This window comes from Amycolatopsis sp. lyj-109, from assembly GCF_046548995.1.
GTDB lineage: Bacteria > Actinomycetota > Actinomycetes > Mycobacteriales > Pseudonocardiaceae > Amycolatopsis.
Genome location: NZ_JAJPWR010000009.1, coordinates 1 through 54,975 on the forward strand (window position 1 = coordinate 1; position 54,975 = coordinate 54,975).

Consider the following 54,975-nt stretch of genomic DNA (forward strand, 5'->3'; position numbering starts at 1 on the left):
TGACCTGGGGAAACAAGGTCACCGTTTGCCGTGGCTGGTGGTCGTGAGTGGTAATTCGGGTTCTAACCCGAATTACCACTCACGACCAGCTGCGGCAGATCGGCAGGCCGGCGTCCAGGATGTCCTGCAGGCTGTCTTCGGCCGCACCGAACAAAGATCTCGCCCTGCAGTACTAGCCGCCGACGTGGATGCCGGGGCGGCGGGACGGGTCCTTTTCGGCGCTGCGGATGATTTCCCGGACCACCGGTGCCGTGTCGCCGCGGCCGAGGAGCAGGTAGCGGAACAGGTGGCCGAGCGGGTTGCCCTCGGACCACTCGAAATAGCAGCGGGGACGGACGCCCGTCACGTCGCGCAGGGTGAGCAGGATCGCGGCGATCGCGTTGGGTGCCGCGGGGCTGTCCGTGCGGAGGATCCGGTAGCCGTCGATCTCCACGCCGCGCACCCGGAGCACGTTGCTGAACTCCGACGGGTCCACGACGTCGATCTCCAGGAACAGGATGTCGGCGGCGCCGGGCACCGGGTTCATCCCGCGCTGTTCGGCTTCCTTCGCGGAGTACTCGGCGTGGTCGCCGCCCTGGCGCTTGTTGGCGACGATGTTCAGGGCGCCGTCGTGGGCGAGGGAATCGGCGATGAACCGGCGGGCCTCGTCGTCGAATTCGATGCGGTCGGCGCGCAGCTCCGTCGTCCGCGAAACGCGGGACACCAGCGAGACGACGATGATCCCGAGGATGAACAGGGCGGAGATGGCGATCCCGTCCGGCTTTTCGATGACGTTTTCGACGAGGGCGTACAGCAGGACGAGCGTGAGGACGACGAAGCCGATCGCCGCACCGCGCTGGCGCCGCCGGATCGCCGAGATGCTGACCGCCACCGCACCGGAGACCATCATCGCCAGGATGCCGGTCGCGTAGGCGCCGGCCTGGGCGTTGACGTCGGCGCCGAACGCGATGGTGATGAGGACGCTGATCACCGTGTAGACGATGACCACCGGCCGGACGGCGCGGCCCCACTCCGGCGCCATGCCGTAGGACGGCAGGTACCGCGGGACGATGTTGATCAGCCCGGCCATCGCCGAGGCGCCGGCGAACCACAGGATCAGCACGCTGCTGATGTCGTAGACGGTCCCGAAGAGCTCGCCGAGTTCGCGGTGGGCGAGGTAGGCCATGGCCCGGCCGTTGGCTTCGCCGCCTTCCTTGAACGCGTCGGCGGGGATCAGCACGGTGGTGACGAAGCTCGTCGCGATCAGGAAGACCGACATGACGAGCGCGGCGGCGGTCAGCAGCTTGCGGGTGTTGCGGATCCGGGATTCCAGCTTCTCCTCGGCGGTCTTCCCGTCGGCCGCGACCAGCGGCATCATGCTGACGCCGGTCTCGAACCCGGAGAGCCCCAGCACCAGCATCGGGAACGCGATGACGGCCGGGCCGATGATGCCGCCGAACCCGCCACCCCCGGCCGTGAGCGCGTCGGTCCAGTGGGAGAGGGCGGCGGAATCGCCGAGCAGGTCGATCACGCCGGCGACCGTCACCACGGCGTTGAGCAGCAGGAAGACGGCCACGAGCGGAATGGCGACCCCGACGGCCTCGCTGAACCCGAGCAGGAACACCCCGCCGAGGATCAGCAGCAGCACGACGGTGATCAGCACCGCGTGGCCGTGCAGGAAGCCCGGCAGGTACGGGTTCTCCAGCATGTGGACGGTGGCGTCCGCCGAGGACAGCGTGATCGTGATGATCCACGACGTGGCGACGAACCCGAGCAGGGTGAGGACGAAGAGCTTGCCGCGCCAGAACGGCAGCAGGTTCTCCAGCATCGCGACCGAACCCTGGCCGTGCGGGCTTTCGCGCGCGACCCGGCGGTACATGGGGAGCATCCCGAGCAGCGTCAGCGCGACGATCAGCAGGGTCGCCAGCGGCGAGAGGGCGCCGGCGGCGAGGGCGGCGATGCCGGGCAGGTAGGAGAGAGTGGAGAAGTAGTCGACGCCGGTCAGGCACATGACCTTCCACCAGGCTTGCGGCGTGCCGTGGTCTTCGCCGCCCGCGCGGCCGACCGGGGCGACGCGGTGCTCAAGCAGCCACCGGGCCACGGGCGAGCCGGGCGGTTGCGGCGGCGCCGGGCTGTCGACGCTCGCCGGAATGGTCAAATCGGGTGAAACACCCATTTTCGCCCTCTCGTCCCCTCGACCCGAAATCAGTGGTCGTCAGCATGCCCGACCCCGGGTGAGGGCGTGCAGGAGGCTCCGCACGTCCGATCCGGGCATCTCGCGTGGTCGGCGGGGCATCTCGCGTGATTGGGCGGGCATCTCGCGTGATTGGCGGGGCATCACGCGTGATTGGGCGGGCATCTCGACGGGACTCCGCTGTTTTGCCGCCGGCGGCTTCGGGTAGCCGAGGCGGCATGGCCGGACGCGAAGACTTGCCCAGCACCTTGCTGCGGTCGCCGCGCAAGGCCCAGGACACCTGGGTCGCCGCGCACGACTCGGCGCTCGATACCTATGGTCCCGGACGGCGGGCGCAGCAGACCGCCTACTCGGCCCTGAAGCACACCTTCGAGAAGGTCGGCGACCACTGGGAGCCCAAGCCGGAACGCGGCCCGTCGGATGAGCAGGCGGCCCGGGGCACCGGGCAGTCCGCAAAGCCGACCCACGGCGGCGTCAACGCCACCGCCGGCAAGCAGCACCTCTACGAGCGCGCCAAGCAGCTCGGCATCCCCGGCCGGTCGCGGATGTCGAAGGAAGAACTCGTCACCGCGCTGGAGAAGGAGAACCGGCGCCGGACCGACCGGGCCCGCCGCTCCGGGTGAATCCGGTGCGGACGGGGAACCCGGTGCGGACGGTCAGAACTCGTCGGTGCCGGTGAGCTCGTGCTCGAACGCGTCCGCGCGGGCGACGACCGCCTTGAGCGGGCGCTCGAACTCCTGCTGGATGCTGAGGTCCTCCAGCGGCACCGTGTGCTTGAGCAGCGCGACGCCGTCCACCACCGCGGCGCCGCCGACGGCCGAGCCGCCGGCCAGTTCGAGCAGCCGCCGGAGGTCGACCTTGTCGGCCCAGCCGACCGGGGAGGAGATCTCGATCCACGAGCCGCCGTCGTGCTCGGCGAGGTGGTGCACCGTCACCTGCTGGGTCCGGTCCCGCGGTCCCTCCAGCCGGAACCGCAGCCAGCCCTCCGATTCCTCGAGGACCTCGTACCGCGTCCGGACAAAGTTGATCACGTCGATCCAGCTGGTCACCCGCTGTGCCTCCCGCCTTCGGCCTGCCTGCGCGGTCGAGCATCTCACGTCCGCGGCGACGACGGTCCGCTGGTCGCCCGGGCGCTTCCGTGACACCATGGGTCCCGTGCGGGGCCGTCGAGAAACACGGCGGATTTCGCCGGTCGTCACCGGCGGTGAGCACCGGTGACCGCCGGCCATCCGGTGCGCTTCCCGGTCGTCGCCCTGGTCGCCTCGGCCGGCGGCTTGGACGCCTTCGTGCACGTACTCGGCTCGCTCCCGGCGGATCTCCCGGCGGCGGTGCTCGTCACCCAGCACCTGAACCCGTTCCGGCCGAGCCAGCTGGCCGCGATCCTGGCCGAGCGCACGGCCCTGCGGGTGGCCGAAGCAGCGGACGGTGACCGGCTCGTTCCCGGCGTCGCCCTGGTCGCGCCCGCGGCCCGGCACCTCCTGCTGACGCCCGAGCCCCGGATCGTGCTGGTGGACTCCGGCGCCCTGCCGCCGGCGCGGCCCTCGGCGGACCTGCTGCTGGCCACCCTGGCCGTCACGTGCGGTCCCCGCACGCTGGCCGTGGTCCTGACCGGCAAGGGCACCGACGCCCAGGTCGGCATCCGCGCCGTCGCGCGCTGCGGGGGCACCGTGTTCGCCCAGGACGAGCAGACGTCCGCGCATTTCGGCATGCCCGGCGCCGCCATCGCCACGGGTCTGGTCGGCTCCGTGCTGTCACTGCCGGAGATCGCCGAGGCCATCATCGCCCACGTCGGTGCCTCGGCCCGGCCGGACCGAGGTTTAGCCCGCGCGGTGGGGGCTACTCCCGGTAATGAAGAGCCTCCACTACCGTGAGGGAAAGTGAGGAGGTGAGCGCTGTGCCGGTGTTGCGGCGTGACCTCGTGGTCGTCGGCGCCTCGGCCGGCGGAGTCGAAGCCCTGCGGACGGTGATGTCCGCGCTGCCGTCCGACTTCCCCGGCGCGGTGCTCGTCACGATGCACCTGCCCGCCGAGACGGACAGCGCGCTGGCCCGGATCCTCGACCGGGCGGGCCCGTTGCCGGCCCGGACCGCGCGGCACGGCATGCCGATCGAGCCGGGCACCGTGTACGTCGCGCCTCCCGACCGGCACCTGCTCACCGAGGACGACCTCCTGGTGCTGAGCCGGGGGCCGACCGAGAACGGGCACCGGCCCGCCATCAACGCGACCTTCCGCTCGGCCGCGCTGACCGGCGGCCCCAAGGTCATCGGCGTCGTGCTGTCCGGGGTGCTGGACGACGGAGCGGCCGGCCTGCGCGCGATCGTGGACCAGGGCGGCCTCGCCGTCGTCCAGGACCCCGCCGACGCGCTGTACAGCAGCATGCCGGCGAACGCATTGGGCGTCGTGGACACCGAGCACGTGGTCCGGGCCGGCGAGCTGGGCGCGCTGCTCGACAAGCTGGTCCGGATGCCGGTGGCACCGGTCGAGCCGCAGCCGCCCCCGGAGACGCTCCTGCTGGAGGACCGGATCGCCCGTGAGGCGGTGCGGGCCGGTGCGTTGCCGCCGCAAGAACAGGACGGCGGTGGGGGGTACACCTGCCCCGACTGCCAGGGCGCACTCACCGAAGTCGCCCCCGCGGGCCGGTACCGCTGCCGGATCGGGCACGCCTGGTCCGCGCAGGCGCTGCTGGCGGCCCACGACGGGGAGTTCCGGTTCGCGCTGCAGAAGGCGCTTCGCGCGCTCGACGAGAAGGCAGGCCTGGGCCGGAAACTGGCCGCGCAGTTCGCCGGCGAGCGGCCGAGCGGGCTGGCGGAGCGGTATGCCGTCTCCGCCCGCGAAACCGCCGAAGCCGCCGAGACACTGCGCCGGTTCCTGCTCGCCGCGACCGACCGGGCCGGGGACGACGAGGCGCCGTACTCCGGCGCCGGCGGCCGACCCGCGGAGGAGGCGGCGCCGCAATGAGCCGAACTCCGGTCCAACTGGCCGTCGAACGCCACGGGGACGCGACCGTCGTGGGGGTGACCGGTGAGCTGAACCTCGCCTCGTATGCGTCGCTGCGCGACGGCCTGCTCAAGGTCGCCACCGACGCGCCGGAAGGACTGGTGGCCGACATCAGCGGGCTGGCCATCGCCGACTCGTCCCTGGTGAGTGTCTTCTCCCTGGTCGCCATGCGGATCGGCGACTGGCCGGGGATCCCGTTCACCGTCGTCGCCGGCAGTGCCGGCCAGCGGGCGCTGCTCGGCCGCCACGTGGTCGTCCGCTACGTCCCGGTCCGCGCCGACGTGGTCGCCGCGGTGGCGGCGCTGGACCAGCCGGTGCGCCGCCGCTGCGAACGCCTCTTCCCGCGCGGCGAGGGTGCCTCGGCGCAGATCCGGGACTTCGTCACGGCCAAGCTGGCCGAATGGGAGGTGCCCGAGCTTGCCGAAGACGCCCGGCTGATCGCCACCGAGCTGGTCGAGAACGTGCTGCGGCACACCACGTCCGAGCCGAAGCTCCGGCTCGACCTGCGCCGCGGGGTGTGCACGGTGGCCGTGGCCGACCAGGACACGCGACCGGCCATGCTGCTCGAACGGCTGTCCCCGTTCGAGCCGGGCCTGGGGCTGAAGCTGGTCGCGCAGATCGCCCGAACGTGGGGCTGCAGCCGGTCGTGGGCCGGCGGAAAGGTCGTCTGGGCGGTTCTGCTCCCCGGTGCCCGCACCACCGGTGACCGTCCGGCCGGGTAGCGTGTCGGACCGTGACCGAGCCCAAGGAACCCAACGGCGAGTTCGAGTCCGTGCTCACCTATCTCAAGGAGTCGCGGGGCTTCGACTTCACCGGGTACAAGCGGAGCAGCCTGATGCGCCGGGTCCGCCGCCGGATGAGCCAGGTCGAGATCGACAGCTACGCGGACTACATCGACCAGCTGCAGGTCAACGCCGACGAGTTCGTCGCACTGTTCAACACCATCCTGATCAACGTGACCGGCTTCTTCCGCGATCCCGACGCATGGGACCACCTGCGCGAGCACGTGCTGCCCACCCTGCTGGCCGAGCGCAGCCCCGAAGAGCCGATCCGCGTGTGGAGCGCCGGCTGCGCGGCCGGGCAGGAGGCCTACAGCCTGGCGATGCTCTTCGCCGACGCGCTCGGGATCGAGGCGTTCCGGCAGCGGGTCAAGATCTACGCCACCGACGTCGACGACGAGGCACTGGCGCAGGCCCGGCACGCGGCCTACACCCCGGCGGAGGTCGAGGAGCTCACCGAGGCGCAGCTCGAGCAGTTCTTCGAGTTGCAGGGCAGCCGGTACTGCTTCCGCAAGGACCTGCGCCGGTCGGTGATCTTCGGACGCAACGACCTGGTGCAGGATGCCCCGATCTCCCGGATCGACCTGCTGGTCTGCCGCAACACGCTGATGTACTTCAACGCCGAGACCCAGACGAAGATCCTCGAGCGGTTCCATTTCGCCCTCGCCCCCCGAGGCGTGCTGTTCCTCGGCAAGGCCGAGATGTTGTTGTCCCACACCAGGATCTTCGAGCCGGTGGACCTCAAGCGGCGGGTCTTCCGCAAGGCCGTCAACGCTCCGGTGAGCTACAACCACTTCGTGTCCCCCAGCCTCTCGCAGCGGCGCACCCAGGACATCTCGGGCTTCGAGGAACTGCGTGAGCACGCCTTCTCGGCGAGCCCGGTCGCGCAGATCGTCGTCACCGAGGAGGAGACGACGGCGCTGATCAACGCGCAGGCGGAAGTCGCGTTCGGACTGTCCGAACGCGACGTCGGGCGGCCCCTGCGCGACCTGGACGTGTCCTACCGTCCGGTGGCCCTGCGCGCCTACGTCGAGCAGGCCCGGCTGGAACGCCGGTCGCTGCGGATCAAGGACGTGGAGTGGCGCCGGGCCGGGGAGACCGTGTGGTACGAGGTCCACGTCAACCCCCTGGTGAACAAGAGCAAGTCGTTGCTCGGCGTCTCGGTGGTGTTCCACGACGTCAGCTGGGCGCGGCAGCTGCTCACCGAGCTGGAGCACACGAACCGGCAGCTGGAGTCGGCCTACGAGGAACTCCAGTCGACCAACGAGGAGCTCGAGACCACCAACGAAGAGCTCCAGTCCACTGTGGAGGAACTGGAGACGACCAACGAGGAACTCCAGTCCACCAACGAGGAACTGGAGACGATGAACGAGGAGCTGCAGTCGACCAACGACGAGCTGCAGACGATCAACGACGCGCTGCGTGAGCGCAGCCTCGACCTCGACGAGGTGAACGAGTTCCTCGAGTCGGTGCTCACCTCGATCCGGGCCGGCATCGTCGTCATCGACTCCGAGATGCGGATCAAGGCGTGGAACCGCGGCGCCGAGGACCTGTGGGGCGTGCGGCGGGAGGAAGCCGAAGGCATCCACCTGCTGAACCTCGACATCGGCCTGCCGGTGGCCGAAATCCGCCCGGTGGTGCGCGAAGCGCTGTCGGACGCGACCTACTACGGCGAGCTGGTGCTCGACGCGATCAACCGGCGCGGCCGCGCGGCGGTCGTCCGGCTGCTGTGCAGTCCCCTCCGCGGCTCCGGCGGGGAGAGCCACGGCGCCCTGCTGATGATGGAGGAGACGAAGCCCGAACAGCCGGAGTGACCCGGCAGGGGATTGCGGTGCCGGGGCGCGACTGTTATCCGTTGATCCATGGGGTTGACCAACGTGTGGATCGCAACGCTCGGTGACGGCCTGCTCCGCGCCGACCAGGTCGTCGGCCTGACGGCGCACGAGACCCCGGCGCTGACCGGGAAACCGCCGCGCTGGCTGCTCGACGTGACGCTCCGGGCGCCGTCGGGCAGCGGCAGCGCGGACGGCTGGGACGTCGGGATCCTCCACCGCACGCTGATCCAGACGCCGGCGGAACCGGTGGGGGCGCCGGAAGCCCTGGCCCGCTTGCTGGCCCGGCTGGACCGGGAGGACGCGGCCGGGCTGATCGCCGCGGTGGCCGACAGCGGGGGCAGGACCCGGCCGGCGAGCGTGGTGCGCTTGGCGTTCCGTCCCTTCGAGGACGAAGCGGGCTCCGGCACCTGACGCGCCGGAGCCCCGCGGCGGCCTACTTGGTGAGCGCGGCGATCCGGCCGAGGACCTCGTCCTGGCCCAGCGCCTGCGTGATCGCGTGCAGGTCGGGGCTGCGCGTCGACCCGGAGAGAGCGATGCGGATGATCTGCGAAGCCTCGCGGATGGAGCCGGGGAAGCCCTCGGGGTTCTTTTTGAACTCCTTGGCGTTGCGGGCGAAGCCGTGCTTGGCCGCGACCGCCCGGATCTGCTCGAACCACTCCTGGCCGTCGTCGAGCTGGCGGTAGTCGGCGGCGAAGTCGCGCGCCACCGCCCGGACGACCGCGGGGTCGACGCCGAGGGCGGCGATGCGCTCGTCGTCGGGACCGGTGACGGCCGTGTGGAGCTGCGGGAAGAAGAAGCCGTAGACGGCCCGGAACTCGCTCCACTTCTTCAGGTCCTTGCGGGGGTTCTCCGCGCCGTCGCGCTCCACCGCCAGCGCGCGCAGGGCCAGGTCCGGCTCCTCGTCGAGGACCCGGCGCAGTTCGGGGTCGAACCGCTCGGCCCAGGTGCGGACGGCCTCGAGGATCGCGGCACCCGGAAGGGTGGCGATGTGGTCGGCGGCGATGTCGTCGAGCTTGACCAGGTCCACCAGCGGGCCGGCGACGCCGCACTCGTCGAGGTTGATCGGCTCGGTCAGCGCCTGCTCGAGCGGCAGTTCGGCGAGCCGGCCGTTGGCGAGGCCGCGCAGGTAGTACAGGACGGCTTCGGCGGGGTAGCCGGCCTCGATGTAGAAGTCGACGGACGCTTCCGGGTCCTTGCGCTTGGACAGCTTGCGCTTGCTGCCGCCCTCCTGCTTCATCAGCGGGGCGATGTGCGCGTAGGTGATCGGCTCGAAGCCGAGTGCGGCGAACAGCTGCTGGTGCACCGGGACCGACGAGATCCACTCGTCGCCGCGGATCACCAGGTTCACCCGCATGAGGTGGTCGTCGACGGCGTGCGCGAAGTGGTAGGTCGGCAGCCGGGGGCTCTGGTCGGAGCTCTTGAGGATGACGACGTCGTTGCGGTTGGCCTCGGCCTCCAGCGGCCCGCGGATGGCGTCGGTGAAGCGGGCGCGGGCGCCGGCGGCGGTGGCGTCCTCCGGGGTGCGGAACCGCACGACGTACGGGGCCCCGGCGTCGAGCTTGGCCTGGACGTCGGCGGGGTCGGCGTCGCGCCAGATGGCCCAGCTGCCGTAGTACCCGGTGGGCAGCTTCGTGGCCTGCTGCCGCTGGGTGATGGCGGCCAGCTCCTCCTTGGTGGCGAAGTCGAGGTAGGCCTTGCCCTGGCGGAGGAGGTCGCGGACGTAGGTGAGGTAGATCCGCTCGCGGGCCGACTGCTGGTAGGGGCCGTAGTCGCCGCCGCGGTCGATGTCCTCGTCGGCGGCGAGGTGGAAGTAGGAGAAGCCGCGCTCGAACTGCTCGAGGGCGCCTTCGACCTCACGGGACTGGTCGGTGTCCTCGACGCGGACGAGGTAGCGGCCGCCGGAGCGCCGGGCGACGTCCTGGTCGATGGTGGCCGTGTAGATGCCGCCGATGTGCACGAACCCGGTCGGGGACGGGCCGAAGCGCGTGACCAGCGCGCCCTCGGGCAGCTGCCGGGCGGGGTACTGCTGTTCCCAGTGCCCGGGCTCGGGCAGGTCGGCAGGGAAGAGGGCGTCGATGACCGCTCGGTCCAGCATGGGTTGTTCTCCCGCGTCGTGGTGCACTTGCCCGCCGTTCGGCGCCGGCGAAGGTGGTCGGTTTCGCCGACGAAGAGCCTAGCCGTGCGGCCTGCCGCCCCGCCCGGGCAGGTGGTGCCGGGCCGGAAACTGTCGGTGCTCCGTGTGACACTGCGGGCGTGATCATCGTCTTCGAGGCGCAGCTGTGGGAGTGGGATGCCCGGCGCACCGACAGCTGGGTCTTCGTCAGCCTGCCCGCCGACGCGTCGGAGGACATCCGCGAGCTCGCCGCCGAGCCGCGGCGGGGCTTCGGTTCGGTGCGCGTCCGGGTGACGGTCGGGGCCACGAGCTGGAAGACCTCGATCTTCCCGGACGGTTCGCGCGAGGCCTACGTCCTGCCCCTCAAGCGGGCCGTCCGGGTGGTCGAAGGCCTCGACGTGGGGGACACCTGCACCGTGACCGTGGAGCTCGTCGACTTCTGATCGCGCGATCGGCGCGAAACGCGATCGGCGCCGGAACGGATCTGTCATGATGCGGACACAGGGCCCCGAACCGCGCAAAGGGAGACACGATGTCCGCCCAGATGGACGAGCTGATCGCCCAGTTCCAGAACTTCCAGAGCAAGGTGCGGCAGGCCGAGGCCCGCTTCGCCGGCGCGGGCGAACTGCAGGAGCGGATCGCCCGGCTCCAGACCACCGTCACCTCGCCCGACGGCACCGTGACCGTCACCGCGGGTGCCGGCGGCGCCATCACCGACCTGCGGCTCACCGCCGGGGCCACCCGGGTCGAGGCCGGTCAGCTGGCCGCGGCGATCATGGACACCATCCGCCGGGCGGCGGCCGGGGCCGCGCAGCAGCAGGCCGGCATCGTGGACGAAACCTTCGGCGACGCGTTCGGCGTCGACGTCTCGGCGCAGGTGCGCGAAGCCCAGGCGGAGGCGTTCGGAACCGCGGCGGCCGCACCCGCGTCGGAGCAGGAGCCGCGGCAGCCGTCGCGGCCGGTCCGCCGGCCCGCCACCGGGGACGACGACGACTTCGACCAGGGCCCCATCCTCCGCCGATCCTAGGGAAACCCGCGATGCCAGACGGAATTCAGACGAACATCGGCGCAATCTCCGCCTACGCCAAGCAGTTGCCGTTCTACGAGCAGGAAGCGGACAAGTTCGGCGCCAAGATCGACGCCGCCGACGTGACGAACGAAGCGTGGGGTCTCGTCGGCCTCTTCGCCAAACAGGGCTACACCGACCGCCTCGCCGAGCTGCGCTCGCTGCTCACCGACCTGAAGGACGGCGTGGACGGGTTCACCACGAAACTCACCAAGGCCGCGGAGATGTACCAGGGCACCGAAGACGCCGGCAAGGTGGCCTTCGGCCGGTACGAGGCGGAAATCGACGCGATCGGGCAGGGCGGATGACCGAGCCGAAGAAGAGCATCGCCGACGCGCTGAACGTCGAGGCCTACGACGAGAGCATGGGCGCCAACCTCGACCGCGCGGCCGGGTTCGTGCCGGTGGCCGGTACCGCCTACAAGGCCGGCAAGAAGATCGGCGAGCACGCCCAGCAGGCTGCGGAAGCCGACAACCCGGGCGAGCTGGCGTCCGCGGGCGCGGCGCTGGTCGGCGACGGCGCGGCGTTCGTCGGTGCGGCCGCCGCCGACATGGTCACCTTCGCGATGGACCCGATCGGCTGGCTGGTCAGCCACGGCCTCAACATGCTGCTCGAACTGGTCCAGCCGCTGCAGGACGCGCTGCACCAGGTCACCGGCGACGGCCCGGCCATCGGCCACGCCTCGGAAAACTTCGTCACCATCGCGCAGGGCTTCGTCGCATTCGCCGACGACTTCGAGCGCACCGGCGACACCGCGCTGGCCGAGTGGGTCGACGAGGCCGGGAACGCGGCGAAGGAAGCGCTCGGCGACTTCTCCTCCGGCATCCGCGGCATCGGCTCGGCCGCCGGTTCGGTCGCCGAGGTGCTGCAGATGTGGTCGATGGTCATGGTGGTCATCGAAGAGGTGATCAAGGGGATCATCACCGAGCTGGTGTCCTGGCTGATCACCCTGTGGCTGCCCGCGCTGGCCGCGTCGGTGATCAGCTTCGGCGGTTCGGTCGCGGCCGCGATGACCGCGTCCATCGCCAAGGCGGCCAGCGTGCTGCAGAAGGTGACGCGCTACCTCGGCAAGTTCGGCAAGCTGCTCGACTCGTTCATGGAGTTCCTGGTCAAGTACTCCGGAAAGCTCGAGGTGTTCACCCGCAAGCTGCGCATCGGCGTGATGCCCGGCGAGACGAAGTTCGGCTTCGGCGCGGTCGCCCAGGGCTGGCAGCCGAGCAACCGGGCGCTCACGACGATGTTCGGTACCTCGGCCGGCGTCAAGCCGTTCCTCGCCGGCGCGGGCGTGAAGGCCGCCACCGGGGCGGGCAAGGGTGCGTTCGTCGAAGGCAAGGAAGCCGTCACGCCCGAGGGGGACGAGCCGTGGTTCGACAAGAGCGAGATCGGCGGGGACCGGAGCCCGCAGGAGACGCGCAAGGACTTGGACATTTGAGCGAGCGCATCGAGAACTGGGCGCAGGACACCCGGGTTCGGCCCGGGTTCCGGGAGCGGGTCGAGGCGCTGATGCGGGACCGGTGGCGCGAGCCGGTCATCGTGCTGCACTTCGGCGACACCGACGTGGGCTACGCCGTCCCCGGCCGCCGCCAGGACGGCACCGTCGTGGGGAAGCGGCTCGTCCGGCGGTTCTTCTGGAACGTCCTGCGCGGGATCGGCGCCGCGGTGTTCGCCGTCTTCGCCCTGGCCCACGGCGAACGGCCGGGACTGCCCTTCCGGCGGGTGATCGGCGTTTCGGGCCCGGAGAACGCGATGGCGCTCGACCTGGCCGACCGGCTCCGGTCCGTGAAGGGTGCGTGGCTGGCGTGCTCGCCGTCGTGCCTGGCGGTGGTGGACACCGGGGCGACCACCACCGACCCGGCCGACGCACCGCCGCCGCGGATCGTCTGGGAAGCCCGCAAGCCGCAGGCGCCGGAGCTCAGCTTCCGCAAGAGCACGCTGACCTGGCCGGACGGCTCGATCTTCCGGCTCCCCGTGCAGGGCCGCACCGAGCAGCAGCACCTGCGGAAGTTCCTGGAGTTCCCGGACGTCATCCACTGGAACGGCCGCCGCTAGGGGCGCTCGTCCTGGCCGCGGTCCTAGCTCCCGCACGCGAGGCGGGCCCACACGACCTTGCCGTCGTCGTGGTGACCGACGCCCCAGGCGGAGGCGAGCTCGTCGACGAGCAGCAGCCCCCGACCCCCGGCGCGGCCCGGCACCCGCAACCGCGGTTCGCCGGTACCGGTGTCGGCGACCGCCACGGTCACCACGCACGGGTCGTGCGCCACGCGGAGCCGCAGCTGGTGGGGGCCGGTGGCGTGGACGTAGGCGTTCTCCAGCAGTTCCCCGACCACGATGACGGCATCGACCCGATCGGCGTCGGTGAGCGAAGCCAGCCGGGCCTCGGCCCACCGGCGCGCGGAAGTCAGGCCGGCGGGGTCCGTTCCGGCGATATCCAGCACCTGCCACTCCGGCTCGGGTGCCGCGCCCCAGTCCACTTGCACCGTGCGAACCCTCCTTGTGCAGAGGGCGTACCCGGGAAACCGGCCGTTACTCGCCGGCCCGCCGAAAAAGCTGCTACGGGAGCCCGATCCGCCAGAGGAACGCCGCGCGCAGGGCGTCGATCAAGGCTTCGTCGTCGACCTCACTGGGGCGGTCACCCATCGGGAGCCAGAGACCTTCGTCCGGGATGCCGGCCTTGACGCGCGTGAGCGTGACGCCCGGATAGGCGAGTGTCTCAGCATCGCCGTCGGTGTCGGACACGACGACGTGCCGGGACTCCGCCCGGACGAGCACCTGCCGCTGGTCGTTCATGTCGCGCGTCTTCCTGAACCGAAAATCTCGCCGTAGTCCAGCATAGACACGCGAAGCGGCGAACACCTTCGGGCGAACAGCGGATTCTCGTTCACGTCAGCTCAAAAACCGCTGCGGCTCAACATCTCCGCTGGCGGACACGGCGCGCTCCGAGGGGGAGGAGAGCACGCCGTGTCCGTGTCCCGAACGGTACGCCGCGGCCGGGCCGACGGCGCCGGAACCACTCGTACGCCGGAGCGGCCGACGGCGACCTGCCGTTTTTGTCGGTGCGCGCCGATACGCTGGACCCGGGGGGCGCCCCCGCGGGCTGGTGTCGGTCCGGGGCGTGACGCCGAGGCCGGGCTTCGATGGCGGGCTCGGCAAAAGATATCCTTCGGCTGCCTGGTTGTGTTGCCGGAAAACAGTTTCCGGCGAACGGAGGCTCCGGAAGTCCGGTGGCGCCGGCCGATCGTCGCCTCGCAGCCGGGAGGGGCGGCCCGCGGATCGCGGGGCCCGGCGAGGTCGTCGCGGCCGATCCGGCCCCCACTCTCCGGTTGCTCTGCGCGCACCACCGCTGGGCGAATTGCCCGGTACCTATCTTTTGTCCTGTCCGACGAAAGTCGGTACCGCTCACCCGGCCGCGGGATCACTCTCGACCCACCGGATCACCGGTGCCGGCCCCGTGGGCCGGCTCGTCCGGCGCGGCCACCCCTTCGCGCCGGCTTCGCCCGCGATCGCGAAAGTGAGTTACCGGCATGCGCAGAACGTCCCCGGGACACCACCTCCTCGCCCGCTCCGCCACCACCCTCGTGGCCGCCGCCGCGGCCATCGGCTTCGTCACCCCCGTCTCCGCCACCGCTGCCAGCATCGACGGCTACTCCGCCGTCGTGCAGCGCGATGCGGTCGCTTCCCTCGCCGCGGAAGCCGGGATCAGCGAGTCCGCCGCCGTCGCCCTGCTGCGGACGCAGGCAGCCGGCGTCGACACCCTGCAGCGCGTCACCGCTGCCCTCGGGTCCCGCGCGGCCGACGGTTACCTCGACGCCGCCGCCAAGCCCGTCGTCAACGTGCTGGACCGGGCCGCCGCCGACCAGGTCGCGCAAGCCGGCGCGCAGGCCCGGCTGGTCAAGCACTCCCGTGTCGCGCTGGCGAGCGCGCAGGACGCCCTGCAGGCGCTGCCCGCGGTGACGCACACTTCGATCGGGCTCGACCCGAAGACCAACCAGGTGGTGCTGACCGTGGCCGACGCGGCCAAGGGCACCGAAGCCCTGCTGAAGGCGGCCGGGGCGCTCGGTGACCGGGTCCGCGTGGAGCGGGTCACCGGCGAGATGCACACCGCGATCTACAACGGCGAAGCCATCACCGGCGGCGGCACCCGCTGCTCGGCGGGCTTCAACACCAACCGCGGCGGCCAGAACTACCTCATCGACGCCGGCCACTGCACCCGCGCGGTGTCGCAGTGGAACGTCGGCCCGTCACAGGGCGCCAGCTTCCCGACCAACGACTACGGGCTCATCCGCAACACCACCGGCAGCGCGCCCGGCGCGGTCACCCTGTGGAACGGCTCCACCCAGCGGATCAGCTCCGCCGGCACCGCGACCGTCGGGCAGCGGATCAGCAAGAGCGGCAGCACCACCCACCTCACCTCGGGGTCGGTGCAGCGGACCAACGTGACGGTGAACTACGCCGAAGGCTCGGTGTACCAGCTGATCCAGACCAACGCGCTGGTCAACCCCGGCGACTCCGGCGGCTGCCTGTTCGCCGGCAGCGTCGGCCTGGGCATCACTTCCGGCAAGGGCGGCGGGAGCTCGTACTTCCAGCCGGTCGGTGAGGCGCTGAGCGCGTACGGCGTCACCCTGAACTGAACCGGGACCGGTGGGGCACCACGCCGGTGCCCCACCGGTGCGTCAGTCGCGGCGGTGGAAGATGAGCCGGTAGCCGGCCAGGATGATCAGGGCGCCCAGGATCGCCAGACCCCAGGTGCGCAGGTCGAAGAACGTGCCGAGCTGCGTGTGGAACAGCGTCTTGCCCACCCAGCCGCCGACGAACGCGCCCGCGATGCCCAGCAGGATCGTGATGATGCAGCCGCCCGGGTCCTTGCCCGGCATGAGGGCTTTCGCGATCACCCCGGCGATGAGACCCAGCACGATCCAGGCGATGATGCCCACGGGGTTGTCCTCTCGTCTGCTACCTCTTGACGGCACAGGATGGCAGGCAGCGGCCCCGGGAGCGCGTCGAGCCACGCCGACGTGATCCGGATCTCACCCGATCCGTGCCGGGGTCGCAAAAAGCCCGCCCGGAACCGTCCGGACGGGCCGTTCGCGATCGGCTGCTCAGCCACCGCCGTAGGTGGCCTGGGTGACCGCGAAGACGTTGCGGTTCCCCGCGCCTTCCTGCAGCGACCACAGCAGGTCGGCGGCGGTGTCGTCCTCCCAGTACGAGATGCTCTCGCCACTGCCGACCCAGGCGAAGGTCTGCGCGGCGGCCGCGGGCTTCCAGTAGTAGAGCTGCTTCTGGCCGGACGACTGGAACCACCAGCGGCCGTTGTGCGAAGCCACGCCGTTGAGCTTGTACCAGGGCAGCTGCAGCGCCTGGCTCGCCGTCGTCGTCGCGGCGAATGTTCCGGTGGAGGCGAACGGGTAGCGGATCGCCCGCGGCGCCCGGTTCGGGTAGTCGGTGCAGCCGGACGAGCAGGTGTACTCGGTCATCACGATCGACTTGCTGACCCGGTCGAGCGAGATCGACGACCACGCGAGGTTCGTCCCCGACGTCGTCTTCGAGGCGATCGTGCCGACCTGCGGCAGGACGTAGGCGTAGTTGTGGGCGTAGTACGTGCTGCCGCTCTCGTGGCCGACCTGGTCGGCGGTGCCGCCGGTGTTCGTCTTGAGGATCTTGCGCATGTCGAACACGCGCATGCCCTTCCCGGTGTCGGCGACGTAGAGGTAGTCGCCGTACCAGGACATGCCGCCGGCATGGATCGGGATGTCCTTGAAGTCCGGGGCGTCCGCGGTCCCGGTCGGCTCGACCAGCAGGATCTTGCGGTAGGCGTTCGGGTAGTCGGCGTCCCAGTCGACCAGGGTGATCCGGCTGCGGGACTGGTCGCCGTCGCAGCCGTCCTTGGTGTACCAACTGACCGCGATGAGCTGGTGCCCGTCGTAGTTGCCGCCGTTGGCCGTTCCCACGGCGTCGCGGCTGGTGGTGATGCCCTGCGGGTAGCTGGCGCAGTCGGAGTTGTCGCCGCTGTCGAACCGGAAACCCGTCGAGAGCCCGGCGACGGAGAACGACGACGGCAGCGCGGTGCGGTCGTGGTTCGCGTTCTCCATCACGGTGTGGACGGCCGCGGTGCCCAGTTTCGACACCAGGGCGCTGTTCACCGCGTCGAACTGGTTGTAGTTGGCGGTCAGGGTGTACTGGTCGGCGGGCAGGGTCGACGGCGCGGCCGCGGCGGCGGCCGCGGGCGCGGCGACCAGGCCCGCCAGCACGCCGGCGGCGAGAGCCGCTTGGGCGATGCGATGGTGCAGTGACATGGAGAACCTCGGTGGTCGGCGCCCGCGCTCTCGCCGGGCTGGTGCCGATATCGTCGGTCGTGCCCGTACAAGAGGCGTACAAATACTGCTTTCGTACCATCCCGGGTCATCCGAAGTTACGACGCGCGGCCCCTGCTCCGGAGGCGATAGTGGAGGAGACCGGCAGTTGCCGTCCGAAGAGGAGGAAGTCGTGGATCAGGTCGGGATTGCGCAAGGACGCGAGACGTCGGTCCACATCGGACTCGATCTGGGCGGCGTGGAGATCGGGCGGGTCCGGCCGGTCGGTGAGTCCGCTGTCATGTCCACATCGGACACATCCGACCGGCTACCGCGCCGCGCGCCGGTCGAGCACCTTCAGCGACTGCTCGCACCACCGCAGGTTCTCCCGCTCGAACGACAGGCCTCGCATCAGCGTCAGGTACGGGCCGATCCGCTCGGCTTCGGCGAGGTAGTCGTCTTCGAAGCGGCCGTCGAGCAGGCGCGCGCGAAGCCGTTCGTAACCCGCGATCTTGGCTTCCGCCCGGGCCATCCGCTCGGTCAGTGCCCGCCGGACCGCCGCCTCGTCGCCCGCGTCGACGGCCTGCACCTGCACCAGGAGCTCGTCGCGGATCACGCCGGGGCGGGGCGGGCGCGCGGTGAACCCGTGCAGCGCCCGGTGGCCGGCTTCGGTCAGCGAGAACAGCCGCTTGTCCGGGCGCCGCTCCTGGTGGACCACCCGGGCCTGGACCAGGCCGTCGGCCGCCATCCGGTCGAGTTCCCGGTAGAGCTGCTGCGGGGTGGCCGCCCAGAAGTTCGCCACCGAGGCGTCGAACCCCTTCGCCAGGTCGTAGCCCGACGCTTCGCCTTCGAGCAGCGCCGCCATCAGCGCGTGCCGCAGTGCCATACTCAACTAGTTGATTGCTTCGCGCTGGATCTGCTCGAACTGCGCCGCCATCGCCTCGGAGAGGGCCTGCGCCGCCGACAGGGGCCGGACCATCACCGTGAACTCGTCGATCAGGCCGGTTTCGTCGAGGTGCAGGAAGTCGCAGCCCTCGACCCGCACATCCCCGATCCGGGCCTCGAAGACGAGCGCGTGGTCCCGGCCCTCGCCGCCGGTCAGCTCGCGCACGTACCGGAAATCCTCGAACACGCGCAGCACGCCGCGCAGGATCGCGGCGGTGATCGCCTTGCCGGGGTACGGCTTGAACGCGACCGGGCTGCGGAACACGACGTTCTCCGCCAGTGTCGCGGCCATGGCCTCGGGATCGCGTGCCTCGACGGCCTTGCGGAAGCTGCTCATGCCCACCTCGCCTACTCAATTTATTGACTATCTTCGCTCAGCGTACCCGTTCGCCTTCGGTGACCGATCGACGACGCACAGCTTCACCACAGGCCTGCCACAGCTGCCCTCGCCACGCTGGCCCAAGGCCGGGTCAGGCGGAAGTCAACCGGCCATTACCCACCACGAAGGGACCGGAATGGGAAACGATCACGAGGGACAGCGGGTGAGCCGGCGCCGGCTGCTCGCCGGCGTGAGCTCGGTCGGCCTGGGTGCGCTCGTCACGGCGTGCGCGGGCAAGAGCGCGGTCACGACGTCCACCGGGGAGACGGTCGCGCTGGAGGCGGTCACCGACGCGGACCTCACGGCCTTGTTCACCGGCGCGCGGACGTGCACGCTCACCGCGTCGACCACGCAGGGGCCGTACTACTTCGACGCCGACAAGATCCGCAGTGACATCCGCGAGGACAAGCAGGGTACGAAGCTGCGGCTCGCCCTGCAGGTGCAGGACAGCGAGACGTGCAAGCCGATCCCGCACGCGGTCGTCGAGATCTGGCACTGCGACGCGGGCGGCCTGTACTCGGGCGCGGAAGCGGCGTCCGGCGGTGGCGGCGGGACCCCGCCCACCGGCACGCCCCCGACCGGGACCCCGCCCACCGGCTCGCCGCCGCCCGGCGGCGGTGGGGACACCGACCTCGTCCCCACCGACGACAAGCGGTACCTGCGCGGCGCCCAGGTCACGAACCAGCGCGGGACCGTCGAGTTCACGACGATCTGGCCGGGCTGGTACCGCGGCCGGACCGTGCACGTCCACGTGATGGTGCACGTCGGCAACGAAAAGACGCTCACCACGCAGCTGATGTTCGACGAGACGCTGAACGCGCAGGTCTTCGCCACCCAGCCCTACGCACAGCGCACCGGCCGGGACACCTTCAACGACAACGACTCGATCTACCAGCCGAGCATGCTGCTGAAGGTGACCCGGGCCCGCGACGGTTATGTGGGCTGCATCGTGCTCAACGCCGACCCGGACCACGACGGCGCGTAGCGGGTCACGCCCGGGCGAGCCATCCGGCGAGCGTGGTCTCCGCGAGCCGCGCGCCCGGCCCCGGCAGGAGGTCCTCCGGCCCCGGCACCGCGCCGAAGTACGGCGCCTGCGGGTCGGTGACCACCTGCCGCGGGTCGGAGCGCGCGGTCAGCACGGTGCGCACCCACTCGTCGAGCCCGAAGACCTCCGGGCCGGCGATCTCGGTGACGCCCCCGACCGGCTCCCCGGCGGCGACCGCCCCGACGGCGGCGGACACCTCGGCGGCGGCCATCGGCTGCACACCGGCGCCGGGCAGCCGCACGACGCCGTCGGTGGTCGAGCCGTCCGCGATCCCGCCGGCGAACTCGAAGAACTGGGTGGCGCGCACGATCGAGAACGGCAGCCCGGACCCGGTGATCAGCTGCTCCTGCGCGACCTTGGCCCGGAAGTACCCGACGTCCGGCTGCCGGTCCGTGCCCACCACCGACAGGGCGACGTAGTGCCCGACGCCCGCTTCCTTCGCCGCGTCGACGAGGTTGCCGGTCGAGGTCCGGAAGAAGGCGAGGACGTCGTCGTCGGCGAACGACGGCGAGTTCGAGACGTCCACCACGACGTCGGCGCCCTGGAGCGCCTCCTTCAGTCCTTCGCCGGTGATCGTGTCCACGCCGGTGCTCGGTGCCGCGGGCACCGCTTCGTGACCGTGCCCGGCCAGCCAGGTGACCAGGTTCCTGCCGATCAGGCCGGTTCCGCCGATGACGACGACCTTCATGGGTCCGTTCCCTCCGTTCGGCGCCGCCCGGTGACTCCGGGACGGCTGCACATCCCGGGGACGAGACTGCTCGCCGGTTCGTGACAACGGAGGTCGCTTCCCTCGAACGGAGGAGCCCGGGGGGCCGTATAACGGCCTACACGCCGGCTCGCCGTGGCTCGTACTGGGCGCGCAGCGCCTTCTTGTCCGGCTTGCCCAGCCCCGTCATCGGCAGGGACTCGGCGACGATCACCTGCTTGGGCACGTGCACCGGGCCCTTGCGCTCCCGCACCGCCGCCTGGATCTCGGACGTGAGCCGCTCGAGGTCGCCGCCCGCGTCCTTGCGCAGGACCACGACCGCCGTCACCGCCTCGCCCCACTTGTCGTCCGGGGTGCCGATCACGCCGACCTGGGCGACCGCCGGGTGCTCGGCCACCACGTCCTCCACCTCGCGGGGGAACACGTTGAACCCGCCGGTGACGATCATGTCCTTGACCCGGTCGACGATGAACCAGAAGCCGTCCTCGTCTTCGCGGGCGACGTCGCCGGTGTGCAGCCAGCCGTCGCGGAACGTCTCCGCGGTGATTTCTGGCAGGTTCCAGTAGCCGCCGGCGAGCAGCGGGCCGGCCACGCAGATCTCGCCCGGCTCGCCCGGTGCCACCGGGGTGCCGTCCGCGCCGAGCAGCGCCGTGCGCAGGAAGGCCGACGGACGGCCGCAGGAGGCCAGCCGGGCGTCGTCGTGGTCGCCCTTGGCGAGGTAGCTGATCGCCATCGGGGCCTCGGATTGGCCGAAGAACTGGGCGAAGATCGGGCCGAACCGGTCGATCGCCTCGCGCAGGCGCACCGGGTTGATCGACGCCGCCCCGTAGTACACCGTCTGCAGCGAAGACAGGTCTCGGGTGCGCGAGTCGGGGTGGTCCATCAGCGCGTAGAGCATCGTGGGCACCAGCATGGTCGCGGTGATCTGCTGCTCTTCGATGATCCGCAGGGTTTCGGCGGGGTCGAACTTCGGCACCACGATCAGCGAGCCGCCCTTGAGCAGCGTCGGGGCGAAGAAGGCCGCACCGGCGTGCGACAGCGGGGTGCAGATCAGGAACTTCGGCGCCTCGGGCCACTCCCACTCGGCCAGCTGGATCTGCGTCATCGTGGTCATCGCCTGCGCGGTGCCCATCACGCCCTTGGGCTTGCCGGTGGTCCCGCCGGTGTAGGTGATCGAGACGACCTGGTCCGGCGGCAGTACGGCGGGCTCCAGCGGCCGGGGCTCGAAGGTCGCGGCGGCCGCGGTCAGGTCCTTGCCGACGTGGGCCAGCGGCTCCGGCACCGGGCCGATGGTGAGCACCTGCGTCAGGCCCGGGACCTTGGCCAGGAGGCCGAGCGCGCGGTCGACGAAGGCGGGCACCGGGTCGATGATCAGCGTGGTGATGCCGGCGTCGGCGAGGATGTAGGCGTGGTCGTCGAGCGACCCGAGCGGGTGCAGTGCCGTGCGCCGCGAGCCCTGCAGCTGGCCGGCGGCGATGATGAGCAGTACTTCCGGCCGGTTCAGCGACAGCAGCGCGACCGGCGCGCCCGTGCCTGCCCCGAGCGCCTCGAAGGCTTGGGCGTACTGGCTGACCTGCTCGGCGGTCCGGCCCCCGGTCATCGTGGTCTCGCCCAGCACCATGACCGGCTTGTCCCGGTGGCGTTTCAGGGCGGAGACGACCAGGTGGCCGAGGTGGTTCGGATACCGCATCGTCTGCTCGTCCATCCCGGTCTCGTCCACGGCGCCAGACTAGAACACGTTACTGTTTTGGACAAGATGCGGAGATCAGGCCGGGTTTGTCAGCTTGGCGATGCGGTGGAACAGGTTTCACCAGGCCGCGGAGGGCGAGCCGCGAGCGGCGACCCGCCCTCCGGGGCCGGCTCAGCCGCGCAGGCGGCCGAGGTAGCCGCGGTCGACGGCGACCGCCGACACGCTCACGTACCCGTCGAGCAGGGCCTTCGCGTCACTGTCGGCCTCGTACGCCGGTGCGGGCACCGAGTCGTAGGACAGCTGGTAGGTCCCGTCGGCCGCCGGCACGTACTTCACCCAGCCCGACGCCACCCGGGTGACCTTCGTCCAGCGCACCGGCGACGGGCCGGAGCCCGGCACGACGTCCGGCTGGTTGACGTTGACCAGCGCCATGTCCTGCACGAACTTCCAGGTCCGGGGCGACGCGAGCAGCCGGATGACGACGTCGGCCGCGGCCGCGTAGGTCTCCGTCGACGGGGGTGTCGCGCTCGAACCCGCGCTGACCGCCACCGCGGGCACGCCCTGCTCGATCGCCACCGACGCCGCGCCGACCGTGCCGGACATGCTGATCGGGATGCCGGTGTTCTGGCCCGCGTTGACCCCGGAAAGGACCAGGTCCGGTCCCGTGGTCCAGCCGAGCCGCTGCGGCAGGATGGCGCTCAGCGCCAGTTCGGTCGTGTCCGCCGGGGTCAGCGACGCGCTGCCGGGGCCGCACGGGGTGCCGCCCTGGCACGCACCCAGCACCAGCCCGTGCCCCGGCGCGCCCGCGCAGTCGCCGGCGAACTCGGCCGGTACCGCCGTCGGCGGTGCGACCGACGACGTGAAGGACACCGCCGTGGACCGGCCCTTCCCGCCCTGGACGGCCCACGGGCCGACGATCGCCACGTCGGCTCCGGCCCGGCACAACGCCTGCCGGAGCACGTAGATGCCCCGCCCGTCCGACCCGTCGGCCTTCGCCGCCTGGACCGAATCGTCGTTGACCAGCAGAACCTTTTTGCCCCCCAGCGAAACCGGTTGATCGGACCGCGGGCTGGCTTGGGCGGGCCCGGCCAGCGACAGCGCTACCACCGCCGCGACCGCGACGCGCAAAGCCTTGAACCGCATCGCTACCTCCTCGTCTGTTCGGAAACTCAATCGTTCGGAATCGGCGGGGTCAGGGTAGCGAGAACGGCGGTGGCGAGGGGGTGTTTCGGCGGTTTCGCCGGTGTGCCCGCCCCGGACCGGACGGGCACACCGTGGAAAATCCTTTGTGGACGGTCAGGGCACCGGTGCCGCCTGTGCCCGGGCCACGGCCTCGTCGCGGTCGGGTTGCAGCAGGTAGCCCGACCGCAGGGCCCGGTCCGCCGCCGCGGTGAACTTCGCGACGTAGGTGGCGTGGTCCGGGTAGAGCTGCCGGATCCGGTCCGCCGTCAGCGGTGTGGTCGTGCCCAGCAGCAGGCAGGCGCCCGCCACGTTGCCGCCGCTGTTGTTGGGGGAGTAGGACGCCACCGGGACGTCGAGGTCGGGCAGCCGGACGCCGCCGAGGGCGTTCTGGTCGCCGTCGCGCAGGATGATGAGGTTGAGCAGCATCGAGATCGGCGTCGCCGTGGGCGGGGCCGCGCCGCCGCGCGCCCACCGGTCCAGGTAGCGGAACGCCGCGTTCTCCGCGTAGCGGAACGTCATGCTGTTGACCGGTTTGTCGCACGTCGTCGGGGCGCCGCCGTTGATCGACCCGTCCCGGGCGTTGGCCGCGTTGTACAGGTTCAGGCCGTACTGGTCGGCGTGCGCGGTGCCGGCGACCTCCCAGGTCCGCACCTGCGCGGTGTCCTGCCGGACCGAGGCCGACGCGATGACGTCGGTCTCCGACTGCAGGACGAACACCGGGACACCGAGATCGGTGCGGATCTTCGCCGACAGCGGACCGATGACGCCGTCGCCGATCGGTGCGGCGAGCGCGGCCCGGCCGTGGATCAGGAAGCCGTCGTAGCTGCGGCGCACCGGCTGGATCGCGTTCGCGAAGGTGGTCAGCCGCAGCGCGGACTGCGAGTGCCCGGTGCCCAGCACGACCGACGGCGTCCGCCCGCCCAGCAGCTGCGGGTTCGCCCGGAGCGCCTGCGCGGCCTGCGAAAAGACGTCGTAGGAGAGCGCGTCACCGCTGAGGTCGACCGCGCCGTACCGGGCGGGGTCGAGGCTCTTGAGCTTGTCGGCACCGGCTTTCTGGGTCGTCACGCCGACGTAGGCGTAGCCTTCGCGGATGAAGTGCTCATAGGACTGGGAGAAGTCCACCGGGATGTCGACGCCGAAGCTGACGTTGAGCCATTCGACCACGACCGTGCCGGTGAACCGGGCGGCGTCGCGCGGCCGCACCACGACCATCCGAGTGGTGTACGGGGTGCCGGTGGAGGCCACGCGCGTGGCCCAGCGGCCGTCGTCGGTCCACAGTCCCACCTGGTCGAACGTGTCGGCCTGCCCGGAAAACAGGTATTCCTCCTCGACGTACCCGCGGGCGGCGAGGTCGAGGACACCTCGGGCGCCGCTCACCGGCCAGCCCCGCCCGGCGTTCGCCGGCACCGCCGATACCGTGGGGGCGGCGGAAGGTGCGGCCTGGGCGGTGCCGGTTCCGGTGAGCAGGACGGATGGCAGGAGCACGGTCAGCAGCACGAGCAGGGCTCTGCGCATGGGTAAACCCTTCTGGTGGTCGACGGCCCGCGGAGCGGCTCCCGGCTCGCGCACCGTCCACATCGGACACTGAGGCGGTGACCGGCCCGGTCACCGCCGTTGTCTTTACTCGCCGGTAAAGGCCGGGGGCAACGCCCGGTCCGCGAAGCGGCGGGAACCCACCCGGGATCGCTCAGGGATGTGACAAGTCAACGGCCCCGGTACTCGGCCGGAAACGAATCCGGGAAAGTGCTTTCGGCGCCGCAACCTTGCGCAGGTGTCACTCGTTGCGCGACTATCTCGGGACGTTCTGCACGTGCATGCGCACGGCAAGGGGGAGTGGTGACCGAAGTGGCGCCGGCGGTGGCCGGGACGACGGACGTCCCGAGCGACGCGGCCTTGATCGCGGCGGTCCGCGGTGGCGACATCGCCGCCTACGGCGAGCTCTACGACCGGCACCTCGCCGCCGCCCGCCGGGTGGCGGCCGCGATCGCGGCCGACGGTGCGGAGCGGGACGACCTGATCGCCGAGGGATTCACCCGCGTACTACGGATTCTGCGTGCCGGCGAGGGGCCGGACGAGGATTTCCGGCCGTACCTGCTGACGACCATCCGGAACACGATGATCAGCTGGCGCCGCCGCGACTCGGCCGTCTCGCTGGTGGCCGAGGTCCCGGATGTGACGCCGGGTGCGGGGAGTGACGAGCCGGTCGGCAGCCGGTTGCACGCCACGGTCGCCGTGGACGCGTTCGCGAGCCTGCCCGAGCGGTGGCGGACGGTGCTGTGGCGGACCGAGATCGACGACCAGTCGCCCGCGGAGATCGCCGAAGACCTCGGCATGACGCCGAACGGAGTAGCGGCGCTGGCCTACCGCGCCCGCGAGGGCCTGCGTCAGGCCTACCTGGACCAGCACGTGCCCGAGGCGCGGCGGCGCGCCTGCAAGAGCGTCTCCGGCCAGCTGGCGAAGTTCGTGCGCGACGGCATCTCCGACCACAAGGCGCACCGGATCGCCGCCCACCTCGACCGCTGCCCGGACTGCCGGGAGCTGGCCGCCGGCCTCCGGCAGCTCAACTCGGAACTGCCCGCCACGGTGGCCCCGCTCATCCTGGGCATCCCGATCGTCTCGCAGTGGTTGTCCACCACCGGCTCGCTCGCCGGCTCCGGCGCGGCCGCCACGGCCACCGGCACGGGTGCGTCCGCCCTGTCGTGGGCGACGGCGGCGAAGGTGGCCGTCGCGGGTGCGGCACTGGTCACGACGGTGACGATCGGCGCGAGCACGTCCAGTGACGCTCCGCCGCCGTTGTCCGGCAGCGAGGGCACGACGACCCAGCCCGCGGGGACCGGGCCGCAGGCCGGCTCCCGCGCCGGGATCCCGCCGGGCGGCGTCGTGCCGACGTCGGACGCCGCGGGGACGCCCGGCGCCTCGGGTGTGGAACCGACGGGCGTGCAGCCGACGGGCGTGCAGCCGACGGGCGAGTCGGCGGGGGCCGCGGAATCCGGGGATCCGGCGGTGACCGGCACCGGGAACGGCAACAACGGCAACGGCCTCGGGAACGACCCGGCCGCGAAGGAGTCCAAGAAAGCGGCCAAGGAGTCCTCCAAGGCCGCGAAGGAATCCTCGAAGGCGTCGAAGAAGGCCGAGAAGACGAAGAACCCCGGCGAATGACCCGGCGCCGCGCGGCGCCGGGTCATCCCGCTCAGCAGGGCTGCAGCAGCCAGCAGAGCCGGTAGTTCGCCTGGTAGGTCGCCCCCGTCGCCGGCGCGACCACGTTCTGCGTCCGCGCCCCGCCGTGCGCCCAGCTGGTGAAGGCGTACTTCATGTTCAGCGGGGGCAGGTTCTGCGGGCTGTTCGCGCTGATCGAGTTGGCCGACCCGGCGATCACCGTCCGCGAGAACGGCGTCCGCTGCTGTGTCCCGCCGACGGTGAGCATCGCCTGGCTGGGGCTCGAGGTGAAGTTCAGCGTCACCGTCTTCGGCTGGAGGTCGATCGTCTTGGACCCGGTGCGGCCGGTCGAGTCCGTCGCGGTGAGCGTCAGCTGCAGGTACGACGGGTACTCGTGGTCCGGCGCGACGAACGACCCCGCGGCGACGCCGGGGAAGTCCTGGACGTTGTGCGTGTGGCAGGTGCCGTTAACCGCGCAGTGCCGGATGGCCAGCCGCCAGGACAGCGCCGAGGGCGGCAGCTCGCCGTCCTGGGCGTCGACGGCGCGGCCGGAGAACGGCACCGGCTGCCCGACCGACCAGGTCAGCGTGGGGCTCGGGGTGTCGATGACCGGCACCGGGTCGAGCCCGGCCGGGGTCCCGACGGTCACCCGGACGGTCGTGGCCGCCGACGCGCCGTGGGAGTCGGTCACCCGCAGCCCGGCGTCGACTGCCGCCGCGGTGGTGTAGGTCCGGGTGGGCCGCGGGTCCGCGGAGTCGTCGTAGGCGCCGTCCGCGTCGAGGTCCCACGCGTACGACAGCGTGTCACCGGCGTCCGGGTCGGTGGAGCCGGTGCCGTCGAACTGGACGGTCAGCGGCGCCGGCCCGCTGGACGGCGTCGCGGTGGCCGCGGCGACCGGCGGCCGGTTGGTGCCGCCCGCGTAGCTCACCCGGCGCAGTTCCCCGGCGCCCAGCGCGACGTAGAAGAGGTCACCGCCGGGACCGGTGAGCACCTGCACCGGCGTGCTGACGCCGGTCACGAAGGGCACCAGCTTGGTGGGACTGGGCTGGCCGGAGACGGTTTGCATGGCCCAGATGCAGCCGCGGGAGGAGTCGGCGAAGAACAGCGCGCCGGCGTACTCGGCCGGGTAGTTGCTGCCCGACTCGAAGGCGATCCCGCTGATCGAGGAGCCGCCGGTGGGACACGGGTCGGTCGCCACCACCTTGGCGTTGTGGTTGTAGGCGTAGAACGGCGCGGTCTGGCCGCCGGCCGAGTACAGCGATTCGCAGCGGTCGAGGTTCGCGCCGTCGTAGCCGGCCTGCCGGCCGGTGCCTTCGAAGCAGGGCCAGCCGAAGTTCTCCGCGACGGCGTCGCCGGCGTTCGCGACGCGGTTGATCTCTTCCCAGGTGTTCCAGCCGACGTCACCGGCCCAGAGCTCGCCGGTCCCCGGCCGGAAGCCGAACCGGAACTGGTTGCGCGAGCCGTAGGCGATGACGCGGCGGGCGTTGGCGTCGGAACTGCCCGCGAACGGGTTGCCGGGCAGGCCGTCGCCGGTGTCGGGGTCGATGCGCAGCAGCGCGCCGTTGAGCAGCACGGGCTGCCCGGCGGCGCGGCGCGGGGACTGCGACCGCAGCGCACCGCCTTCGGCCGTCGGCGGGCTGAGGTTCGTGCCGGCGGGCGAGGGCGGGTCGGCGCAGGGGTTGCCGACCTGGCCGTAGTCGGCGAAGTTGAAGCTGGCGCCGTCGCCGCCACCCGCGTACAGGGCGCCGTCCGGGCCGAAGGCCAGCGCGCCGACCGAATGGCTGGGGTACTGCTGGCACCAGCCGGTGACCAGGGGTTTCTCGCTGACTGCCGTCCCGGCCGGGCCCATCGTGAGCTGGGAGACGCGGCCGGTCACGACGCAGCCTTGGTCGGTCGCGCCCGGCGGCGTCGGGCAGGTGTCGCCCCACTTCGGCGCGGTGCCGCCCGGGAGGGCGTCGAGGGTGTAGGAGACGTAGACGTAGGGCCGGGCGGGGAAAGCCGGGTCGACCGCGAGCCCGAGCAGGCCGCGGTCCCAGAAGTCCTGGGTCGGGGTGCGCAGGTCGGCGAACACGGTCGCCGTCGGGTCGGCCAGGTTGTCGAACACCTTGACCAGGCCGCTCTTCTCCGCGACGAACACCCGTCCGTCGGGGGCGAACGCGGCGGCGGTCGGCGAACTGAGGCCGCCGATGGCGACCGTGTCGGTGAAGCCGGCGGGCACGGCTGCGGCGGCGGGTGCCGCGACGGCGAGGGCCACCGCGAGGGGCACGACCACCCCCGCGGCCAGTGCGCGTCTTGATCTTCGCGGAACCAGGGAACGACGTGGACCCATCACGAACTCCTCCTGCGGCGGGGACCGGACTGGCGCGGACGCCGCCCGGTATGGCGCGTGGCGTCCGAAAGTTGTTACGCCAACGCAAGAAAAATGCACGAACAGCTCAATCCCGTCAGAGGGTCGATGACCGGCTGTTCGCCGGGGTGACGCCGGGGCACGAGGTCGTCGGCGAGGTGGTCGCGCGGACGTCACGGGCTTCGCGACCGGCGACCTGATTCCATTGCTAACTTTGTCCAGGTATCACCGATGTTCGCCGCGGCCGGCCCGGAGCTCGAAACCCAGCTCGGACGTCCGGCGACACCGCTGCGGGCAGGTCCTGGCCGAGGCGCTCGAGCGGCAACCGGGGGAGCGGCGGCGCGGGGCAGAGTCCACAGTGGACGGCTGTGGATACAAGGGACGTACAACGCCGGTGTACGAATTTTGGATTGCCCACTGGCGTACTTCTCCCCATGCGAACTCCGAAAGTGCTCCTGCTCGCGCTGGCCGTGGCGGCCGGCGCCCTCGCGCTGCCCGGGACGGCGAGCGCCGCCTACAGTGACCCGCTGACGACGACGACCAAGCAGAACCTGGTGTGGCACGCCACGCCGGCCGCCGCGCTGACCACGCTGGACGGCGCGCTGCCGAACGTCAGCCTCAACACCGTCGTCAACGACACCAGCTACGACATGACCGGCTGTACCGCCGCGGAGAAGGCCGCGCTGCCCATGGCGCCGGTGGCCACCAAGGCGATGTGCTGGGACGCCGACCGCGCCGGGACGACGACGTGGAGCCCGCAGGGCATCACGACCTCCGGCGACGCCGACAACGACGGCAAGTGGGGCGACGACAAGGTCATCCTGTCCGGCTGGCACGGCACCGACGCGCTCGGCCGCTACAACGACGCGCGGATCCAGGCGATCAACTACAACGACCCGGCCAAGCCGTCGTACCGGATGATGTACCTGGGCGTGCCGAACAGCACCGGCACCAGCTTCTCCGCGGCGCAGGCCCACATGGGCGGGATGGCCTGGTACGGCGACAAGATCTACGTGACGGCCGAAGGCAGCACCTCGACCGCCATCCGCGTCTTCAGCACCAAGCACATCCTGCAGATGACCGACACGACCTCGAACGCGATCGGCAAGACCTCGGGCGGGTACGCCGCCTACACCTACAAGTACGCGATGATGCAGGTCGGCTACTACACCTACGCGGGCGGCACCTGCGACATGTCGTCCGACACCGGCGTGCCGTGCTTCTCGTCGATGTCGCTGGACCGCAGCACCACCCCGGCCAGCGTCGTGACCACGGAGTACTTCTCCGACCAGAGCCTCCACGGCCGTCTCTACCGCTACCCGATGGGCACGGACTACCTGCTGTCGGCGTCGTCGGGCACGGTGGCCGCGACCGAGGCGGTCCGCAGCTCGGTGGGCAACATGCAGGGCGTGCTGTCCAACAACGGCAAGTGGTACGTGGCCCACAGTTCGGCGACGATCAACGGCCAGCTCTGGACCCAGACGACGGCGAAGAGCAACTCGGCGACCTGCGGCACCGGGACGACGGCCTGCTGGGCGGTCCACCCCGAGGCGCTGACCTACGACTGGTCGACCGGCCTGGTGTGGTCCCAGTCCGAGTGGTCGACGGCCGACTGCACGGCGAAGAACCAGACCTGCGGCCGTTCGGTCTTCGCGGTGCCGCTGTCCTCGCTGGCGGGCTGACTCCAGCTTGCGGACCAGGCCGCCCCGGGAACTTGCCGGGGCGGCCTTCCGGCGATCAGGCGCCGGGGTGCCCGCACGCGTAGACGTTCGCCGAAGCGAGCGTCACGCAGGCGGGACAGGTGTTGACCGGCCGGTCCCGGCGGCCGAAGTACGGGTGGCGGGCGCCGCACAGGGCCTGGAGCACGTCCCCGGGCCGGGGATCCGGGTGGCACCGGGGACAGTAGGCGTGGGCGGCGCGTTCGACGTCGGCGCTCATGTCACCCGGGTACCCCCGGTGGCGGCGCGCCAACCCGCCGCCACGCCCACACCGACCGGCCGCCGGTGAAGGACCAGATCGCGATGACCGGGTCGCAGATCGCGCAGCCGAACGACGAATCGTGGGCGAACGGCAGGATCGGCTGGCCCTTGAGGTGGTGGACCACGTCCCAGCCGGTGTGCAGCAGCCAGCCGATGCCGATGAACGTCCACGAGTCGAGCCCGCGGAACGCGACGTAGGTCAGCACCGCGCAGAACACCAGCTCCCACGGCCCGAGCGCGCCGCCGGAGAGGTAGGCCGCGCCGGCGCCGCCCACCAGTACGGCGTTGAACCGCTGCCGGTGCCGCTCCGGGATCAGGGAGGCGAGCAGGACGTAGCCGAGGCCGATGAGGATCGGCGCGAGGATCTCGATCACGAGGTTCGACGGTAGGAGCGGGCCGTCCGGGCGGCCAGTGGCTCGACGGCCAGGGGGCGCCGGGATCTCGCCACCGTCCCGGACGGGTGATTTAACTCAATCGATTGACTTAAATTGAGGTACGCTGCGGCCATGAGCACGACGGAATCGCCCGCCGGAGCGGGAAAGCACAGCAGGTGCCGGGGGACCCGGTCATGACCGGGTCGCTGCCCGCTGTGGCGCCCGAGCTGCGCGGCCGGGTCCGGCGGATGCCGCGCCTGCCCCTGGAGCGGGCCTGGGTGCGGCGTCTCGTGCGGACGGCGACCGCGCGGATGCGGTCGCCGTCGCTGCCGGACGTCTCCATGGAGCTGCGCCCCGGCCTGCGCGTGTACCGGCCGCGGACACCCCGGTCCGATCTCACGCTGCTGTGGATCCACGGCGGCGGCCTGGTCATCGGCGGCGCGGTCCAGGACGACCGGTTCTGCGCCGCGACGGCGGCCGAGCTCGGGATCACCGTCGTGTCGGCCGAATACCGCCTGGCGCCGGAAAACCCCTACCCGGCGGCGCTCGACGACTGCCACGCCGCCTGGACGTGGCTGCGGAGCCACGTCGCCGCGGAGCGGGTGGTCGTCGGCGGGCAGAGCGCCGGCGGCGGGCTCGCCGCGGCACTCGTGCAGCGCCTGCACGACGAGGGCGAGCGGCCGCGGGCGCAGTGGCTGTTCTGCCCGATGCTCGACGACCGCACCGCCGCCCGGCGCGGCCTCGACGATGCCGGGCACCGCGTCTGGGACAACCGCCTCAACCGCTTCGGCTGGCGCTCCTACCTCGGGACCGAACCGGGCGCGCCGGTCGTGCCGCTCTACGCGGTGCCCGCGCGCCGGGACGACGTCGCCGGGCTGCCGGACACCTGGATCGGCGTCGGGGACATCGACCTGTTCCACGACGAGGCCGCCGGATACGCCCGGCGGCTGCGGTCGGCGGGCGTCGGCACGACGCTGCACGTCGTGCCCGGCGGGCCGCACGGGTTCGAGGCCTGGGCGCCGTCGAGCGAGGTCAGCCGCCGCTACCTGGCCGCGGCCCGGGCGTGGCTGGGACAGCTCCGGTGACGGCGTCCGTAAGGTGGGGGCCGGCAGACCGTTGGGGTGACCGGGTGGGTGGATGAACGTCAAGGCGGATCGCGCGAGTGCCACGCGGGAGAGCATCCTCGTGACGGCGGAGCGGTTGTTCGCCGAGCACGGGGTGCACGCGGTGTCCAACCGGCACATCAGCGAGGCGGCCGGGCAGGGCAACAACGCGGCGGTCAACTACCACTTCGGCACCAAAGTGGACCTGGTCCGCGCGATCGCCCGCAAGCACGTCAGCCGGATCGAGCGGTTGCGCGAGGAACTCGTCGACGCCATCGACGGCGACGGCGACCTGCGCGACTGGGTGGCCTGCCTGGTCCGCCCGTCGACGAGCTACCTGCACGAGCTGGGGTCGCCGACGTGGTTCGCGCGGTTCAGCGCCCAGGTGATGACCGATCCGGCGCTGCGGGCGATCGTCGCGGAGGAGTCGCTGTCCTCGCCCGCCCTGGCCCGCGCGGTCGAGGGGCTGAACCGCTGCCTGGACGGCCTTCCGCCCGAGGTCCGCGCCGAGCGCAGCGACATGGCCCGCCAGCTGATGATCCACATGACGGCCGAGCGCGAGCGGGCGCTGGCCGAGGGCACGCCCACCCCCCGCGCGAGCTGGAACGACGCGGGCACCGGCCTGATCGACGCGGTCACGGGCCTCCTGCTCGCCCCGGTGACCCCGCCTTCCTGACCGGGCGATCTTGCGGTTCGCCCGCACGGAGGGATCAGCCCGCCCGTCCTTTTTGGACACCGAGCCCCAGCCGACAGTTCGTGAAGGCCACCTTGAGGAACTTCAAGTTCCTCAAGGTGGCCTTCACGAACTTGGGAACGGCTGGCGCTGGGTGGAGCGGGACTCAGTGGTGTGCAGCGGGCTGCGGGGCCGGGCCGCGGCGGATCAGCCAGCTGCCCGCGAAGGCGATCAGGCCGATGATCCCGGCCAGGATGAACGCCGCCCGCAGGCCGGAGGCGTCCGGGCTCGCCGCCGTGGTGTCGTGGCTGCCCAGCGTCGCCACGCTGATGAACATCGCCGTTCCCAGCGCACCGGCCACCTGCTGCAGCGTCGAGAGGATCGCACTGCCGTGCGAATACAGGTTTTCGGGCAGCACGCCGAGCGACTCGGTGAACAGCGGCGTCATCATCAGGCCCAGCCCGGCCATCATCAGCACGTGGATCCCGATCACCGCGACCAGCGGCGAATCCGGCCCCAGCGCCGCGAACAGCCACAGCGAAGCGGCCGTCGCCGCCGCGCCGGGGATGACGAGCGGGCGCCCGCCGACCTTGTCGAACAGCGCGCCGACCGGGCGGCCCAGCAGGCCCAGCACCAGCCCGCCGGGCAGCACCGCCAGCCCGCTGACGAACGTGCTCGTGTGCAGCACCGTCTGCAGGTAGAGCGGCAGCAGGATCGCCGCGGCGCCGATCAGGCAGACGAACAGCAGTGCCGTCAGCACCAGCGCGACGACGAAGCTGCGGTGGGTGAACGGCCGCAGGTCGAGCAGCGCCCGGTCCTGGCGCTGCAGCCGCAGCTGGCGCCAGGTGAACAGCGCCAGCGCGACGACCCCGGCGACGATCGGCACCCACCCCGGCACCAGCGGCTCGGCCCCGGCCTGCTCGCCGCCCGACGACAGGCCGTACAGCACGCCGCCGAACCCGATCGCGGACAGCAGCACCGACGGCAGATCCAGCGGCACCTGACGGCGTTCGCCGTCGATGCGCAGCAGCAGCCCGCCGACCACCAGCGCGGCGATCGCCAGCGGCAGCACGATCCAGAACATCCAGCGCCAGCCCAGCGACGACAGCACCGCACCGCCGATGGTCGGCCCGATCGCCGGCGCCACCGCGATGACGATCGTGATCGTGCCCATCGTCGCGCCGCGCCGAGCCGGCGGCACCAGCCGCATCACCGTCGTCATCAGCAGCGGCAGCATCACCGCCGTGCCGCACGCCTGCACCACGCGCCCGGCCATCAGCAGCCCGAACCCGGGCGCGAGCGCGCTCAGCAGCGTGCCCAGGCTGAACGCCGACAGCGAGAACAGGAACACCTGCCGCGGCGAGAACCGCTCCAGCATGAACCCGGTCGTGGGGATGACCACGGCCATCGTCAGCAGGAACCCGCTGGTCAGCCACTGCACGGTCGTCGTCGGCACCCGCAGGTCGACGGTCAGGTCGCGCAGCGCGACGCTCAGGATCGTCTCGTTGAGGATCATCACGAACGCGGAAAGCACGAGAATCCCGATGAGGAGTCCCGAGCGCGCCGGGGCGCGGTTCACGTCGGCGGGCGGGGTGGACACGGTTTCGGTCATCGGGGTGGAACTCTCCTGGTCGGCCGGGACGCCGCGGCTAACACGGGACGTCCTTCGCAGTGTGCCCCGTTCGGGCCGCTTCTGCAGGCGGAATTCGGTACGCCGGACCCCCTGCACGGCCGCTCCGGGCGTCCGATATGCTTTCCGCCAGTACGAAGTTCCGCAGCGCGCGATTAGCTCAGCGGGAGAGCGCTTCCCTGACACGGAAGAGGTCACTGGTTCAATCCCAGTATCGCGCACCACGAGTCCACCCCCGGATTTCGTGAAATTCGTACGACGGGCGATTAGCTCAGGGGGAGAGCGCTTCGTTCACACCGAAGAGGTCACTGGTTCGATCCCAGTATCGCCCACGAGATTCGCGGAAGAGCCTTGCTTGCGGAATGCGCAAGCGAGGCTCTTCTCGTTGTGTCCTGTGGGGGCCGAGCCCCCACGCCCCCGCCGGGGGCGCGCCCCCGGACCCCCGTGGGTGGCTGGGTTTCGTCGGGGCGTGCGGCTTTGATCCACATCGGACCGGGCGATCACCGCCGGCGGGTCGATCACAGCAGGCGGCGCTGGACCACGTCGGCGATGACCGTGTGGACCGTTTTCGCCAGTTCCCCGGTGTCGAGGAGAGTTCCCCGGCGGCGGCCCGCGAAGAGCAGGTGGGCCGCGCCGATCAGGGACAGTGACAGGGAATCCACCTCCGCGTCGGGGGCGATGCGGCCCTGTTCGCATTCGGCGGACAGGTAGGCCGCCAGCATCTCCCGCGCTTCCACCAGAAGCGGTACCCCGTTCCCGCGGTGCCGCAGCCGGGTGCGCAGGTCGTCGCGGAAGAAGATCAGGCTCGTCAGGGCCACGGTGACCGGGTCGAACAGTTCCGTCAGGGCGTCGACGAGGTTTTCCGCGACGGTCCGGGTTCCCGCCGCCGCGTGCAGGAGTGCGGCCTGGTCCGCCAAGCGGGTGATGCGGTCGCGGACCAGTTCGGCGAGGAAGTCGTCGAAGTCGGTGAAGTGGCGGTGCAGGACGCCCTTGGCGACATCGGCCTCCGTGGTCACCGCGCGGCTGGTCAGCGCGTCCGGGCCGGCGCGGAGGAGGACCCGCTCGGCCGCGTCGAACAGCTGCTTGCGCACGTCGCGCAGGTGCACCCCGGTCGGCATGGTGGTCATTCTCCGGTATGCCGGGTGGTTGTCCTAGTGGGCAAGTGCCCATTAAGGTGGGCGCATGCCCACTCAACCTCATGAAGCCCGTGCGATGGCGGAATCCTTCGGGAGCGACGCCGAACGCTACGACCGGGCGCGGCCGGAGTATCCGCGCGAACTGGTGGACCAGGTGGTCGCCGAAAGTCCCGGCATCGACGTCCTCGACGTCGGCTGCGGGACGGGGATCGAGGCGCGGCAGTTCCGCGCGGCGGGCTGCCGGGTGCTCGGCATCGATCCCGACGCGCGGATGGCCGCCTTCGCGCGTCGCGGCGGGATCGACGTCGAGGTGGCGACGTTCGAGGAGTGGGAGCCGGGTGGGCGGGCGTTCGACGCCGTCGTCGCCGGGCAGGCCTGGCACTGGGTGGACCCGGTCGCGGGCCCGGCCAAGGCGGCGCGGGTCCTGCGGCCCGGCGGGCTGCTCGCCGTGTTCGCGCACGTGTTCCAGCCGCCCGCCGAGGTGACGGCGGCGTTCGCGGAGGTGTGCCGCCGGGTGGTTCCCGGCTCGCCGTTCGCGGGGGAGTCCCGGCCGGCCGAGGAGATCTACGACGTGATGTTCACCGGATTCGCCGACGCGATCGCCGCGGCGGACGGCCTCGGCCACCCGGACCGCCGGCGGTTCGAGTGGGAGCGGACGTACACGCGCGACGAGTGGCTCGACTTCCTGCCCACGACCGGCGGGCTGACGCGGCTGCCGCCGGACGCGCTCGCGGAGGTGCTCTCCGACGTCGGCGCGGCGATCGACGGGCTCGGCGGGAGCTTCGTGCTGCCGTACACGACCTTGGCGGTGGTCGCGGTCCGGCCTTGAAAAAAAAGTTGTCGGTGAGACGGTGGTGGCACACGAGGGCGACCCCGACTTCGTCCGGCCACTGCTGAGGAGCACCCCATGTCTTTCCAGGCCTACCTCGACAACGCGGAGAAGCAGACGGGCATCACCCCGCGCGGCTTCCTGGAGCTGGCCGCGGGCAAGAACCTGACAAAGACGGGCGAGATCGTCGCGTGGCTGAAGGCCGAGCACGGCCTCGGCCACGGCCACGCGACGGCGATCGCCCGGCTGGTCACGAAGGGCCCCGAGTTCGTCGCGGAGAACCACACGGGCGGAGTGCTCCACCTCGACGGCCTGACTGCCCGCCCCTGACCCGCCCGCCCCGCCGAGATGCCCCGCCAATCACGCGAGATGCCCGCTCAATCACGCGAGTCGCGCCTCTGATCACATGCGGCCGGCCACCTGTGATCAGCGCCCGGCCGCCACCGCGGGTTCCGGCCGGGTCGGGGCCGGGGACCAGCGGGGCAGGAACGCCGCGACGGCCAAGGCGATCAGCGCCGCCGTGGCTCCCATGCCCAGCACCAGCCGGAAGCCGTTCTGCGACGGCAACGTCGCCGGTCCGAACGAGATCGTCAGCCGGGCGAGGATCAGGCCGGCCGTGGCGCTGGAGACCGACGTGCCGATCGAGCGCATCAGCGTGTTGAGGCTGTTGGCGGCCGCCGTTTCCGATACCGGTACCGCGCTCATGACCAGCGCCGGCATCGCACCGTAGGCGAGCCCGATTCCGGCACCGATGACGCTCGAGATCAGCACCAGGTGCCAGGTCGCGCTCATCAGGACGACGCCGAGGGCGTACCCCGCGGCGACGACCACCGCGCCGAGCATCAACGTCGTCTTCGGGCCGCGGGTGGCCGAGATCCGCGCGGACACCGGGGCCAGCGCCATCATCACCAGCCCGGACGGCGCCATCACCAGGCCGACCGCCAGCATCGACTTCCCGAGGCCGTACCCGGTCGCCGCCGGCAGCTGCAGCAGCTGCGGCAGGACCAGGGACATCGCGAACATCGCGAAGCCGAACACCGCGGAGGCGATGTTGGTCAGCAGCACCTGACGCCGCGCGGTCGTGCGCAGGTCCACCAGCGGCCGCGCCGTCCGCAGCTCCCAGCGGCCCCACAGCAGCAGGACGACGACGGCGGTCGCGAACAGGCTCAGCGTCGCCGCGCTGCCCCAGCCCCAGTCGGCGCCCTTCGAGATGGCCAGCAGCAGGCACACCAGCGCGATCGACAGCCCGGCCGCCCCGGGCACGTCGAACCGGCCGCCCGTGCGGACCGGGGACTCCGGCACCAGCGCGACGACCAGCGCCGTGACGACCACGCCGAGCCCGGCCGCGGTCCAGAAGAGCGCGTGCCAGTCGGCGTTTTCGGCCAGCAGCGCCGCCGCGGGCAGGCCCAGCGCGCCGCCGACGCCGAGTGACGCGCTCATCAGCGCCGTCGCGGAACCGAGCCGCTCGGCCGGCAGCTCGTCACGCATGATGCTGATCCCGAGCGGGATGACGCCGGCGGCGAGGCCCTGCAGCGTCCGCCCGGCGACCATCGGCACGAGGGTGTCGGACAGCGCGCCGATCGTCGAGCCCACGACCAGTGCGCCGAGGCTGACGAGCAACATCCGGCGTTTCCCGTACATGTCGCCGAGCCGGCCCATGGTCGGCGTCGCGACCGCGCCCGCGAGCAGGGTGGCGGTGATGGCCCAGGTGGCGTCGGCCGCGGAGGCGTGCAGGAGCCCCGGCAGGGCCGGGATCAGCGGGATGACCAGCGTCTGCATCAGCGATACGGTGATGCCGGCGAGGGCGAGGACCGCGACGACGAGGTTCGCGCGCGGCGAGGCCTCCCTGGCGGCTCTGGATGGATCGGGCACGAGCGGTCCTCCGAACAGGTAATTAAATCAGTCGCTTGACTTAGCGTAGCAGTCTTCGGTTGACTTCCGACGAACCGACGGCCACCGCGGAGGAACGATGACGACCACCGAGATTCCCGAGTTCCCGATGCCCCGGGCCGCGGGCTGCCCGTTCGACCCGCCGCCCGCGGCCCGCGCGCTGCAGGAAGAGACCCCGCTCGCCCGTGTCCGGCTGTGGGACGGCAGCACGCCGTGGCTGGTGACCCGCTACGGCGACCAGCGGGCACTGCTGGTCGATCCCCGGGTCAGCGCCGACATCACCCGGCCCGGGTACCCGAGCCCCGCGCCGCTGCCGAAGGGCGGCACCGGGTTCGGCTTCATCCTGATGGACAACCCGGAGCACGCGCGGCTGCGCAAGATGGTGACGGCGCCGTTCACGATCCGCCGGGTAGCCGCGATGCGCCCGGCCGTACAGCGGATCGTCGACGACCTGATCGACGAGCTGCTGGTCGGCCCGAAGCCGGTGGACCTCGTCGAGGCGTTCGCGCTGCCGGTGCCGTCACTGGTGATCTGCGAGCTGCTCGGCGTCCCGTACGCCGACCACGACTTCTTCCAGGAGAACAGCCAGGTCATCGTCCGCCGCGACGCGAAACCCGAGGAGCGGGCGGGCGGGCACCAGGCGCTGATCGGCTACCTCGACCGGCTGGTGGGGACGAAGCTCGAGAATCCGGCCGACGACCTGCTGTCCGGGCTCGCCGCCCGGGTCGCGGCGGGCGAGCTCACCCGGGTCGAAGCGGCGCAAATGGGCCTGCTGCTGCTCGTCGGCGGCCACGAGACGACGGCGAACATGATCGCGCTCGGCACCCTGGCCCTGCTGGAGCACCCGGACCAGCTGGCGCTGCTGCGCGAGAGCGACGACCCGGCGCTGGTCGCGTCGGCGGTCGAAGAACTGCTGCGGTACCTGAACATCACGCACAACGGACGCCGTCGCGTCGCGCTGGAGGACATCGAGATCGCCGGGGAGACGATCCGCGCGGGCGAGGGCCTGATCATGGCGAGCGACATCGCCAACCGCGATCCGGAGGTCTTCCCGGACGGCGACCGGCTGGACCTGACCCGCGACGCGCACCGCCACGTGGCCTTCGGCTTCGGGGTGCACCAATGCCTCGGGCAGCCGCTGGCCCGGCTGGAGCTGCAGGTCGTCTACAGCACGCTGTACCGGCGGATCCCGACCCTGGCGCCGGCCGTCGAGCTGGGGAAGATCCCGTTCAAGCACAACGGATCGGTGTACGGCGTGCACGAGCTGCCGGTCACCTGGTGAGCTTGGGGAACAAGGTCACCGTTTGCCGTGGCTGGTGGTCGTGAGTGGTAATTCGGGTTCTAACCCGAATTACCACTCACGACCAGCTGCGGCAGATCGGCAGGCCGGCGTTCAGGATTGTCCTGGCAGGTGGGCGACGGTCTCGTGCGCCCGGTCCGCGCCGGTGGCCGGTTCGGTGTGGATCACCACCGCGGTCAGCCGCGGGATCGTGTGCAGCAGGCGGTGTTCCACCTCGTGGGCCAGCGCGTGCGCGGCCTCGACGGTCAGGTCCGCCGCCACCGTCACGGCCAGTTCGGCCCGCAGGTGGTGCCCGATCCAGCGCATCCGGAGGTCCCGGGTGCCGAGCACCCCGCCGACGTCCCGGGCCGTCCGCTCGGCCAGCTCGACCGACGCCGGATCGACGGCGTCCAGCAACCGCCGGAAGACCGCCTTGGCGGCGTGGCGCAGGACGAACAGGATCGCGACGGTGATGACGAGCCCGACGATCGGATCCGCGGCGGGGAAGCCGAAGGCCACGCCCGCCGCGCCGGCGACGACGGCCAGCGACGTGAAGCCGTCGGTGCGGGCGTGCAGCCCGTCGGCGACCAGGGCGGCCGAGCCGATCTCGCGGCCGACCTTGATCCGGTAGCGGGCAACGAGTTCGTTGCCGGCAAAGCCGATCACCCCGGCCGCGGCGACCACCCACGGGTGCGCGACCGGCTGCGGCTGGAACAGCCGCACCACCGATGCGTACCCGGCGACCGCCGCCGAAGCCGCGACGACGAGCACGACCACGACGCCGGCCAGGTCTTCGGCGCGCCCGAGGCCGTAGGTGTAGCGGCGGGTCGCGGCCCGGCGGCCGAGCAGGAAGGCCACCCCGAGCGGAACGGCGGTCAGCGCGTCGGCGAAGTTGTGGACGGTGTCGCCCAGCAGCGCAACGGACCCGGTGACCAGCACGAGCACCAGCTGCGCGACGGCGGTCACCGACAGCGCGGCGAACGACCACACGAGTGCCCGCACACCGCGCCGGCTCGTTTCGAGGGCGTGGTCGACGCGGTCGGCGCTGTCGTGGCTGTGCGGCCGCCACTTCGGGTGGCGGTGCCCGTGTCCGTGTCCTGTCATGGGGGCAGTCTATCTGCGCAAGCACGCAGATACGCAAGTAGTAAGGTAGCGCCCATGCACGCGTCGCTGCCGGAGTTCGACATGCCCACCGAAGAGCAGGTCCACCTCGCGGCGGAGTCGTTCCGCCTGCTGGCCGACCCGACCCGCATCAAGGTGCTCTGGGCCCTGCTGCAGGGCGAATCCTCGGTGGCCTGCCTGGCCGAACTGGCCGGCGCCGCCCCGACGTCGGTCAGCCAGCACCTGGCCAAGCTCCGTCTGGCGGGCTTGGTGAAGGGCCGCCGGGAAGGAACCTTCGTCTACTACTCGGCGGCGGACAACCACGTCCGAGGCCTGCTGGCCCAGGCGTTGCACCACGCGGACCACGTGGACCGCGACCTCCCGTCCGGCGACCACGCACATCACCCGCGGTCGGGCTGATCAGCGCTTGAGCGCGACGGCGAGCCGGGCGGCCAGCTCCTCGGCGACGTCCTGACGTGCGCGGCGGAGTTCTTCGACCGTGTACATTTCGTTGGCTTCGACGCGGATTCGCTGCCGAGAGAAGGCGGGTATGGCTGCGGTGCTCGCGGCCTCCGATGGGATGCCGAGCGTGGTGAGACCCACCGGCTCCAACGCGATGGCCGGAGCGAAGCGGTCCGGACCGGGAAGGCCGATCAGCAGGAGCAAGTCTAGGCGGTCGGCGAGTTCCGGGGCGAGTTCTTCCCGGTCGAGGACCCAACCGCCGGCCGCGTTCGGCAAGGTGAACCAGCACGTCCGCTGGCCGCCGAAGAGCACCGCGACACCGCCCTCGCCGGACCGCCGATTCGCCGAAACAGCCCACGCGGCCTGGGCCGATGCGCTGAACGAGACTGACCGTGACGGGTAGAACAGCCGGCTCGTGCGGCCCAAGGCTGCCAGTTCGTCCCGGGCGCGTTCGAGCTGAAGCACCTCTTGGCGTGCAACGGGACCGGCCGGGATCAGGTGTAGCTCGACCAGTGGGACCTGCGGCTGGAAGCCGCGAGGCAGTATTTCCGACCGCCAAACGACCGAGAACCCGCCGGGCCTCGTGACCGGGGACGACCCGGACACCGATCGCGGCGGCAGGACCGGCCGGGGCCCGAGTGCGGGCGGGACGTCGCGCGGCTGCCGGGTGAGCACGCGCAGCAGGGACTCCGCAGCCTCCGGGGTGTTGGCCCGTACCTCGTACCAGTCCGCCGCGTTGGGCTGGAGGAAGTCGGGGATCTCGTCTTTGCCGTGGCCGGGCAGGAGGACCGGCAGGATCTTGGCCGTCCAGATCGCGCGGTCGCCCTGGAGCCGGTCGCGCAGCAGCGCCGCTTCCGACTGGCCGCCCAGGTTCAGGTGGCCGGGCCCGGTCCCGTCGCCCATCCGCCGGTAACCCTCGGACGCGATGACCAGGACGTAGTCCGACTCGGTGATGTTCCGGGTCATCCAGGCCTGCCAGTCCCGCCGCCGGTCGGTGGCCCAGCGGTCGAGCACCACGTCGATACCCTGCCGCACCAGGAAATCCGCGAAAGCCAGCACGGTCTCGCGGTGTGCTTCGCTGTCGTGGGTGTACGAGATGAAGACCTTGGGGTGATCCCCGGGCTGGTGGCTGTCGTACCGGTTCGCTTGTGCCATCGAAAGTCCTCAGCGGAAAACAGGACAAATACTGGACAGTTACCGCATTCGGTTCTTCCCCGTTTGCGATCATGAGAGGGTACTAGCCGCCGTGATCTTGCGGGGGAAAGGGCAGTCGGGTGGTGACGGAACCGGGGACAGCCGGCCCCTCGCCGCGGATTTTCGTGTCCTACGCGCACGATTCGGCGGAACACGACCGCGCGGTCCGGGAGTTCGCGACCTTCCTGCGTGCCGAAGCCGGCATCGACGCGCACCTGGACGTCTGGTACACCGATCGGCGGCGGGACTGGACGTCGTGGGCGATCGACCAGCTCCGGCGCGCCGAATTCGTGCTGGCGATCGCTTCTCCGCAGTACAAGCGGATCGTGGACGGACGCGGGCATTCCGCGGCCGGGAAAATGGAAGTGCTCGAAGCCGCGATGCTGCGCGACAACCTCGTCCGCGATCTGCCCGGGGAGACGCGCCGGATACTGCCGGTCGTGCTGCCCGGGCACGACGCCGGCGAAATCCCGGAGTGCCTGTGCGGGAATTCGACGACGCACTACGCGGTCGAAGAAGTGACGCTTGCCGGCGTCCGGGAACTGCTCGCGGCGCTGGCCGGTACGCCGCTCTACGAACTGCCGCCGCTCGTTCCCTTCGTCGCGCCGGAACGCGGGGTCGACCCGCTCGTCGTGGGCGTCCGGCCCGCGGCGAGCGGGCCGGTGGCGATCCTGACCGCGGAGGCGGAGGTCGAGATCGGTGGTACGCGGTACCTCGTCCACGGTGACCCGCGCGAGGACGGGCCGGCGATCATCCGCCGGGCGCGGGCGTTGCGGCTGGGGCCACCGCACGAGAACGTCTGGCTGCGGCAGGTCGACGTGCGGCGCGACACGCCGGCCGCGCAAGCGGCGTCGGCCGCCTTGACCCGCGAACGCGACCTGCTGGATGCCCTCCGGGGCAAGGACTCCGGCTTCCCGGCGGTTCGGCAGCTCGTCCGGGAAAACGGCTTGGTGACGCTCGTGACCGCGTGGCCCGGCTCGTCCGGCACCCTAGCCGACTTCGTCCCGCAGCGCGGCGAGGTGATCGACGCCTGGCGCACCCGCCGGACCTTGTCCGGCCTGGCCGGACTCGGCCGCACCTTGACAGTCCTGCACAGCCGGCGCGCCACCCACCGCCTGCTCACCCCGGCGGGCCTCATCCGCTTCGACGACGGGAAAGTCGTGTTGCGGGACCTCGGCCTCGCCGGGACGGACTACCGGCCCGGCGAAGCGGCAACGCCCTACCAGGCCCCGGAACAGCGGGTGCGCAGCAACGGCCGGGCCGGGCCGTGGACCGACGTCCGCCAGCTCGCTGCCGTCGCCTACCACGTCGTCACCGGGTTCCCGCCGGATCCGGCCGTCCCGGTCCCCGTCCGTCAGTTCGCCACGGCCCTTCCCGAGCGTGCCGCCGGCGCCATCGACGCCGCCCTGGCCATCGACCCCGCGAAGCGCCCCGCGATGCGGGTGCTGGCGGCCGCGCTCGGGGACACCAGCGATCACCGCCGATGAGGAGTGTGCCGGTTTGCTCCAGGTTGTCGATCTTCCCCGATGGGTCGTGCTCGTCCCGGGAAAGTCGCTCGACGCGAAGCTGCAGCGGCAGCGCCGGGACCACCCCGGCCTGCCCGCCGGAATCGGCCAGGTCGCGGCCGATCTGGCGGCGCGATCGGAAGGGGTACCGGCCACGCTGAGCCCGCCGCTGCGCCAAGGCGACGACCCGAGCCTGCTGCTGCACACCCACACCTACCTGGTGCGGCTCTTCGCCACCAAATACGGCGACGCCTACACGATCGCGGCGATCGACCCGATCCGGCTGAAGGACCACGATCGGCTGGCCCGGGGTTGCCTGCTCCTGCGGACGAGGTGGCACACCGTCTTCGAGCACCGCGAGATCCCGGCCGGGTCGTCCGCGCACTGGCCGCGGATCGCGAAGGAATGGGCTGCCCTGAACCGGAGCCAGGACGTCCGGGACCAGGCGGTCCGGGAGGTGCCCGTGCACACGCGGTTCCTCGACCGGCTGGACAAGCTGATCGACACCGACCAGGAGCTGACCGCGAAGCGGACCCGGTCGGCACCGGCCTACCCGTACCGGGCGGTGGAAACGGTGGGGGAGCGGCGGTACACCGGTTCGTCGGTCTACGTCTTCCGGGTCGTCGGCGGGCGGGTGCCGGAGCGCGACATGTTCGTGCAGCTGCGCGGCGAACCGGAACAGCGCGGCCAGGTGACCCGGACCCGCGGGAACGAGGTGACGGTCCGCTTCGACCAGCCGATCAGCTGGGAAAGACTGGCACCGCAAGGAGAGCTGGAACTGACCTCCAGCGACGTCGTCTTCGCCAAGCAACGCGAGGCAGTCGCTCTCCTGCGGACCGGGCGGACCCGCAACCGGTCCCTGCTGCCGGTGCTCGTCGAGCACCGGGTGCAGCCGTACCGGCCGGTCCCGGCGCAGCCGGGCGAAGAGCTCGACGAAGACCAGCTCACCGCGTTCCGGAACGCGCTCGGCGTGCCCGACCTGCTGGTGGTCCTCGGGCCGCCGGGCACGGGCAAGACGCGGACCATCAGCCAGATCGCCCGTGCGTGCGCGCTGGCACCCGAACGAGGACCCGTGCTCGTGGCCTCCCACACGAACCGGGCCGTGGACAACGTCCTCGCCAAGCTGCCGGTGGACGTGGTGGTCGTCCGGGTGGGCAACGAAGGCAAGATCGATGCGACCGGACGGCCGTTCCTGCTGGAACGGCTGGCCACCGAACTGCGCGGCGAGGTCCTGGCCACCACCGCGGCGGCCCGTTCGAACTACGACGGCCTGCCGAACGCCGGACGCTGGGCCCAGGAGCTGGGCCGCCGGATCGGGGAACTCGAGATCGCGCTCGGCGCGCACCGAGCGGCCGGCGCGCACCTGGCCGAGGTGCGACACCGCTTCGGCGGACCGGCTCGGGAACACCTTGCTGCCGCGGTTGCCTCACTCACCCGTCAGCAGGAGAAGGCCGGCAAGCGGCAGGACAAGGTGAACCGGCTCGCGCAGCGTGACCGGCAGGCGCGCTCCCGGCCGCCGTGGCCCCTCTTCGCCGGTCTCGCGCGAGCCCTGGCCCGTCGGCGAGCGCGCCTGCTGGCTGCCGGCGGCACCGAACTCGCCGGTCTCCGGCAGGTCGCCGACCGGCTTCGCGGCGACGTGCACGCGGCCGAGCACGCGCTCGACCTGGCGACCCGGGACGTGCCCCAGGTGCAGTCCGCCCGGCAGGCAGTGCACGAGGCCGGCGGCCGGACGGAGGAGCGCAGGGCGGAAGCGATGGTGGCCGCGCACGCCGTCAGGGCTGCCGTCGGGCCCGCGGACGTCCTGCCGGCCCTCCGCGACGACGATGCCGCCGAAGCGGCCATGGCCGGGCTCGCCCGGTTCCACCGGTGGCTCGGTCCGCGGCTGGCGTTGCTGAACGTCCGGGCGAAGCTGCTCGAGGAATGGCACGACGAGGCCTCCGGCGCGGTCGAGCAGCTGTACCCGGAGTTGATCCGCTACGCCGACGTGATCGGTGCGACGTGCATCGGTGCGGCGTCGCGGTCGGAGATCGCCGAGGTGGAGTTCGACCTCGCCATCGTCGACGAGGCCGGCCAGATCAGCGTCAACAACCTGCTGGTGCCGCTCGTGCGTGCCGAGCGGACGGTGCTGGTGGGCGACGATCGTCAGCTGCCGCCGTTCGTCGACGACGAGGTCGAAGCCTGGGCGGATCGCAGTGGTGATCCCGCGTTCCGCGACCTCGTCACGAAGAGCGCCCTGGAAGTCCTTGTCGAGCACCTGCCGAAGAGTCACCTCGTCCAGCTGCGTCAGCAGCGCCGGATGCCGAAGGTCATCGCGGACTTCGTCTCGGAGACGTTCTACGGCAACACCCTCGAGACGATGGTGGAGCGCGACCACGACGACCCGTTGTTCGCCAGTCCGCTGGCTTTCGTGGACACGTCGGGTCTCTCGGAGGCGCAGCGCGCCGAAACCCCGGCCCGCGACTGGGATCCGCAGCTGGCGGGCGGCACGGTCAACCACGCGGAGGCGCGCCTGCTCAGCGAGCTCGCGGCGTTCTACCACCGGCGCCACGAAGAGTGGGCGCTGATCGTCCCCTACGCCGCCCAGGTGAAGCTCGTCAAGCAGCTGCTCCGCGCGCAAATACCGGAACAGGACACGATCGACACCAACGTGGGTACCGTGGACTCGTTCCAGGGTGGCGAACGGGACGTGATCCTCTACGGATTCACCCGCAGCAACCGGTCGAACAACGTCGGGTTCCTGCGTGAGCTGCGCCGGGCGAACGTCGCGTTCACCCGCGCCAAGCAGCAGCTGGTGCTGACCGGTGACCTCGACATGCTCCGGCTGGCCCGGGACGGCGACTTCCGCAAGCTGGCCCGATCGCTGGGCCGGCACGTCGCCGCGGCCGGGGACGTGCGGTCGTACCGGGAAATCGCTCGCCTGCTGGACGACTTGCGGGACGCTTCGTGAACGGCCGGGACGGGCTGCTGCGCTACCCGGAGGAACGCGCGCTCGAAGACGCGGCCTTCGGCCAGGGACTGACCCCGACGCGGATCTTCGCCATCCTCCTCCCGGTCTGGCAGGTCGAGGTACGGGCGACGACGACCGACGGCCGGCCGTACGAGCTGATCGACCGGTACCTCGAGCGCGGCATCGCCGAGGCCGGCTTGGGAACCACGGCGGAACTGGCCGGTTTCTTCGCGCTGGACAACGCTTTGGTCGACCGGGCGCTGCGGGTCCTCCACCGGATCGGGCACCTCCGGGTGGTCGACGGACGTCTCGCGCTGACCGGCCTCGGGGCGCAGTCCCAGCGGGACGGTGTGTGTTACGTCAGCCGGCGTGAAGACCGCAGGAAGCTGTACTTCGACGGGTTCCGGTCCTCGCCCCTGAGCCGTCCGTACTACGACGCCGGCGTGGTGACTTTCCTGGCCGTCCACGAAATCCCGGCGGCCACGGCCAAGGAGCGGAACCGCACCTTCCGGATGCTCCACACCACCCACGGGTTCCGGCGGGAGGCGCTGGCGGAGCTGGCCGGTCGCGCGGATCGCGACCACTACAACCTGCCGGTCCGGATCGAGAGCCCGGAAAGCCTCGGTGAGGAGTGCGTGTACCTGCCGATGTTCGTGGTGCGCGCGACGGATCCGGCCGGCCGGATCCGGCATCTGGTCTACACCCGGGCGAGCGACGTCGCGGACCCGGATCTCGGCTCGCTCTGCGAAACGACCCCCGAGATCATCGGGGTCCTCGATTCGGACGCCTGCACGGTGAGCGCCGAGCAGACGGAGGCCCGGATCACCGCTTGGCTTGCCAAGCAGGGCATCGACGGCTGTTCCCCGACCCGCACGACGCAGGGCGGGTGGCGGGTGGTCCTGCCCGCCAAGAGCTTCCAGCCGGACGGACCCGTGCCGCTGACCAGGATGGGCTCCTTCGCCGTGTTGGGAACCGACCTGGTGCACCTCTGGTGCGTGGACCGCAGCGCACGGGAACGCGCCTTCCTGGAGCGGCTCGACGCCTACCTCGGCCGGACCGTCCGCGGTGACGCGGAGCAGGTGAGGAGCCGGGTGACGAGGATCGTCCACCAGTTCAGTCTCGGTGATCCCGGTCTCGGCGAGATCCGGGAGCTGGCCGTGCGGGCGGGGCGCGGCAAACTTGCGGACCGGCTCGCGGCGCTCACCTGATCGGCTCCTGCAGCTCCGTCACCCAGCCGGCCGGATCCGCCGGGCAGTCCAGATAGGCCTCCCGCTGCGGCCCGGCCGACCGGCAGCCGTGGTCGTCGATCCAGCGCACCACCGCCTGCCAGCTCGGCAGGACGCCGTCGATCGCGCCGCGGTGGACCAGGGTGGCCGCGCGGGCCGGCGGCAGGTCCGCCACCGTCAGGCCGTTGAGATCACCGCTGCCCACCGACGCCGGGATCGCGGCGTGCACCACGACCTCGTCCTCCGCGCGCTGCTCGTAGTAGCACGTCAGCCGTCCTGCCGGGGTGACGTCCGCCTGCGGGAGACGGCGGCCGAGCTCCGCGCACAGCGGGTGCACCACCGGCCCGATCGCCTCCGGGGCGAAGCCCGCCGCGATGCCCGTCAGCTCCACCACCCGCATGCCGGGCAGCTCCTTGACCACGATGTCGTCGGTGGGCGCGCGGCCTTCCGCCTCGATCGTCCGCAGCCGGGCCTCGACCCGCGCCAACCGGGCCGTCCCTTCGGCCAGCGCGGCTTCCAGCTCCGCGCGCCGCAGCGTCAGCATGCCCCGCACCTGCGCCACCGTGACCTCGTCCGCCAGCAGCGCGGCCACCTGCTCCAGCGTGAATCCGAGGTCCTTCAGCGCGACGATCCGGTTGAGCCGGGCCAGCTGGGCCGCCGTGTAGCTGCGGTAGCCGGTCGCGGGGTCGACGCGCGCCGGGCGCAGCAGCCCGAGCGCGTCGTAGTGGCGCAGCATCCGGACCGAAACCCGGCCGTGGCGGGCGAAGTCACCGATCGAGAACACGGCTCGATCCTTCCCCAGGCGGGACGAACCCGCCGATGACGTCCGCGGCGAGTTCCGCGAACGTGATCGCCGTGTCGTCCTCGTGCGCGGGGCCGACGACCTGCAGCCCGGCCGGTCGCGCCCCGCCGGCCGGGGCGCTGACCGCCGGCAGCCCGGGCAGCGACGCCTGCGCGATCCAGAACACCTGGTCGTCGTAGCGGTGCCGGTCGTCGTGGGCGGGCGCGGTGGTGAACACCGTGGGGCAGAGGAAGACGTCGACGTCGGCCAGGTACCGGTCCCACGCGGCGGTCAGGGCCGCCCGTCGCCGCTCCTGCTCGGCCGTCCCGGCCGGTGCGCGCCCGTCCTGGCTCGCGAAGAACAGGTCCACCTGGAAGCCGAACGCCTCGGCCTGGACGATCGGGTCGACGTCCGCCGGCCAGCCCTCGCGGATCCGCACCCCGGCGCGGGCCAGGGCATCGACGGCGTCCGACAGCGCCGCGCCGACCTCGCCGGTCACCGGGCAGGCCGGATCGTCGAGCACGACGCCGGCGCGGAAGCCGTCGAGCCGGGAGCGTCGTGACGGCCGCATCGGCCCACCGGTGACGCGCAGGGCAAGCCGCAGGTCGGCCGCCGACCGGGCCAGGGGACCGACCGCCAGGGGGAATTCCCGGGCGAGTGACGCGGGCGGGCCCGGCGGCTGGAACCCGCGCAGCGGCACGGTGCCCACGGTGGGCTTGAGGCCGTACACCCCGCAGTACGCGGCCGGGATCCGGATCGACCCGGCCAGGTCGGAGCCGTGTTCGAGGTAGGTCAGGCCGTCGGCGAGCGCGGCCGCGGCACCTCCGCTCGAACCGCCCGGCGTCCGGGTGTGGTCCCTCGGGTTGAGCGTCCGCCCGTGGAGCGGGTTCTCGGTCCGGCCGAAGTCCGCCAGCATCCGGTGGACGTTCGACTTGCCCACGACGATCGCTCCCGCGGCCCGCAGCCGTTCGACGACCGCCGCGTCCTCGTCCGCGACGCAGTCCGCGAACGCCGGCTCACCCCAGGTCGTCGGCAGGCCTCGCACGGCAAAGGCGTCCTTGACCGTCATCGGGACGCCGTGCAAGGGCCCGCGCGCGACGGTCCGATCGGCTTCCTCCGCGGCCTCCAGTGCGGAGTCGCGGCAGGTCGCGATGACGGCGTTGACGGTGGAGGCGTCGATCCGGGCGAAGAGCTCTTCGGTCAGTTCGCGCGCCGAGAGCTCGCCGCGGCGGATCCCGGCGGCCACCTCGGTCGCGGTGCGGAAAGGCGTCATGGGTCCGGGATAGCGCCTGACACGGTGTCAGGGTCAACGGGTTTCCGCGGCCCGCCGCAGCGGGTAGACCCCGGGTGATCGCCGCCCGAATCGCGGGCGGCGCAGCGGCGGAGGGAAGACCGATGTCGACCGCACCCCCGGTATCGCCCGAACCGATCCAGCCCGCCCCTATCGTCCCGGACCCGGACCGGCCGCTCCCGGATCCCGGGGTGCCCGTACCGGACCCGGTGCCGCCGGAGCCCAAGCCGGGCCCCGAACGCGAGTAGTAACTACGAGACTCAGATCATACGAGAGTCGTATGAGTTGGTGTACCGTCGGAGCATGACAACAGCGCAGAGCTACCGCCGGATGGTCAACACCGGCAACAAGATCGTGGTCGGGCTGCAGCGGCTCGGCGTCGCCTTCGGCCCGATGCAGCTGCTGACCGTGCCGGGGCGGCGCACCGGGGTCCCGCGCACGTTCCCCATCGCCGTCAACCTCATCGACGGGCAGCACTACATCGTCCAGGCCTATCCGAAGGCGGCCTGGGTGGCTAACGTGCGGGCCGCGGGCGAGGTGACGCTCACCCGCGGCCGCCGCTCGTCGGTCGCGCGGCTGACCGAGCTGCCGGTCGAGGAGCGGCGGCCGGTCCTGCGCCGGCTCGTCGAAACCAGCCCGCCGAGCGTGGGAAAGCGGTTCGTGACGACCGGCCTGGCGGACGCGCCGACGCCGGACGCCGTCGCGGCTTCCGCCGAGCGCATCGCGGTCTTCCGCGTCGAACGGTCCTGAGTCAGCGGCGGCTGTTCTCCAGGGCGCCCAGCAGCTGCCGGGCCGCGCGGCGGGCGGCCGGGCCCGGGTGGATCGTGCGCTCGCCGTGCGGCTGGGGTGCCGGGGTGCCGGCGAGCAGTTCCACCAGCGCGACGGCGAGTTCGCGCACCTTGACGTTGGATTCCTGGCTCGCCCGCCGCAGCGTGTTCCACGCCTCGTCGGGGGTGCAGCGGCGCAGGGCCATGACGATGCCCTTGGCCTCCTCCAGCGCGGCGCGCGACTGCAGGAGGTCCAGCATCTGGTCGGTCCGGTCCGGCCGGGCCGCTTCGCCGACGACCAGTGCCATCGCGGCGAGCCGCTCGTGCCGCCGCAGCACGTTCAGCGTCTCTTCGGTGGCCGGGCGGTCGAGGGCCACCGACAGGACCAGCGTTCCTTCGGCGTCCCACGCCGAGGGCAGCGCCGCGACCCCGCGCAGCCGCGGCCAGTCCGTGGCGAGCGCGGGATGGTGTTCGAGCAGGCCGCTCAGCGTGACGAACGGCCAGCGGTCGTCGGCGTAGACGTCCGCGGTCACCACCGGCTCGCCGGTGTGACCGGCGGTCGGGACCGGGCCGCCGAACCCGGCCAGCTGGGCCGGGACGAAAACCGCGGAGAGCCCGTGGGCGGCGGCCACGTGCAGGGGCCCGCCGCGGTGGTGCACGGACACCGCCGCGCCGAGGACGCCCGGCACGTCGGCCGCGATCCGGGCGAGCAGTTCTTCCAGCAAGGGGGTCACCCGGTGTGGCGTGGGCAGGACGGTCACCGCAAACCCCTCCTCGGCGCGGTGGGGGGCGGGCCGGGCGCGTGCCCGGCCCGCCTCGCTCGGAGTCAGGCCTTGAGCTGCGGGTGGTCGCCGGCGCCGTCGATCTCGATGCGCCGCGGCTTCGCCTTCTCGACGATCGGGATGCGGACGGTCAGCACCCCGGCGTCGTAGTTCGCGGTGATGTGCTCGGTGTCCAGGGTGTCGCCGAGGAACAGCTGGCGGGAGAACACGCCCAGCCGCCTCTCGGAGACGTGCATCCGGACGTCGTCACCGGTCGGCAGGGGCCGTCGCTCGGCCTTGACCGTGAGGACGTTGCGCTCGACGTCCAGCTCGACGGCGCCGGGATCGACGCCGGGGAGGTCGAAGCACACCACGAACTCGTCGCCGGCGCGGTAGGCGTCCATCGGCATCGCGGCCGGCTTCGACCAGGTGCCGGCACCGAAGACCTGCTGGGCGAACCGGTCGAGGTCGCGGAACGGGTCGGTGCGCATCAACATCGGGATCCACCTCCTGGAACTCGTTGACTCTGGTGTCAACACGCGGACCTGTTCTAGCATGTCGTCAAAACGATGACAAGATGAGGGTCGTCGAAAGGATGACTTGATGCAGGAAACCGATTCCGCCGGCGTGCTGCGCCGGATCCAGGAGGTGGTCGCCGCCGCCCGGGCCGGGGTCGCGGACCAGGACCAGGTGCTGGCCGCGTTGTCCGGCCTCCGGGTGCTGCGGGAGGAACTCGCGAGCTGGGAACCGGAGCTGATCACCGCGGCCAGGGCGGCCGGCACCAGCTGGGTGGCGCTCGCACCTGCCCTCGGCGTCGCGAGCCGGCAGGCCGCGGAACGGCGCTACCTGCGGCTGCAGCCGTCGCACACCGGCGAGAAGACCGGTGAGGCGCGGGTCGACGCGGAACGCGACCGGCGCGCGGGCGACCGGGCCGTCGCCGACTGGGCCCGCCGCAACTCGGCGATCCTGCGCCAGCTCGCCGGCCGGGTAAGCGCGCTCGACGGGCTCGGCCCGGCCGCGCAGGAGAGCGCCGATCGCCTCGGCGCGGCCCTCGGCGACGACGACCCGTCGACGCTGCTCCCGCCGCTGGCCGCCGCCCGGCCGCACCTGACCGGCGCGCACGCCCGGCTGGCCGAGCAGCTCGGCGAGATCTCGGCCCACGCCGACCGGCTGCGCCGCGACGCCGCCGGCAGCCGCCGCACCCGGGACTGAACTCTCGCGAGGCCGGCGTTCCGCAAGATCGGCGCGGGTTTGCCCGGCCGGCTGAGCGTCTGAGATCGTTCCGGATCGGGTACCCGGGAGGCATGGACGACACCCCTGACCGGACCGAAACCCGGGCCGAACTGCTGCCCGAAGAGCAAGCCGTCGACAGCGCGGACCCCGAGGGCCAGGCACGCGAGGTCCTGCGCGACTCCGACCGCCGCACCGAGCACCCGGAGGCGACGCTGGGCCGCCGCCGTCCGGAAGACACGGTTTAGCCGGCGGACACGGGCGTCAACCGCTCCTCGGATCGCGCGTCGCCGCGCAACAGCAGCACCGCGACCAGGCCCAGCACGGCCACGACGGCGAAGAAGTAGAAGCCCCACGGGTAAGCGATCCCGGCGGTGACCAGCGCCCCGGTGACGAACGGGCCGAGGATCGAGCCCAGCCGCCCGACCGCCGACGTCAGCCCGAGCGCGGTGCCCCGGGCCGACGCCGGGAACGCGTGCGCGACGTAGCCGTAGATCAGCACCTGCGCGGAAAACACGAACACGCCGGTCAGCAGCACGACCGCGTTGAGCACGACCGCGTTCCCGATCTTCAGGCTCAGCGCCGCCAGCAGGACCGCGCCGGCACCGAACCAGATCCGCACGATCGGGCGGATGCCGAACCGGTCCGCGATCGTGCCGGCCAGCACCAGCCCGAGCACCGCGCCGATGTTGAGCACCAGCAGCAGCGTGATCGACGTCGAGATCGGGTAGCCCGCCGTGCGCATCAGCTGCGGCAGCCAGGTGTTGAGCCCGTAGACCAGCAGCAGCCCCATGAACGAACCGGTCCAGACGGCGATGCTGATCCGCCGGAACCGCCCGCCCAGCAGGTCCTTGAGCCCCACGCGCCCGGACGTTTCGCGAGCCGCGAGATAGGCCTCGGACTCCGGCAGCTTCCACCACATCAGCGGCACCGCCAGCAGGCCGACGATCCCGCCGCCGTAGAACAGCAGGTGCCAGTCCTCCTTGGCGTACAGCGCGAGAATCGACGTGAGCACCGCGCCGACGTGGTAGCCGGTCATGGTGACCGTGCTCGCACTGGCGCGCCGCCGGGCCGGCAGGTTCTCCGACATCACGGTCAGTGCCACCGGCATGCACGCGCCGAGGCCGAGCCCGGCGACGAACCGGAACACGCCGAACGTCGCGACGTTCGGCGCGAGCGGCGTCAGCAGGGTGAACACCGAGAACAGCAGGACCGAGCCGATGAGCAGCACGCGGCGGCCGAACCGGTCGGTGAGCGGGCCGAGACCGGCGGCACCGACGGCCACGCCGATCAGCGACACCGTGGCCACCGCGGTCGCGCCGGCCGCGGTGAAGCCGAGGTAGCCGCTCTTGAGCAGGGTCGGGATGGTGGCGCCGAGCGCGACCAGGTCGTAGCCCTCGAGCAGGACGGTCAGCCAGCAGAGGACCGCCGTCCACGTGCCACGAGACGTCGTTGTCATCGTCGTGCTCCTCAGAAGGGGTAGTGCGCGATGTCCGCGCGGACGGTCAGCCACTGCGTCTCGGTGAAGGCCTCGATGTTGGCCTTCGCCCCGCCGAAGCGGGAGCCGTTGCCGGAGTCGCCGACGCCGCCGAAGGGCGCGGTCGGCTCGTCGCCGACGGTCTGCTCGTTGATGTGCACCTTGCCCGAGCGGACCTCCTCGGCCAGCGTCATCGCGGTGCCGACGTCGCCGAGGATGCCGACGGACAGGCCGTACGCCGAGGCGTTGACCAGCCGCGCGGCCTCGTCGAGGTCGCGGTAGGCGCGCACCGGCGCGACCGGGCCGAAGATCTCCTCGCGCCAGGCCGGACTCGCGTCGTCGAGTCCGAAGAGGACGGTCGGCGGGTAGAACGGCGCGTCGGGCTTCCCGCCCGCCAGTACCCGCGCGCCGGCCGCGACGCTGCGGTCGACGACGTCGGTGACGTGCGCGAGCTGGCGGTCGTCGATGATCGGGCCGAGCGCGACGTCGCCCTCGGCCGGGTTCCCCACGGGCAGCCGGCGCGCCTTCTCGGCGAGGGCTTCGACGTAGTCGTCCACCTGGGACTCGTGGACGAGGTGCCGGCCGGTGGTCATGCAGATCTGGCCCTGGTGCAGGAACGAGCCGAACGCGCCGGCGGAAGCC

At 71.7% G+C, this 54,975-nt stretch carries 54 protein-coding genes and 2 tRNA genes (1 of these 56 only partly in view); 29 read left to right on the forward strand and 27 right to left on the reverse strand.

What is annotated here, in order from left to right:
- Positions 1 to 172 precede the first annotated feature (172 nt).
- Complete coding sequence (locus ACLJQF_RS20960; protein ID WP_410610907.1) at positions 173 to 2,155, reverse strand: amino acid transporter; 1,983 nt, start codon at positions 2,153 to 2,155, stop codon at positions 173 to 175.
- Between the two features lie 236 nt (positions 2,156 to 2,391).
- Between ACLJQF_RS20960 and ACLJQF_RS20965 the strand changes: the two genes are divergently transcribed.
- Complete coding sequence (locus ACLJQF_RS20965) at positions 2,392 to 2,796, forward strand: ChaB family protein (protein ID WP_410610909.1); 405 nt, start codon at positions 2,392 to 2,394, stop codon at positions 2,794 to 2,796.
- Between the two features lie 33 nt (positions 2,797 to 2,829).
- On the opposite strand, the gene ACLJQF_RS20970 is transcribed toward ACLJQF_RS20965, so the two are convergent.
- A complete protein-coding gene (locus tag ACLJQF_RS20970; protein ID WP_410610911.1) occupies positions 2,830 to 3,222 on the reverse strand; it encodes a hypothetical protein in 393 nt (130 codons plus the stop codon).
- A gap of 165 nt (positions 3,223 to 3,387) precedes the next feature.
- On the opposite strand from ACLJQF_RS20970, the gene ACLJQF_RS20975 reads away from it, so the two are divergent.
- The 5 genes from ACLJQF_RS20975 to ACLJQF_RS20995 are packed head-to-tail and all read left to right on the forward strand — an operon-like array spanning position 3,388 to position 8,193.
- Positions 3,388 to 4,044, forward strand: a complete 657-nt coding sequence (locus ACLJQF_RS20975; protein ID WP_410610912.1) for a chemotaxis protein CheB — start codon at positions 3,388 to 3,390, stop codon at positions 4,042 to 4,044.
- A gap of 14 nt (positions 4,045 to 4,058) precedes the next feature.
- Positions 4,059 to 5,129: a chemotaxis protein CheB gene (locus ACLJQF_RS20980; protein WP_410610914.1), complete on the forward strand. Its 1,071-nt coding sequence runs from the start codon at positions 4,059 to 4,061 to the stop codon at positions 5,127 to 5,129.
- Positions 5,126 to 5,890, forward strand: coding sequence for an ATP-binding protein (locus tag ACLJQF_RS20985; RefSeq protein ID WP_410610915.1), 765 nt, complete (start codon positions 5,126 to 5,128; stop codon positions 5,888 to 5,890). The genes ACLJQF_RS20980 and ACLJQF_RS20985 overlap by 4 nt, the downstream gene beginning before the upstream one ends.
- A gap of 11 nt (positions 5,891 to 5,901) precedes the next feature.
- On the forward strand, positions 5,902 to 7,761 hold the full coding sequence (locus ACLJQF_RS20990) for a CheR family methyltransferase (protein ID WP_410610917.1): 1,860 nt from the start codon (positions 5,902 to 5,904) through the stop codon (positions 7,759 to 7,761).
- Positions 7,762 to 7,809: 48 nt separating this feature from the next.
- A complete protein-coding gene (locus ACLJQF_RS20995; protein ID WP_410610918.1) occupies positions 7,810 to 8,193 on the forward strand; it encodes a hypothetical protein in 384 nt (127 codons plus the stop codon).
- A 22-nt stretch (positions 8,194 to 8,215) separates the two neighbouring features.
- On the opposite strand, the gene ACLJQF_RS21000 is transcribed toward ACLJQF_RS20995, so the two are convergent.
- Positions 8,216 to 9,877: a glutamate--tRNA ligase gene (locus ACLJQF_RS21000; protein WP_410610920.1), complete on the reverse strand. Its 1,662-nt coding sequence runs from the start codon at positions 9,875 to 9,877 to the stop codon at positions 8,216 to 8,218.
- A gap of 158 nt (positions 9,878 to 10,035) precedes the next feature.
- On the opposite strand from ACLJQF_RS21000, the gene ACLJQF_RS21005 reads away from it, so the two are divergent.
- The 5 genes from ACLJQF_RS21005 to ACLJQF_RS21025 all read left to right on the forward strand — a co-directional run bounded on the left by ACLJQF_RS21005 (position 10,036) and on the right by ACLJQF_RS21025 (position 13,010).
- Positions 10,036 to 10,338 carry a DUF1905 domain-containing protein gene (locus ACLJQF_RS21005; protein WP_410610921.1) on the forward strand — a complete coding sequence of 101 codons (303 nt, stop codon included), beginning with the start codon at positions 10,036 to 10,038 and terminating at the stop codon, positions 10,336 to 10,338.
- An 89-nt stretch (positions 10,339 to 10,427) separates the two neighbouring features.
- Positions 10,428 to 10,922 (forward strand): YbaB/EbfC family nucleoid-associated protein, encoded by a 495-nt coding sequence (locus ACLJQF_RS21010; RefSeq protein WP_410610922.1) that lies wholly within the window; start codon positions 10,428 to 10,430, stop codon positions 10,920 to 10,922.
- Between the two features lie 11 nt (positions 10,923 to 10,933).
- On the forward strand, positions 10,934 to 11,269 hold the full coding sequence (locus tag ACLJQF_RS21015; RefSeq protein WP_410610923.1) for a hypothetical protein: 336 nt from the start codon (positions 10,934 to 10,936) through the stop codon (positions 11,267 to 11,269).
- Positions 11,266 to 12,393 (forward strand): hypothetical protein, encoded by a 1,128-nt coding sequence (locus tag ACLJQF_RS21020; protein ID WP_410610924.1) that lies wholly within the window; start codon positions 11,266 to 11,268, stop codon positions 12,391 to 12,393. Before ACLJQF_RS21015 ends, ACLJQF_RS21020 begins: the two co-directional genes overlap by 4 nt.
- Before the next feature lie 71 nt (positions 12,394 to 12,464).
- Positions 12,465 to 13,010: a hypothetical protein gene (locus ACLJQF_RS21025; protein ID WP_410611381.1), complete on the forward strand. Its 546-nt coding sequence runs from the start codon at positions 12,465 to 12,467 to the stop codon at positions 13,008 to 13,010.
- 23 nt (positions 13,011 to 13,033) lie between these two features.
- Here the strand turns inward: ACLJQF_RS21025 and ACLJQF_RS21030 are convergent, their stop codons facing one another.
- Both ACLJQF_RS21030 and ACLJQF_RS21035 read right to left on the reverse strand, forming a co-directional pair.
- Positions 13,034 to 13,438, reverse strand: coding sequence for an ATP-binding protein (locus tag ACLJQF_RS21030; protein WP_410610926.1), 405 nt, complete (start codon positions 13,436 to 13,438; stop codon positions 13,034 to 13,036).
- A 73-nt stretch (positions 13,439 to 13,511) separates the two neighbouring features.
- Positions 13,512 to 13,748, reverse strand: coding sequence for a hypothetical protein (locus ACLJQF_RS21035; protein ID WP_410610927.1), 237 nt, complete (start codon positions 13,746 to 13,748; stop codon positions 13,512 to 13,514).
- Positions 13,749 to 14,482: 734 nt separating this feature from the next.
- Here ACLJQF_RS21035 and ACLJQF_RS21040 point away from each other — a divergent pair.
- Positions 14,483 to 15,589, forward strand: coding sequence for a S1 family peptidase (locus tag ACLJQF_RS21040; protein ID WP_410610929.1), 1,107 nt, complete (start codon positions 14,483 to 14,485; stop codon positions 15,587 to 15,589).
- A gap of 42 nt (positions 15,590 to 15,631) precedes the next feature.
- Here ACLJQF_RS21040 and ACLJQF_RS21045 read toward each other — a convergent pair whose 3' ends face one another.
- From ACLJQF_RS21045 to ACLJQF_RS21060, 4 genes are all read right to left on the reverse strand, one after another.
- Positions 15,632 to 15,892: a GlsB/YeaQ/YmgE family stress response membrane protein gene (locus ACLJQF_RS21045; RefSeq protein WP_013225295.1), complete on the reverse strand. Its 261-nt coding sequence runs from the start codon at positions 15,890 to 15,892 to the stop codon at positions 15,632 to 15,634.
- A gap of 165 nt (positions 15,893 to 16,057) precedes the next feature.
- Entirely contained in the window at positions 16,058 to 17,251 is a 1,194-nt protein-coding gene (locus ACLJQF_RS21050; RefSeq protein ID WP_410610930.1) for a hypothetical protein, read from the reverse strand.
- Between the two features lie 325 nt (positions 17,252 to 17,576).
- Entirely contained in the window at positions 17,577 to 18,134 is a 558-nt protein-coding gene (locus ACLJQF_RS21055) for a PadR family transcriptional regulator (RefSeq protein ID WP_410610932.1), read from the reverse strand.
- Between the two features lie 6 nt (positions 18,135 to 18,140).
- Positions 18,141 to 18,530, reverse strand: coding sequence for a nuclear transport factor 2 family protein (locus tag ACLJQF_RS21060; RefSeq protein WP_410610933.1), 390 nt, complete (start codon positions 18,528 to 18,530; stop codon positions 18,141 to 18,143).
- A gap of 178 nt (positions 18,531 to 18,708) precedes the next feature.
- Here ACLJQF_RS21060 and ACLJQF_RS21065 point away from each other — a divergent pair, with 178 nt between their 5' ends.
- The gene (locus tag ACLJQF_RS21065) at positions 18,709 to 19,557 is read left to right on the forward strand and encodes a protocatechuate dioxygenase (RefSeq protein ID WP_410610935.1); all 849 of its coding nucleotides are present in this window, start codon (positions 18,709 to 18,711) and stop codon (positions 19,555 to 19,557) included.
- Between the two features lie 4 nt (positions 19,558 to 19,561).
- On the opposite strand, the gene ACLJQF_RS21070 is transcribed toward ACLJQF_RS21065, so the two are convergent.
- The 4 genes from ACLJQF_RS21070 to ACLJQF_RS21085 all read right to left on the reverse strand — a co-directional run bounded on the left by ACLJQF_RS21070 (position 19,562) and on the right by ACLJQF_RS21085 (position 24,710).
- The gene (locus ACLJQF_RS21070; protein ID WP_410610937.1) at positions 19,562 to 20,305 is read right to left on the reverse strand and encodes an SDR family oxidoreductase; all 744 of its coding nucleotides are present in this window, start codon (positions 20,303 to 20,305) and stop codon (positions 19,562 to 19,564) included.
- Positions 20,306 to 20,441: 136 nt separating this feature from the next.
- The gene (gene fadD8, locus ACLJQF_RS21075) at positions 20,442 to 22,043 is read right to left on the reverse strand and encodes a fatty-acid--CoA ligase FadD8 (RefSeq protein ID WP_410610938.1); all 1,602 of its coding nucleotides are present in this window, start codon (positions 22,041 to 22,043) and stop codon (positions 20,442 to 20,444) included.
- A 141-nt stretch (positions 22,044 to 22,184) separates the two neighbouring features.
- Positions 22,185 to 23,156: a 5'/3'-nucleotidase SurE gene (surE, locus tag ACLJQF_RS21080; protein ID WP_410610940.1), complete on the reverse strand. Its 972-nt coding sequence runs from the start codon at positions 23,154 to 23,156 to the stop codon at positions 22,185 to 22,187.
- Positions 23,157 to 23,309: 153 nt separating this feature from the next.
- A complete protein-coding gene (locus ACLJQF_RS21085; protein WP_410610942.1) occupies positions 23,310 to 24,710 on the reverse strand; it encodes an alpha/beta hydrolase domain-containing protein in 1,401 nt (466 codons plus the stop codon).
- Between the two features lie 321 nt (positions 24,711 to 25,031).
- On the opposite strand from ACLJQF_RS21085, the gene ACLJQF_RS21090 reads away from it, so the two are divergent.
- Entirely contained in the window at positions 25,032 to 26,354 is a 1,323-nt protein-coding gene (locus ACLJQF_RS21090) for a sigma-70 family RNA polymerase sigma factor (RefSeq protein WP_410610943.1), read from the forward strand.
- Positions 26,355 to 26,385: 31 nt separating this feature from the next.
- On the opposite strand, the gene ACLJQF_RS21095 is transcribed toward ACLJQF_RS21090, so the two are convergent.
- Positions 26,386 to 28,680, reverse strand: a complete 2,295-nt coding sequence (locus ACLJQF_RS21095) for a PQQ-dependent sugar dehydrogenase (RefSeq protein ID WP_410610944.1) — start codon at positions 28,678 to 28,680, stop codon at positions 26,386 to 26,388.
- 452 nt (positions 28,681 to 29,132) lie between these two features.
- Between ACLJQF_RS21095 and ACLJQF_RS21100 the strand changes: the two genes are divergently transcribed.
- Positions 29,133 to 30,380 (forward strand): hypothetical protein, encoded by a 1,248-nt coding sequence (locus ACLJQF_RS21100; protein WP_410610946.1) that lies wholly within the window; start codon positions 29,133 to 29,135, stop codon positions 30,378 to 30,380.
- Positions 30,381 to 30,435: 55 nt separating this feature from the next.
- Here ACLJQF_RS21100 and ACLJQF_RS21105 read toward each other — a convergent pair whose 3' ends face one another.
- Positions 30,436 to 30,636 (reverse strand): hypothetical protein, encoded by a 201-nt coding sequence (locus ACLJQF_RS21105; RefSeq protein WP_410610948.1) that lies wholly within the window; start codon positions 30,634 to 30,636, stop codon positions 30,436 to 30,438.
- Between the two features lies 1 nt (position 30,637).
- Positions 30,638 to 31,051 (reverse strand): DUF6010 family protein, encoded by a 414-nt coding sequence (locus ACLJQF_RS21110; protein ID WP_410610949.1) that lies wholly within the window; start codon positions 31,049 to 31,051, stop codon positions 30,638 to 30,640.
- Positions 31,052 to 31,245: 194 nt separating this feature from the next.
- Here ACLJQF_RS21110 and ACLJQF_RS21115 point away from each other — a divergent pair, with 194 nt between their 5' ends.
- The gene (locus tag ACLJQF_RS21115; RefSeq protein ID WP_410610951.1) at positions 31,246 to 32,136 is read left to right on the forward strand and encodes an alpha/beta hydrolase; all 891 of its coding nucleotides are present in this window, start codon (positions 31,246 to 31,248) and stop codon (positions 32,134 to 32,136) included.
- A 52-nt stretch (positions 32,137 to 32,188) separates the two neighbouring features.
- Positions 32,189 to 32,830, forward strand: a complete 642-nt coding sequence (locus ACLJQF_RS21120; protein WP_410610952.1) for a TetR/AcrR family transcriptional regulator — start codon at positions 32,189 to 32,191, stop codon at positions 32,828 to 32,830.
- A 163-nt stretch (positions 32,831 to 32,993) separates the two neighbouring features.
- On the opposite strand, the gene ACLJQF_RS21125 is transcribed toward ACLJQF_RS21120, so the two are convergent.
- Positions 32,994 to 34,439, reverse strand: coding sequence for a DHA2 family efflux MFS transporter permease subunit (locus ACLJQF_RS21125; protein ID WP_410610953.1), 1,446 nt, complete (start codon positions 34,437 to 34,439; stop codon positions 32,994 to 32,996).
- A gap of 167 nt (positions 34,440 to 34,606) precedes the next feature.
- Between ACLJQF_RS21125 and ACLJQF_RS21130 the strand changes: the two genes are divergently transcribed.
- A tRNA-Val gene (locus tag ACLJQF_RS21130) sits at positions 34,607 to 34,681 on the forward strand.
- A gap of 36 nt (positions 34,682 to 34,717) precedes the next feature.
- A tRNA-Val gene (locus ACLJQF_RS21135) sits at positions 34,718 to 34,789 on the forward strand.
- Between the two features lie 186 nt (positions 34,790 to 34,975).
- Here the strand turns inward: ACLJQF_RS21135 and ACLJQF_RS21140 are convergent.
- Positions 34,976 to 35,575: a TetR/AcrR family transcriptional regulator gene (locus ACLJQF_RS21140; RefSeq protein ID WP_410610954.1), complete on the reverse strand. Its 600-nt coding sequence runs from the start codon at positions 35,573 to 35,575 to the stop codon at positions 34,976 to 34,978.
- Positions 35,576 to 35,669: 94 nt separating this feature from the next.
- Between ACLJQF_RS21140 and ACLJQF_RS21145 the strand changes: the two genes are divergently transcribed.
- Positions 35,670 to 36,422, forward strand: coding sequence for a class I SAM-dependent methyltransferase (locus ACLJQF_RS21145; protein WP_410611382.1), 753 nt, complete (start codon positions 35,670 to 35,672; stop codon positions 36,420 to 36,422).
- A gap of 78 nt (positions 36,423 to 36,500) precedes the next feature.
- Complete coding sequence (locus ACLJQF_RS21150) at positions 36,501 to 36,752, forward strand: DUF4287 domain-containing protein (RefSeq protein WP_410610955.1); 252 nt, start codon at positions 36,501 to 36,503, stop codon at positions 36,750 to 36,752.
- A gap of 96 nt (positions 36,753 to 36,848) precedes the next feature.
- Here ACLJQF_RS21150 and ACLJQF_RS21155 read toward each other — a convergent pair whose 3' ends face one another.
- Positions 36,849 to 38,294, reverse strand: coding sequence for an MFS transporter (locus tag ACLJQF_RS21155; protein WP_410610956.1), 1,446 nt, complete (start codon positions 38,292 to 38,294; stop codon positions 36,849 to 36,851).
- Between the two features lie 97 nt (positions 38,295 to 38,391).
- Here ACLJQF_RS21155 and ACLJQF_RS21160 point away from each other — a divergent pair, with 97 nt between their 5' ends.
- Positions 38,392 to 39,594, forward strand: a complete 1,203-nt coding sequence (locus tag ACLJQF_RS21160; protein ID WP_410610957.1) for a cytochrome P450 — start codon at positions 38,392 to 38,394, stop codon at positions 39,592 to 39,594.
- A gap of 111 nt (positions 39,595 to 39,705) precedes the next feature.
- Here ACLJQF_RS21160 and ACLJQF_RS21165 read toward each other — a convergent pair whose 3' ends face one another.
- Positions 39,706 to 40,695 (reverse strand): cation diffusion facilitator family transporter, encoded by a 990-nt coding sequence (locus ACLJQF_RS21165; protein ID WP_410610959.1) that lies wholly within the window; start codon positions 40,693 to 40,695, stop codon positions 39,706 to 39,708.
- A gap of 54 nt (positions 40,696 to 40,749) precedes the next feature.
- On the opposite strand from ACLJQF_RS21165, the gene ACLJQF_RS21170 reads away from it, so the two are divergent.
- Positions 40,750 to 41,112 carry an ArsR/SmtB family transcription factor gene (locus tag ACLJQF_RS21170; RefSeq protein WP_410610960.1) on the forward strand — a complete coding sequence of 121 codons (363 nt, stop codon included), beginning with the start codon at positions 40,750 to 40,752 and terminating at the stop codon, positions 41,110 to 41,112.
- On the opposite strand, the gene ACLJQF_RS21175 is transcribed toward ACLJQF_RS21170, so the two are convergent.
- The gene (locus tag ACLJQF_RS21175; RefSeq protein WP_410610961.1) at positions 41,113 to 42,309 is read right to left on the reverse strand and encodes an SEFIR domain-containing protein; all 1,197 of its coding nucleotides are present in this window, start codon (positions 42,307 to 42,309) and stop codon (positions 41,113 to 41,115) included. It abuts the gene before it with no gap.
- 164 nt (positions 42,310 to 42,473) lie between these two features.
- On the opposite strand from ACLJQF_RS21175, the gene ACLJQF_RS21180 reads away from it, so the two are divergent.
- The 3 genes from ACLJQF_RS21180 to ACLJQF_RS21190 are packed head-to-tail and all read left to right on the forward strand — an operon-like array spanning position 42,474 to position 48,008.
- Complete coding sequence (locus ACLJQF_RS21180) at positions 42,474 to 43,835, forward strand: SEFIR domain-containing protein (RefSeq protein WP_410610963.1); 1,362 nt, start codon at positions 42,474 to 42,476, stop codon at positions 43,833 to 43,835.
- A 13-nt stretch (positions 43,836 to 43,848) separates the two neighbouring features.
- Positions 43,849 to 46,800: a DEAD/DEAH box helicase gene (locus ACLJQF_RS21185; RefSeq protein ID WP_410610964.1), complete on the forward strand. Its 2,952-nt coding sequence runs from the start codon at positions 43,849 to 43,851 to the stop codon at positions 46,798 to 46,800.
- Positions 46,797 to 48,008, forward strand: a complete 1,212-nt coding sequence (locus tag ACLJQF_RS21190; protein WP_410610966.1) for a hypothetical protein — start codon at positions 46,797 to 46,799, stop codon at positions 48,006 to 48,008. Before ACLJQF_RS21185 ends, ACLJQF_RS21190 begins: the two co-directional genes overlap by 4 nt.
- Here the strand turns inward: ACLJQF_RS21190 and ACLJQF_RS21195 are convergent.
- Together ACLJQF_RS21195 and ACLJQF_RS21200 are read right to left on the reverse strand one after the other, a co-directional pair.
- The gene (locus ACLJQF_RS21195; protein WP_410610968.1) at positions 48,001 to 48,810 is read right to left on the reverse strand and encodes a MerR family transcriptional regulator; all 810 of its coding nucleotides are present in this window, start codon (positions 48,808 to 48,810) and stop codon (positions 48,001 to 48,003) included. The genes ACLJQF_RS21190 and ACLJQF_RS21195 overlap by 8 nt on opposite strands.
- The gene (locus tag ACLJQF_RS21200) at positions 48,794 to 50,080 is read right to left on the reverse strand and encodes an amidase family protein (RefSeq protein ID WP_410610969.1); all 1,287 of its coding nucleotides are present in this window, start codon (positions 50,078 to 50,080) and stop codon (positions 48,794 to 48,796) included. Before ACLJQF_RS21200 ends, ACLJQF_RS21195 begins: the two co-directional genes overlap by 17 nt.
- Before the next feature lie 321 nt (positions 50,081 to 50,401).
- Between ACLJQF_RS21200 and ACLJQF_RS21205 the strand changes: the two genes are divergently transcribed.
- Positions 50,402 to 50,848, forward strand: coding sequence for a nitroreductase family deazaflavin-dependent oxidoreductase (locus ACLJQF_RS21205; protein WP_410610971.1), 447 nt, complete (start codon positions 50,402 to 50,404; stop codon positions 50,846 to 50,848).
- A 1-nt stretch (position 50,849) separates the two neighbouring features.
- Here the strand turns inward: ACLJQF_RS21205 and ACLJQF_RS21210 are convergent, their stop codons facing one another.
- Positions 50,850 to 51,626 (reverse strand): ANTAR domain-containing protein, encoded by a 777-nt coding sequence (locus ACLJQF_RS21210; RefSeq protein WP_410610973.1) that lies wholly within the window; start codon positions 51,624 to 51,626, stop codon positions 50,850 to 50,852.
- A 65-nt stretch (positions 51,627 to 51,691) separates the two neighbouring features.
- On the reverse strand, positions 51,692 to 52,123 hold the full coding sequence (locus ACLJQF_RS21215) for an Hsp20/alpha crystallin family protein (protein ID WP_410610974.1): 432 nt from the start codon (positions 52,121 to 52,123) through the stop codon (positions 51,692 to 51,694).
- Positions 52,124 to 52,229: 106 nt separating this feature from the next.
- Between ACLJQF_RS21215 and ACLJQF_RS21220 the strand changes: the two genes are divergently transcribed.
- Both ACLJQF_RS21220 and ACLJQF_RS21225 read left to right on the forward strand, forming a co-directional pair.
- Positions 52,230 to 52,838 carry an HSP18 transcriptional regulator gene (locus tag ACLJQF_RS21220; RefSeq protein WP_410610975.1) on the forward strand — a complete coding sequence of 203 codons (609 nt, stop codon included), beginning with the start codon at positions 52,230 to 52,232 and terminating at the stop codon, positions 52,836 to 52,838.
- Between the two features lie 92 nt (positions 52,839 to 52,930).
- Positions 52,931 to 53,104, forward strand: a complete 174-nt coding sequence (locus ACLJQF_RS21225) for a hypothetical protein (RefSeq protein ID WP_410610977.1) — start codon at positions 52,931 to 52,933, stop codon at positions 53,102 to 53,104.
- Here the strand turns inward: ACLJQF_RS21225 and ACLJQF_RS21230 are convergent.
- Entirely contained in the window at positions 53,101 to 54,315 is a 1,215-nt protein-coding gene (locus ACLJQF_RS21230; RefSeq protein ID WP_410610979.1) for an MFS transporter, read from the reverse strand. The genes ACLJQF_RS21225 and ACLJQF_RS21230 overlap by 4 nt on opposite strands.
- Positions 54,316 to 54,326: 11 nt before the next feature.
- Positions 54,327 to 54,975 carry the 3' portion of a benzaldehyde dehydrogenase gene (locus tag ACLJQF_RS21235; protein ID WP_410610980.1) on the reverse strand. The gene runs 779 nt beyond the window's last position, so the window shows 649 of its 1,428 coding nt (coding positions 780–1,428); its start codon lies beyond the right edge, outside the window — the gene reads right to left on this strand; its stop codon occupies positions 54,327 to 54,329.

Coding starts and splice junctions, on each gene's coding strand:
- ACLJQF_RS20960 (WP_410610907.1), bottom strand. CDS start 2,155: ATGGGTGTTTCACCCGATTTGACCATTCCGGCGAGCGTCGACAGCCCG.
- ACLJQF_RS20965 (WP_410610909.1), top strand. CDS start 2,392: ATGGCCGGACGCGAAGACTTGCCCAGCACCTTGCTGCGGTCGCCGCGC.
- ACLJQF_RS20985 (WP_410610915.1), top strand. CDS start 5,126: ATGAGCCGAACTCCGGTCCAACTGGCCGTCGAACGCCACGGGGACGCG.
- ACLJQF_RS20995 (WP_410610918.1), top strand. CDS start 7,810: ATGGGGTTGACCAACGTGTGGATCGCAACGCTCGGTGACGGCCTGCTC.
- ACLJQF_RS21000 (WP_410610920.1), bottom strand. CDS start 9,877: ATGCTGGACCGAGCGGTCATCGACGCCCTCTTCCCTGCCGACCTGCCC.
- ACLJQF_RS21010 (WP_410610922.1), top strand. CDS start 10,428: ATGTCCGCCCAGATGGACGAGCTGATCGCCCAGTTCCAGAACTTCCAG.
- ACLJQF_RS21015 (WP_410610923.1), top strand. CDS start 10,934: ATGCCAGACGGAATTCAGACGAACATCGGCGCAATCTCCGCCTACGCC.
- ACLJQF_RS21020 (WP_410610924.1), top strand. CDS start 11,266: ATGACCGAGCCGAAGAAGAGCATCGCCGACGCGCTGAACGTCGAGGCC.
- ACLJQF_RS21025 (WP_410611381.1), top strand. CDS start 12,465: ATGCGGGACCGGTGGCGCGAGCCGGTCATCGTGCTGCACTTCGGCGAC.
- ACLJQF_RS21035 (WP_410610927.1), bottom strand. CDS start 13,748: ATGAACGACCAGCGGCAGGTGCTCGTCCGGGCGGAGTCCCGGCACGTC.
- ACLJQF_RS21040 (WP_410610929.1), top strand. CDS start 14,483: ATGCGCAGAACGTCCCCGGGACACCACCTCCTCGCCCGCTCCGCCACC.
- ACLJQF_RS21050 (WP_410610930.1), bottom strand. CDS start 17,251: ATGTCACTGCACCATCGCATCGCCCAAGCGGCTCTCGCCGCCGGCGTG.
- ACLJQF_RS21055 (WP_410610932.1), bottom strand. CDS start 18,134: ATGGCACTGCGGCACGCGCTGATGGCGGCGCTGCTCGAAGGCGAAGCG.
- ACLJQF_RS21060 (WP_410610933.1), bottom strand. CDS start 18,530: ATGAGCAGCTTCCGCAAGGCCGTCGAGGCACGCGATCCCGAGGCCATG.
- ACLJQF_RS21065 (WP_410610935.1), top strand. CDS start 18,709: ATGGGAAACGATCACGAGGGACAGCGGGTGAGCCGGCGCCGGCTGCTC.
- ACLJQF_RS21070 (WP_410610937.1), bottom strand. CDS start 20,305: ATGAAGGTCGTCGTCATCGGCGGAACCGGCCTGATCGGCAGGAACCTG.
- surE (WP_410610940.1), bottom strand. CDS start 23,156: ATGCGGTTCAAGGCTTTGCGCGTCGCGGTCGCGGCGGTGGTAGCGCTG.
- ACLJQF_RS21085 (WP_410610942.1), bottom strand. CDS start 24,710: ATGCGCAGAGCCCTGCTCGTGCTGCTGACCGTGCTCCTGCCATCCGTC.
- ACLJQF_RS21095 (WP_410610944.1), bottom strand. CDS start 28,680: ATGGGTCCACGTCGTTCCCTGGTTCCGCGAAGATCAAGACGCGCACTG.
- ACLJQF_RS21100 (WP_410610946.1), top strand. CDS start 29,133: ATGCGAACTCCGAAAGTGCTCCTGCTCGCGCTGGCCGTGGCGGCCGGC.
- ACLJQF_RS21105 (WP_410610948.1), bottom strand. CDS start 30,636: ATGAGCGCCGACGTCGAACGCGCCGCCCACGCCTACTGTCCCCGGTGC.
- ACLJQF_RS21115 (WP_410610951.1), top strand. CDS start 31,246: ATGACCGGGTCGCTGCCCGCTGTGGCGCCCGAGCTGCGCGGCCGGGTC.
- ACLJQF_RS21120 (WP_410610952.1), top strand. CDS start 32,189: ATGAACGTCAAGGCGGATCGCGCGAGTGCCACGCGGGAGAGCATCCTC.
- ACLJQF_RS21125 (WP_410610953.1), bottom strand. CDS start 34,439: ATGACCGAAACCGTGTCCACCCCGCCCGCCGACGTGAACCGCGCCCCG.
- ACLJQF_RS21140 (WP_410610954.1), bottom strand. CDS start 35,575: ATGCCGACCGGGGTGCACCTGCGCGACGTGCGCAAGCAGCTGTTCGAC.
- ACLJQF_RS21145 (WP_410611382.1), top strand. CDS start 35,670: ATGGCGGAATCCTTCGGGAGCGACGCCGAACGCTACGACCGGGCGCGG.
- ACLJQF_RS21150 (WP_410610955.1), top strand. CDS start 36,501: ATGTCTTTCCAGGCCTACCTCGACAACGCGGAGAAGCAGACGGGCATC.
- ACLJQF_RS21160 (WP_410610957.1), top strand. CDS start 38,392: ATGACGACCACCGAGATTCCCGAGTTCCCGATGCCCCGGGCCGCGGGC.
- ACLJQF_RS21165 (WP_410610959.1), bottom strand. CDS start 40,695: ATGACAGGACACGGACACGGGCACCGCCACCCGAAGTGGCGGCCGCAC.
- ACLJQF_RS21170 (WP_410610960.1), top strand. CDS start 40,750: ATGCACGCGTCGCTGCCGGAGTTCGACATGCCCACCGAAGAGCAGGTC.
- ACLJQF_RS21175 (WP_410610961.1), bottom strand. CDS start 42,309: ATGGCACAAGCGAACCGGTACGACAGCCACCAGCCCGGGGATCACCCC.
- ACLJQF_RS21200 (WP_410610969.1), bottom strand. CDS start 50,080: ATGACGCCTTTCCGCACCGCGACCGAGGTGGCCGCCGGGATCCGCCGC.
- ACLJQF_RS21205 (WP_410610971.1), top strand. CDS start 50,402: ATGACAACAGCGCAGAGCTACCGCCGGATGGTCAACACCGGCAACAAG.
- ACLJQF_RS21215 (WP_410610974.1), bottom strand. CDS start 52,123: ATGTTGATGCGCACCGACCCGTTCCGCGACCTCGACCGGTTCGCCCAG.
- ACLJQF_RS21220 (WP_410610975.1), top strand. CDS start 52,230: ATGCAGGAAACCGATTCCGCCGGCGTGCTGCGCCGGATCCAGGAGGTG.
- ACLJQF_RS21225 (WP_410610977.1), top strand. CDS start 52,931: ATGGACGACACCCCTGACCGGACCGAAACCCGGGCCGAACTGCTGCCC.
- ACLJQF_RS21230 (WP_410610979.1), bottom strand. CDS start 54,315: ATGACAACGACGTCTCGTGGCACGTGGACGGCGGTCCTCTGCTGGCTG.